General features: G+C 59.2%; 42 protein-coding genes and 1 pseudogene (2 of these 43 only partly in view). 22 read left to right on the top strand and 21 right to left on the bottom strand.

What is annotated here, in order from left to right:
• Nucleotides 1-1,494: the final stretch of a dermonecrotic toxin domain-containing protein gene (locus ACA055_RS05415; protein ID WP_497682698.1), read on the top strand. It extends 3,705 nt beyond the left edge of the window; the window shows 1,494 of its 5,199 coding nt (coding positions 3,706-5,199); its start codon lies off the left edge, out of view; it ends in the stop codon at nucleotides 1,492-1,494.
• A gap of 50 nt (nucleotides 1,495-1,544) precedes the next feature.
• Here ACA055_RS05415 and metE read toward each other — a convergent pair whose 3' ends face one another.
• The gene (metE, locus tag ACA055_RS05410; RefSeq protein WP_497682697.1) at nucleotides 1,545-3,857 is read right to left on the bottom strand and encodes a 5-methyltetrahydropteroyltriglutamate--homocysteine S-methyltransferase; all 2,313 of its coding nucleotides are present in this window, start codon (nucleotides 3,855-3,857) and stop codon (nucleotides 1,545-1,547) included.
• Between the two features lie 108 nt (nucleotides 3,858-3,965).
• On the opposite strand from metE, the gene metR reads away from it, so the two are divergent.
• Nucleotides 3,966-4,883: a transcriptional regulator MetR gene (metR, locus tag ACA055_RS05405; protein ID WP_497682696.1), complete on the top strand. Its 918-nt coding sequence runs from the start codon at nucleotides 3,966-3,968 to the stop codon at nucleotides 4,881-4,883.
• 147 nt (nucleotides 4,884-5,030) lie between these two features.
• Here the strand turns inward: metR and ACA055_RS05400 are convergent, their stop codons facing one another.
• The 4 genes from ACA055_RS05400 to nosR form a co-directional block, all read right to left on the bottom strand.
• Nucleotides 5,031-5,528 carry a GNAT family N-acetyltransferase gene (locus tag ACA055_RS05400; RefSeq protein WP_497682695.1) on the bottom strand — a complete coding sequence of 166 codons (498 nt, stop codon included), beginning with the start codon at nucleotides 5,526-5,528 and terminating at the stop codon, nucleotides 5,031-5,033.
• 2 nt (nucleotides 5,529-5,530) lie between these two features.
• Nucleotides 5,531-6,169, bottom strand: coding sequence for a LysE family translocator (locus tag ACA055_RS05395; RefSeq protein ID WP_497682694.1), 639 nt, complete (start codon nucleotides 6,167-6,169; stop codon nucleotides 5,531-5,533).
• A 23-nt stretch (nucleotides 6,170-6,192) separates the two neighbouring features.
• Nucleotides 6,193-6,627, bottom strand: a complete 435-nt coding sequence (locus ACA055_RS05390) for an NUDIX hydrolase (protein WP_497682693.1) — start codon at nucleotides 6,625-6,627, stop codon at nucleotides 6,193-6,195.
• Between the two features lie 249 nt (nucleotides 6,628-6,876).
• The gene (gene nosR, locus ACA055_RS05385) at nucleotides 6,877-8,253 is read right to left on the bottom strand and encodes a response regulator c-di-GMP phosphodiesterase, NosR family (RefSeq protein WP_497682692.1); all 1,377 of its coding nucleotides are present in this window, start codon (nucleotides 8,251-8,253) and stop codon (nucleotides 6,877-6,879) included.
• 259 nt (nucleotides 8,254-8,512) lie between these two features.
• Here nosR and ACA055_RS05380 point away from each other — a divergent pair, with 259 nt between their 5' ends.
• The 6 genes and pseudogenes from ACA055_RS05380 (at nucleotide 8,513) to ACA055_RS05355 (ending at nucleotide 16,863) form a co-directional block, all read left to right on the top strand.
• A complete protein-coding gene (locus ACA055_RS05380) occupies nucleotides 8,513-10,819 on the top strand; it encodes an EAL domain-containing protein (RefSeq protein WP_497682691.1) in 2,307 nt (768 codons plus the stop codon).
• Nucleotides 10,816-12,690, top strand: coding sequence for a putative bifunctional diguanylate cyclase/phosphodiesterase (locus ACA055_RS05375; RefSeq protein WP_497682690.1), 1,875 nt, complete (start codon nucleotides 10,816-10,818; stop codon nucleotides 12,688-12,690). Before ACA055_RS05380 ends, ACA055_RS05375 begins: the two co-directional genes overlap by 4 nt.
• Before the next feature lie 44 nt (nucleotides 12,691-12,734).
• Nucleotides 12,735-13,694, top strand: a complete 960-nt coding sequence (locus ACA055_RS05370) for a cytochrome-c peroxidase (RefSeq protein ID WP_497682689.1) — start codon at nucleotides 12,735-12,737, stop codon at nucleotides 13,692-13,694.
• Nucleotides 13,691-15,502 (top strand): DAHL domain-containing sensor histidine kinase, encoded by a 1,812-nt coding sequence (locus tag ACA055_RS05365; protein WP_497682688.1) that lies wholly within the window; start codon nucleotides 13,691-13,693, stop codon nucleotides 15,500-15,502. Before ACA055_RS05370 ends, ACA055_RS05365 begins: the two co-directional genes overlap by 4 nt.
• Nucleotides 15,503-16,050: 548 nt before the next feature.
• Nucleotides 16,051-16,137 (top strand): annotated as a pseudogene (locus ACA055_RS05360) (hypothetical protein); the annotation flags it as partial.
• Nucleotides 16,138-16,194: 57 nt separating this feature from the next.
• Entirely contained in the window at nucleotides 16,195-16,863 is a 669-nt protein-coding gene (locus ACA055_RS05355) for an ATP-binding protein (RefSeq protein ID WP_497684361.1), read from the top strand.
• 124 nt (nucleotides 16,864-16,987) lie between these two features.
• On the opposite strand, the gene ACA055_RS05350 is transcribed toward ACA055_RS05355, so the two are convergent.
• Both ACA055_RS05350 and ACA055_RS05345 read right to left on the bottom strand, forming a co-directional pair.
• The gene (locus ACA055_RS05350) at nucleotides 16,988-18,313 is read right to left on the bottom strand and encodes an APC family permease (protein WP_497682687.1); all 1,326 of its coding nucleotides are present in this window, start codon (nucleotides 18,311-18,313) and stop codon (nucleotides 16,988-16,990) included.
• A 224-nt stretch (nucleotides 18,314-18,537) separates the two neighbouring features.
• Nucleotides 18,538-19,359: a carbon-nitrogen hydrolase family protein gene (locus ACA055_RS05345; protein WP_497682686.1), complete on the bottom strand. Its 822-nt coding sequence runs from the start codon at nucleotides 19,357-19,359 to the stop codon at nucleotides 18,538-18,540.
• A 126-nt stretch (nucleotides 19,360-19,485) separates the two neighbouring features.
• Here ACA055_RS05345 and ACA055_RS05340 point away from each other — a divergent pair, with 126 nt between their 5' ends.
• A complete protein-coding gene (locus tag ACA055_RS05340; RefSeq protein ID WP_497682685.1) occupies nucleotides 19,486-20,286 on the top strand; it encodes a helix-turn-helix transcriptional regulator in 801 nt (266 codons plus the stop codon).
• A gap of 50 nt (nucleotides 20,287-20,336) precedes the next feature.
• On the opposite strand, the gene ACA055_RS05335 is transcribed toward ACA055_RS05340, so the two are convergent.
• The 5 genes from ACA055_RS05335 to ACA055_RS05315 form a co-directional block, all read right to left on the bottom strand.
• Complete coding sequence (locus ACA055_RS05335; RefSeq protein WP_497682684.1) at nucleotides 20,337-20,711, bottom strand: GtrA family protein; 375 nt, start codon at nucleotides 20,709-20,711, stop codon at nucleotides 20,337-20,339.
• A 146-nt stretch (nucleotides 20,712-20,857) separates the two neighbouring features.
• Entirely contained in the window at nucleotides 20,858-22,366 is a 1,509-nt protein-coding gene (locus ACA055_RS05330) for a glucosyltransferase domain-containing protein (protein ID WP_497682683.1), read from the bottom strand.
• 1 nt (nucleotide 22,367) lies between these two features.
• A complete protein-coding gene (locus ACA055_RS05325) occupies nucleotides 22,368-23,309 on the bottom strand; it encodes a glycosyltransferase family 2 protein (protein WP_497682682.1) in 942 nt (313 codons plus the stop codon).
• Nucleotides 23,306-23,680 (bottom strand): GtrA family protein, encoded by a 375-nt coding sequence (locus tag ACA055_RS05320; protein WP_497682681.1) that lies wholly within the window; start codon nucleotides 23,678-23,680, stop codon nucleotides 23,306-23,308. The genes ACA055_RS05325 and ACA055_RS05320 overlap by 4 nt, the downstream gene beginning before the upstream one ends.
• A gap of 178 nt (nucleotides 23,681-23,858) precedes the next feature.
• Entirely contained in the window at nucleotides 23,859-25,280 is a 1,422-nt protein-coding gene (locus ACA055_RS05315) for an amino acid permease (protein WP_497682680.1), read from the bottom strand.
• Nucleotides 25,281-26,518: 1,238 nt separating this feature from the next.
• Here ACA055_RS05315 and ACA055_RS05310 point away from each other — a divergent pair.
• Nucleotides 26,519-29,665, top strand: a complete 3,147-nt coding sequence (locus ACA055_RS05310) for a transglycosylase domain-containing protein (protein WP_497682679.1) — start codon at nucleotides 26,519-26,521, stop codon at nucleotides 29,663-29,665.
• Nucleotides 29,666-29,812: 147 nt separating this feature from the next.
• A complete protein-coding gene (locus ACA055_RS05305; RefSeq protein WP_497682678.1) occupies nucleotides 29,813-34,654 on the top strand; it encodes an NEL-type E3 ubiquitin ligase domain-containing protein in 4,842 nt (1,613 codons plus the stop codon).
• A gap of 66 nt (nucleotides 34,655-34,720) precedes the next feature.
• On the opposite strand, the gene ACA055_RS05300 is transcribed toward ACA055_RS05305, so the two are convergent.
• The 6 genes from ACA055_RS05300 to ACA055_RS05275 all read right to left on the bottom strand — a co-directional run bounded on the left by ACA055_RS05300 (nucleotide 34,721) and on the right by ACA055_RS05275 (nucleotide 41,788).
• Nucleotides 34,721-35,980 (bottom strand): hypothetical protein, encoded by a 1,260-nt coding sequence (locus ACA055_RS05300; protein WP_497682677.1) that lies wholly within the window; start codon nucleotides 35,978-35,980, stop codon nucleotides 34,721-34,723.
• A 71-nt stretch (nucleotides 35,981-36,051) separates the two neighbouring features.
• On the bottom strand, nucleotides 36,052-36,546 hold the full coding sequence (locus tag ACA055_RS05295) for a CS1 type fimbrial major subunit (protein ID WP_497682676.1): 495 nt from the start codon (nucleotides 36,544-36,546) through the stop codon (nucleotides 36,052-36,054).
• A gap of 47 nt (nucleotides 36,547-36,593) precedes the next feature.
• Nucleotides 36,594-37,337 carry a molecular chaperone gene (locus ACA055_RS05290; protein WP_497682675.1) on the bottom strand — a complete coding sequence of 248 codons (744 nt, stop codon included), beginning with the start codon at nucleotides 37,335-37,337 and terminating at the stop codon, nucleotides 36,594-36,596.
• A gap of 59 nt (nucleotides 37,338-37,396) precedes the next feature.
• The gene (locus tag ACA055_RS05285; RefSeq protein ID WP_497682674.1) at nucleotides 37,397-38,659 is read right to left on the bottom strand and encodes a hypothetical protein; all 1,263 of its coding nucleotides are present in this window, start codon (nucleotides 38,657-38,659) and stop codon (nucleotides 37,397-37,399) included.
• 5 nt (nucleotides 38,660-38,664) lie between these two features.
• A complete protein-coding gene (locus ACA055_RS05280; protein WP_497682673.1) occupies nucleotides 38,665-41,187 on the bottom strand; it encodes a TcfC E-set like domain-containing protein in 2,523 nt (840 codons plus the stop codon).
• A 109-nt stretch (nucleotides 41,188-41,296) separates the two neighbouring features.
• Entirely contained in the window at nucleotides 41,297-41,788 is a 492-nt protein-coding gene (locus tag ACA055_RS05275; RefSeq protein ID WP_497682672.1) for a CS1 type fimbrial major subunit, read from the bottom strand.
• Between the two features lie 34 nt (nucleotides 41,789-41,822).
• Here ACA055_RS05275 and ACA055_RS05270 point away from each other — a divergent pair, with 34 nt between their 5' ends.
• The 3 genes from ACA055_RS05270 to ACA055_RS05260 all read left to right on the top strand — a co-directional run bounded on the left by ACA055_RS05270 (nucleotide 41,823) and on the right by ACA055_RS05260 (nucleotide 43,654).
• On the top strand, nucleotides 41,823-42,002 hold the full coding sequence (locus ACA055_RS05270) for a hypothetical protein (RefSeq protein WP_497682671.1): 180 nt from the start codon (nucleotides 41,823-41,825) through the stop codon (nucleotides 42,000-42,002).
• A 294-nt stretch (nucleotides 42,003-42,296) separates the two neighbouring features.
• The gene (locus ACA055_RS05265; protein WP_497682670.1) at nucleotides 42,297-42,872 is read left to right on the top strand and encodes a PadR family transcriptional regulator; all 576 of its coding nucleotides are present in this window, start codon (nucleotides 42,297-42,299) and stop codon (nucleotides 42,870-42,872) included.
• Nucleotides 42,869-43,654 (top strand): siderophore-interacting protein, encoded by a 786-nt coding sequence (locus ACA055_RS05260; protein WP_497682669.1) that lies wholly within the window; start codon nucleotides 42,869-42,871, stop codon nucleotides 43,652-43,654. The genes ACA055_RS05265 and ACA055_RS05260 overlap by 4 nt, the downstream gene beginning before the upstream one ends.
• A gap of 95 nt (nucleotides 43,655-43,749) precedes the next feature.
• Here ACA055_RS05260 and ACA055_RS05255 read toward each other — a convergent pair whose 3' ends face one another.
• Both ACA055_RS05255 and ACA055_RS05250 read right to left on the bottom strand, forming a co-directional pair.
• The gene (locus tag ACA055_RS05255; RefSeq protein WP_497682668.1) at nucleotides 43,750-44,430 is read right to left on the bottom strand and encodes a Pr6Pr family membrane protein; all 681 of its coding nucleotides are present in this window, start codon (nucleotides 44,428-44,430) and stop codon (nucleotides 43,750-43,752) included.
• 2 nt (nucleotides 44,431-44,432) lie between these two features.
• Nucleotides 44,433-44,663, bottom strand: coding sequence for a VF530 family protein (locus tag ACA055_RS05250; RefSeq protein WP_007944895.1), 231 nt, complete (start codon nucleotides 44,661-44,663; stop codon nucleotides 44,433-44,435).
• Nucleotides 44,664-44,947: 284 nt separating this feature from the next.
• On the opposite strand from ACA055_RS05250, the gene ACA055_RS05245 reads away from it, so the two are divergent.
• The 3 genes from ACA055_RS05245 to ACA055_RS05235 all read left to right on the top strand — a co-directional run bounded on the left by ACA055_RS05245 (nucleotide 44,948) and on the right by ACA055_RS05235 (nucleotide 49,853).
• Complete coding sequence (locus tag ACA055_RS05245) at nucleotides 44,948-46,330, top strand: carbohydrate porin (RefSeq protein WP_497682667.1); 1,383 nt, start codon at nucleotides 44,948-44,950, stop codon at nucleotides 46,328-46,330.
• A gap of 214 nt (nucleotides 46,331-46,544) precedes the next feature.
• Nucleotides 46,545-48,956 (top strand): glucose/quinate/shikimate family membrane-bound PQQ-dependent dehydrogenase, encoded by a 2,412-nt coding sequence (locus ACA055_RS05240; RefSeq protein ID WP_497682666.1) that lies wholly within the window; start codon nucleotides 46,545-46,547, stop codon nucleotides 48,954-48,956.
• A 534-nt stretch (nucleotides 48,957-49,490) separates the two neighbouring features.
• Nucleotides 49,491-49,853: a DUF6124 family protein gene (locus ACA055_RS05235; protein WP_497682665.1), complete on the top strand. Its 363-nt coding sequence runs from the start codon at nucleotides 49,491-49,493 to the stop codon at nucleotides 49,851-49,853.
• 531 nt (nucleotides 49,854-50,384) lie between these two features.
• Here ACA055_RS05235 and ACA055_RS05230 read toward each other — a convergent pair.
• Nucleotides 50,385-51,913 (bottom strand): IS3 family transposase gene (locus ACA055_RS05230; RefSeq protein WP_497681942.1). Its coding sequence is split into 2 segments (ribosomal slippage): nucleotides 50,385-51,472 and nucleotides 51,472-51,913, totalling 1,530 coding nucleotides; the frame shifts between segments, so codons are not numbered across the junction.
• Between the two features lie 290 nt (nucleotides 51,914-52,203).
• Here ACA055_RS05230 and lon point away from each other — a divergent pair.
• The 5 genes from lon to cmoB form a co-directional block, all read left to right on the top strand.
• The gene (gene lon / locus ACA055_RS05225; protein WP_497682664.1) at nucleotides 52,204-54,621 is read left to right on the top strand and encodes an endopeptidase La; all 2,418 of its coding nucleotides are present in this window, start codon (nucleotides 52,204-52,206) and stop codon (nucleotides 54,619-54,621) included.
• Nucleotides 54,622-54,811: 190 nt separating this feature from the next.
• Nucleotides 54,812-55,204: a protease inhibitor I42 family protein gene (locus tag ACA055_RS05220; RefSeq protein ID WP_497682663.1), complete on the top strand. Its 393-nt coding sequence runs from the start codon at nucleotides 54,812-54,814 to the stop codon at nucleotides 55,202-55,204.
• 2 nt (nucleotides 55,205-55,206) lie between these two features.
• Nucleotides 55,207-55,842, top strand: coding sequence for a lysoplasmalogenase (locus ACA055_RS05215; RefSeq protein WP_497682662.1), 636 nt, complete (start codon nucleotides 55,207-55,209; stop codon nucleotides 55,840-55,842).
• A 219-nt stretch (nucleotides 55,843-56,061) separates the two neighbouring features.
• Nucleotides 56,062-56,805, top strand: coding sequence for a carboxy-S-adenosyl-L-methionine synthase CmoA (cmoA, locus tag ACA055_RS05210; RefSeq protein WP_497682661.1), 744 nt, complete (start codon nucleotides 56,062-56,064; stop codon nucleotides 56,803-56,805).
• Nucleotides 56,802-57,671, top strand: the 5' portion of a protein-coding gene (cmoB, locus tag ACA055_RS05205; RefSeq protein WP_497682660.1) for a tRNA 5-methoxyuridine(34)/uridine 5-oxyacetic acid(34) synthase CmoB. Its footprint extends 87 nt past the window's final position; 870 of the gene's 957 nt are visible here — the first part of the coding sequence; it begins with the start codon at nucleotides 56,802-56,804; the stop codon falls past the right edge of the window. Before cmoA ends, cmoB begins: the two co-directional genes overlap by 4 nt.

Here is a 57,671-nt window from a genome sequence, read left to right as displayed (position 1 = left end):
TGGGTGGTGGTCGACCGCTCGCTACGTCGCGTGAATCTGGCCACGGAAACGCTACTGGAACTCCTCAACCGCATTGATGAACTTGTTGCGCGTTCGGACACCACACCGGGTCTCAATGCCGCCGAACATTTACAGCTTTTGACGCAACGCAAGACAACCCGCAAAGCCTTTCTTCAAGTGTTTGACCAACAGCACGCCACTGTCGAACAGGCCAACAGCTGGAACGCTCGCATCACCAACCGCACCCAGAAGACCAAAATGGCCGCTGACCTGGCGAACATTAACGAAAAACTCAGCGACACCAATTACGCTTATCTGAAAACGGCGCATGTGCTGGAAACCATCAGCCACTACGACGCTATCGACGACCTGTCCTGGGTTTATTTACATGTGCAGATAAAAGAGGCACGAACCAACGTCGGACGCACGCTGCTCACCCAGCACCAACTTCCCGAAGTACGCGCCAACGTAGCCCAGCGCAACAAAATACTGGAAGACTGCCTGACGACTTACACCGAGCTGCGTCGCAGCCTCAATGCCTGGACGCTGGGCTATCCGCATCACCTGGACCTGGAACAAGTCGCGGTGTTTCTGGACAGCCTGACAAGGGTGGAAGACTTCGCTCGCCATGCCATCAAAAACCGATCCTCCGTCACTCCCATCGAAGGGCGCATGGGTAAAAAGCTCTTTGAAACGGAGGACAACCGGTTACTGATCGGCGTGGAAAACACCGACACAGCGACCCGTCAAAAGCGCTTCACCGTCGAGGGTGTCGACGGCCGAACGGAAACCTGGCTGCCACGCCCCAGCGGCAAATATCACCTCAGTGCACAACCGGGTCCTGCTCGACTTCAGCTCCCGACCGACATCAAGCCGTTGCTGGCAGAGGCGAGAAAAAGGCTGGGTGCCGCAGGCGCCTACCAAAGCAAAGTCGAAGGTTACGCGCGACAACACATGCTGCCGATCGACCTTGAGCACATGATGAGCAGCGAAGCCGCGGAATTGAATGTGCGTGCCGAAGCCATCGAACGGCTGTCGCCTACGGAGCCGGTCGCGCAGCAATTACGCGGTCGGGCGGATGAGTTTGTGCGAGCGGGACGCACGCTGCGAATTGATCAGACCCTGAACAGCAAGACCCCGACCGAAGGCTATCTGGACTATTTGCTGGAACAGCAGGTCGTGGACATCCGCAAGGAAGGCGGATTGCGGGATCTGGGCAAACGCCCTGACCGAACGAGGGATTTTCTGCAGGAGTATGAGGTACGCGATCTGACGCAGACCCCGCCGCGGCCCTTGTGGTATGCGCACTTTCATTACACATCAGCAAAGTCGCCGTTCAACGAGTTCGTCAAAGCGCATTTGAAGCTACCCGAAAAACGCAACCTGGGCTTGCACTGGCAACAGGCTCAGGCGAGTAGCGGTGCCCAGGTTGAGTCGATCTGGCGGGGAGAGATTGGCAAACCGCTCGGCCTCAAACACTTTTCAGCGCTCTGAACGAAAAACAGCGGAGCACACACCGTGCCCCGCTGTTCTGCCGCAGTCGGTCAGGCCAGCTGGCTACGCAACTGCCGTGCTGCCGCGACCATGTTCACGAGCGCCGCTTCGGTTTCCGGCCAGGCGCGGGTTTTCAAACCGCAGTCCGGGTTGACCCACAACCGCTCGGCTGGAATGCGTTTCACGGCTTTGCTCATCAACTTGACCATCTCGGCCGTGTCCGGCACCCGTGGCGAGTGGATGTCATACACGCCCGGGCCGATATCGTTCGGGTAGTCGAACGCTTCGAAGGCTTCCAGCAACTCCATGTCCGAACGCGAGGTTTCGATGGTGATCACGTCGGCGTCCATGGCCGCGATGGACTCGATCACATCATTGAATTCGCTGTAGCACATATGGGTGTGAATCTGGGTTTCGTCACGCACACCGGAGGCGCTCAAACGGAAGGCTTCCACTGCCCAGTCCAGGTATTCCTGCCATTGCGCGCGGCGCAGCGGCAAGCCTTCGCGGAACGCCGCTTCGTCGATCTGCACGATCTTGATGCCGGCGGTTTCCAGGTCCACCACTTCGTCACGCAGGGCCAGGGCCAGTTGTTGCGCCTGGATTTTGCGCGACACATCTTCGCGTGGGAACGACCACATCAGCATGGTCACGGGACCGGTGAGCATGCCTTTCATGACCTTGTCGGTCTGGCTCTGCGCATAGGTGATCCAGTCGACGGTCATGGCGGTCGGGCGGCTCAGGTCGCCGTAGATGATTGCCGGTTTCACACAACGCGAACCGTAGCTCTGCACCCAGCCGAAACGGGTGAACAAGTAGCCGTCCAGTTGCTCGGCGAAGTACTCGACCATGTCGTTGCGTTCGGCTTCACCGTGCACCAGCACGTCCAGGCCCAGGCGTTCCTGGACTTGCACGGCGTGGCGGATTTCGCTGTGCATGGCGTCGGTGTAATCGTTGGCCGACAGTTTGCCTTGCTTGAAGGCCTGGCGTGCCAGACGGATGGAACCGGTCTGCGGGAACGAGCCGATGGTGGTGGTCGGGAATGCCGGCAGTTTCAAACGCGCACGCTGTTGCTCGATACGTTTGGCAAACGGCGAGTGGCGTTGGCTGTCCGCCGCACCGATCGCCGCAATACGTGCTTGCACCTCAGCTTTATGGATACGCGGCGACTCGGCGCGGCTGGCCTGAATGGCACGGCTCTCGGCCAGCGCGGCTTGCACTTTCGGCGATTGCGGGTCGTTCAGGGCGTCGCGCAGCACGGCAATTTCGCCACACTTCTGCACGGCAAACGCCAGCCAGCTTTTCAGTTCCGGATCGAGCTTGTCTTCACGATCCAAATCCACCGGGCTGTGCAGCAGCGAGCAGGAACTGCTGACCCACAGGTTGTCGCCAAAGCGTTCCTGGGCCGGTTGCAACTGAGCGAGTACTTGCTCCAGTTCGCAGCGCCAGACGTTGCGTCCGTTCACCAGGCCCACCGAGAGAATCTTGTAGGTCGGCAGACGATCCAGCACTTGGCCGAGTTGGTCCGGGGCGCGTACTGCGTCGATGTGCAAGCCTTGCACCGGCAAACCGACTGCCAGCCCAAGGTTGTCTTCCAGGCCACTGAAGTAGGTCGCCACGAGTTTTTTCAGCGGCGAGTATTGAAGGATGTGGTAGGCGCGTTCGAAGGCGTTTTTCCAGTCTTGTGGCAGGTCGAGGGTCAGGATCGGTTCGTCGATCTGCACCCATTCCACGCCCTGTTCCGCCAGGCGACCGAGGATTTCATTGTAGACCGGCAGCAGGCGTTCCAGCAGATCGAGCTTGTCGAAATCGTTGCCTTTGGCTTTGCCCAGCCACAGATAAGTCAGTGGGCCGATGATCACCGGTTTGACGTTGTGGCCCAGGGCCTTGGCTTCATCGACTTCGTCGAACAGCTGTTCCCAGCTGAGTTTGAATTGTTGGTCAGCGCTGAATTCCGGGACCAGGTAGTGGTAGTTGGTGTCGAACCACTTGGTCAGTTCCTGAGCGTATTGCGCTTTGGTGTGTTCACCGCCGCAGCAGGCCGCGGTGGCGCCACGGGCCATGGCGAACAGGGTGTCGAGGGTCGGCAAGCCTTGTTCATCCTTGGCGCTGTCGAAACGCTCGGGGATCACACCGAATGTCAGCGAGTGGCTCAGCACCTGGTCATACCAGGCGAAGTCGCCGACGGGCAGCAAGTCGATGCCGGCGTCTTTCTGCAATTGCCAGTGGGTGGCACGCAATTGGCGGCCGACGCTTTTCAGCGCGTCCTGATCCAGATCGCCCTTCCAGTAGGATTCGAGGGCTTTTTTCAGTTCGCGGTCAGCGCCGATGCGCGGAAAACCAAGTGTGTGGGCCAGAGCCATGGGAATATTCCTCCTTGTAAAAGATGGCGCTATTGTCGACAGACAACCCAACATGAGACAAACTCAACCTTTTCGTGTTGATCACAAGTTTTCCTCATGGAGCCCCCGGTGCTTGAAATCCGTCACCTGAAGACCCTGCACGCCTTGCGCGAAGCCGATAGCCTCGTGGATGCGGCCGACCGCCTGCACCTGACCCAATCCGCCCTGTCCCACCAGTTCAAGGAGCTGGAGGAGCGCATGGGCATGCCACTGTTCGTGCGCAAGACCAAACCAGTGCGTTTCACCAGCGCCGGGCTGCGCCTGCTGCAACTGGCTGACGCTACGCTGCCGCTGCTGCGTGGCGCCGAACGGGATATCGCAAGGCTGGCGGGGGGCACGGCGGGCCGTTTGCACATGGCGATCGAGTGCCACAGTTGCTTCCAGTGGCTGATGCCGACCATCGATCAGTTCCGCGATGCCTGGCCGGAAGTCGAGCTGGACCTGGCCTCAGGTTTTTCCTTCGCCCCGCTGCCGGCGCTGGCCCGGGGCGACCTGGACCTGGTGGTGACTTCCGATCCGCTGGAGCTGGCCGGGATCACTTACGTGCCGTTGTTCACTTATGAAGCGATGCTCGCGGTGGCCAACCAGCACCGTTTGGCAAGCAAGCCCTACATCGTCCCGGAAGACTTGCTCACGGAGACGCTGATCACCTACCCAGTGGAACGTGATCGACTGGACATCTTCACCCGCTTCCTCGAACCGGCCGATATCGAACCGGCCCAGGTTCGCACCTCGGAACTGACAGTGATGATGATGCAACTGGTGGCCAGTGGTCGCGGTGTCTGCGGCATGCCCCATTGGGCGCTGCATGAATACAGTTCACGGGGTTATGTGAAGGGCAAGCGGCTGGGCGAGAAGGGTTTGTTTGCGACGCTGTATGCCGGCATTCGCGCCGACATGCTGGATGCGCCATACATGCGCGATTTCTTGCTGACGGCGAAAGACACGTCGTTTTCGACACTGGATGGTGTTAGCGCCGTTCGCTGATCAAATGTGGGAGCGGGCTTGCTCGCGAAAGCGGAGTGTCAGTCAACATTGATGTAACAGACAGATCGCATTCGCGAGCAAGCCCGCTCCCACAGGGATTTTCTGTGGCCACATTTTTTGTGATCACCACATGGGATTGTGGTGGCTTCAGATTTCTCGCCACATATGGATCTTGTCGAAGTAGTCCTCGCCCACCCGCACCGCCAGCGGTTCGAGGCCGTACTGAATGAAGCCGCAGCGCAGGTACAGTTTGAACGCCGCTTCATTGCCCGCGGTGACGGTCAGCTGGATCAGCCGCAGGCACTGGCGGGTTTGCGCTTCAGCCAAAGCCGCCTGAACCAGCTGATAACCGAGCCCACGCTGGCGCACCTCGGCGGACACGTACATGCCGAACAGCGTCGCCTTGTGCCGGGCCTTTTCCCGAGGCTCGAAGGCCAGACCGACGATGCCCGCCAGTTGCCCCTCCTCGAACGCCCCGAGCACCACGTCCAGCTTGCTGGTCAGGCGCGACTCCCACCAACTCAACGGCATCGCAGCGCGTTCGCGTACGCTAGAGGTGAACGCCTGGGGATGCCGATCGTAGGCTTCGAGCATCAGCGCCCGATAGTCCAGGGCATGGCTGGCATCCAGTCGTTCAATCCACATGTTCAAGCCGTCCGTCGTTGTTCAAGCATCAGCCGCACCGCCAGCGCGGACAGCACGAAGCCCATGAAATAGCGCTGCACCGCCAGCCAGGTCGGGTTGTTGACGAACCAGGAAGCGATGCCCGCCGCAAACAACGCGATGAGCAGGTTGACACAGAAACTCACACTGATTTGGGTCAGGCCAAGGACGATACTCTGGGTGAACACCGAACCGTGCTCAGGCGTGATGAACTGCGGAAACACCGACAGGTAAAACACCGCGATCTTCGGGTTCAACGCGCTGGTCAGAAACCCCATGGTGATCAGTTTGCGCGACGAGTCCGGCGGTAACTGCTGGGCCTCGAATGGCGAGCGCGCCCCCGGTCTGACCGCCTGCCAGGCCAGCCACAGCAGGTACAGCGCGCCAGCCCATTTCAACACTTCGTAGGCCATCGGCACTGCCAGAAACACCGCCGTCAAACCGGCCGCCGCGGCGAACAAATGCACGAAAAAACCCGCGACCACACCAAGCAACGAAGTCACCCCGGCCTTGCGGCCCTGGCAGATCGAACGGGAGATCAGGTAGATCATGTTCGGCCCCGGTGTCAGCACCATCAGCAACGCGGCAGCGGCGAAAATCAGCAAGTCTTGAAGCGGGATCATTGGCAGTCGTTCCGTGAGAATGATCAGGCGGTCGTGATTAACGAGGCTCGATAAAACGGCAGGATCAGGTCCCGTGTCAATGGCGCCAGCGTGACATCACCCTCGGTGGCGGGGTCGATCCAGCGCACCTCCTCGATCTCCGCCGCCGGGGTAACGTCTGAATCGATTGTCAGCTGAAAGAGTTCGGCCTGTACGACAAAACCCGGCTCATTGGCGGCCGGTGCCGAGAATTGCCCCAGGTAGGTGGCGTGCGCCGGATCGATGACTAAACCCAATTCTTCTTCCAGTTCACGGGCCAGGGCGTGAACCGGTTGCTCATGGGCTTCGATTTTGCCGCCGGGTTGCATGAACGCCTCGGTGCCGCGCTTGCGAACCAGCAAGGTTCGTCCGTCGGGACCGATCAACAGGGCGGCGGCGATGCGGATAAGGCGGGGGGAAGTTGCGGATGAAAGGGTCATGGATCGGGATTGGCCTTGGGGAAAAGGCGCAAGGATCACATGAGCGTCGGGGCGGCGTCACGCCGGAAACGCTCTGCGGAGCACCGTGGATCCCTGTGGGAGCGGGCTTGCACGCGAAGGCCATTTGTCAGGTGACGTGTTTTTTTGATGGGTGTACCTATCCGTTTTTGCGGTAACGGCAACGGCAACGGCAAGATCAACAGCTTCGCGAGCAAGCCCGCTCCCACAGTAGATCAGTGGACCAGTGGATCAATGAATCACCTGAACAACCTCACCCACTTCAAGAATCGCGCCCTCCTCTTCCGGCACCCGCACAAAAATGCTGTATTTCGCGCCCTCCATCGCTTCGAAGGCAATCAACTTCTCGACCAATGGCCCGTTCAGCACCTTGCCGGCATTGAGCAGCAGCATGCCGTTGTCGGCATTGAGGTTGCGCGCCAGGATCATGCCCGCCGCCACTTCCCGCGTGGTCAGCACTTTGACCGTCGGATCGGCTAACGAGACATCGGTCAGGTACGCAGCACAGACCTGAATGAAATCCTCCACCATCCCGGGGTCGTAAAGCTTGCCGGCATAGCTACGGATATAGACCAGCGCTTCATCGCTGTTCATCTGCCGCTCGAGGATCAGGCCACGCTGCAGTTCGATGAAATCCACGGCCAGTTTCAGCAGCCGCGAGCCGAACGGAATCGCCTCACCCTTGAGTCGGTCTGGGAAACCGCTGCCGTCCCAGCGCTCCTGATGGTGAAGAATCAGACGGGCGGCATCCTTCATCGGGTCGAGGGTCATCAGCAGCGACTCACTCTGCTTTGGATAACCGCGATAGCGCTCTCGATCATTGTGATGCAGCAGGTCCGCGGGGGCGGTCATCATGCTGTCGGTCCAGCTCAGTTTGCCGATGTTGTAGAGCGCCGCGGCCATGGTCAGGTCGCGACTGGTGCCTTCATCCAGTCCGTGGAGTTTGCAGTACACCCGCACCAGCTCGATGATCTGGCGATTGGTCTGTTTGGCCGGCGGCAAGCGCAGGTTGGCCAGCAACGAAAACACCTCGGTGCCCGTGACATAGCTGTGCTTGAGCTCTTCGTAGGCCAGGTCGAGCATGTCGGCAGTCTGCTGCAGCTCGGCAGTGCGGGCGGCGACGTGTTTTTCCAGGGTGGCGTTGAGCAACTTCAGTTGCTCGTTTTGATCCCACGTCTCTTGCACCAGACGCAACCGTTCACGCTCGGAAAGCTGATAGGCGAGTGATTGTCGCATCGTCAGCAGCATTTCCCCATCGTGCCAGGGCTTGCTGATGTAACGATGAATCTGCCCTTCATTGATGGCTTTGATAATCGCCGACGGATCGGCATAGCCGGTCAGCATGATCCGAACGGTGTCGGGGTAGCGCTGATGAATGTGGGCCAGCAGCGTGGCGCCGTCCATGTTGGGCATGCGCGCATCGCTCATCACCAGGTCGATGGGGTGTTGCGCCATGATTTCCAGCGCCTGTGCACCGCTGGTAGCCAGCAACACGTCGTAGGGCTGGCCGCGTAACAGGCGACGCAGGCTGTTGAGGATTGACTCCTCATCATCGACCAGCAACACCTTGGGTTTATAGGTCAAAGTCGTGGGGAGTTGCTCTTCCATGGCGTCACCTCAAGTAAAACGGATACAGCGCAGTGTCAGGCCCCTGGCAAAAATCCCCTATTGCCGGAGCCTGACCTACAGGCTAGATGATTTTTCCGCCTGCTCCGGAAAATGATTCGTTTCATTCAGTCGCGCGAAGTCGTGGACAGGCGACTATGCTCAGGTCACTCGGATCCATAATCTGTACGTTCGGCCAGGTGATCAGGGAAAGGATGCCCCCTATGAGTACACGACACCAAACTGCTGCCCGTCCCGGCGTATGTCGATGAATTCGCTGCTGGCGCGGACCAACCGGCGGATTCTGATCGTCGACGACACCGCTTCGATTCACGAGGACTTCATCAAGATCCTCAGCCCGCCCTCGATCGATGACGACCGCCTGACCAGCGCGGAAAACGCCCTGTTTGGAACCTCTGCGGCGCAATCTCTGCAAAGTTTCATGCTCGACTCGGCGTTTCAGGGCCTCGAAGCCCTGGACAAGGTCGAGACTGCGCTGGCCAACGACCTGCCCTACGCGATGGCCTTTATCGACATGCGCATGCCGCCGGGCTGGGATGGCCTGGAAACCATCAAGCGGCTGTGGCAAGTCGATCCCAAACTGCAAGTGGCGCTGTGCACTGCTTATTCCGACTATTCCTGGGAAGACATCGACGAGCGCCTGGAACTGGGCGATCGCCTGCTGATTCTGAAGAAACCTTTCGATGCCATCGAAATCCGTCAGATGGCCAGCGCATTGACTGCCAAGTGGCAAATGACCGAAGACGCGGCGTTGAAGATGTCGCTGCTGGAGCAAGCGGTCGAGGAACGCACCCGGGAGCTGTCCGATGCGAACATCATTGTGCAAAACAGCCCGACCATTCTTTATCGGCTGCGGGGCGAACCGTCGTTCCCATTGATGTACATCTCCCACAACATCACCAAATACGGGCATGTCGCAGCGAACCTGGTGGCCTCGGCCAACTGGGCCCGGGAGCTGATCCATCTGGACGATCAACCGAAGGTCGACACCGCCATGGCCCGGGTGCTGGATCGCCATGCCGCAGGCGCCTCCATCGAGTTTCGCATGCGCACTGGCGCGGGCGCCTGGCGCTGGGTGGAAAACCGCTACATCCCGGTGCGCGACGCCGACGGCCGTTTGCTGGAAGTCGAAGGCATCATCATCGACATCACCGAACGCAAGGTGGCCGAGGAGAAAATCGCCCTGCTGGCGCGCACCGACGGGCTCACCGGACTCGCCAACCGCGCGACCCTGATCGAACGCCTGCACCAGGCCTTCGCCGCCGCTCGTCGAGGCGCGGCAACGTTTGCCATGTTTTATCTGGACCTGGATCACTTCAAACGAATCAACGACACCCTCGGGCACCCGGTGGGTGACCTGTTGCTGCAAGAAGTCGCCCGACGCATCAAGGCTTGTGTGCGCGAAAACGATGTGGTCGCCCGCCTCGGCGGCGATGAGTTCGCGATCCTGCAGCTGGACGTCAGCGACCCGACCCACTCAGCGGCACTGGCTGCCAAGGTCCGCGATGCGCTGGTGCTGCCCTACTCCCTGACCGGCAACGATGTGCGGGTCTCGGTCAGTATTGGCATCAGCAGTTACAGCGCGCTCTGCACAACTGCCGACAACCTGCTGACCCAGGCCGACATGGCGCTCTATCGCTCCAAGGAAAAGGGTCGCAACCAGTACCATTTCCATTCCGAGGAGATCAATCAGGAGGTGGTCGAGCGCATGACCATCGCCAGCGACTTGCGAGAGGCCATCGAACACCACGAGCTCGAACTGCATTACTGGCCGGAAGTCGACCTGAGCAGCGGCAAGATCCTCGGCATGGAAGCACAGGTCAGGTGGAACCACCCCACGCGCGGCTTGCTCGATGCCCCGGCGTTCCTGCCTGCCGCGGAAAAGACCGGCACCATCGTTGCCCTCGGTCACTGGATACTGGATCGCGCCTGCCAGCAGATGCGCCAATGGCGCGACGAAGGCATGGCGCCGCCGGTGATTGCGATCAAGCTGTCCCTGGCCCAACTCAAGAGTGGTCCCGAGCTGATCTATGATGTGCTGCGCACCACCGCACGCTGGGAGCTATGCCCCTGGGACCTGCGCTTCGATGTCACCGAGGCGACGCTGGCCCAGACCAAATGGACCCACAACGATGTATTGCCGCGCTTGCGTGAGCTGGGGGTGAAGATCGCCATCGACGACTTCGGCACCGAATATTCCTCGTTCGACTACCTCAAGACTTACCAGGTCAATCACCTGAAACTCGCCCAGGCCTTCATCGACACCGCCGCCCGCGATCCGGCCAGTGCGAACACCCTGCGCGCGATTATCAATTTCGCCCGTGAAGTGGGAATCGGCATCATTGCCGAGGGCGTCGAAACCGAGGAACAGCGCAGTTCGTTGATGGCCACCGGTTCACCGATGAACGCCCAGGGTTATTTCTTCAGCAAGGCTGTCAGCAGCCAGCAAGCCGCCGAGCTGCTGAAGGCCGGGAGCATTGTGCCCGCGAAACACGACATCGGGCCGATCCTGGGTAACCCGCCACGCTCCACGGAGGACAAGGAATGAAAACGCCTTTCGTGCAGACCAACCGGCGCATTCTGATTGTCGACGACACGCCTTCGATCCATCAGGACTTTCGCAAGATCCTCGGCCCGGAGACTGAAGACGAACAGACCCTGGCCGGTACTGAAGAAGCGCTGTTCGGCACGCTGCAACTGGCTCGGCTGACATTCCAGCTCGACTCGGCGTATCAGGGGCAGGAAGCCCTCGAACTGGTCGAGCGTGCACTGGCCGAAGGTCGCCCCTACGCGCTGGTGTTCACCGACATGCGCATGCCACCGGGCTGGGACGGCCTGGAAACCATCGAACAACTGTGGAAGGCCGACCCGCACCTGCAAATCGCGCTGTGCACGGCCTATTCCGACTACACCTGGGAAGCCATGGCCGAGCGGCTGGAATTCGGCGACCAGTTGCTGGTGCTGAAAAAGCCCTTCGACAGCCTGGAAATCCGCCAGATGGCCAGTGCCCTGACCTGGAAGTGGCAGATGGCGCAGGACGCCGCGATGAAGGTGCTGAGCCTGGAGCAGACCATCGAGGCGCGGGTCCACGAATTGCTCAAGGTGTCGCATTTGTTGCAGTACGACGTGTTGACTGAACTGCCTAACAGCACGCTGCTGGGCGACCGGTTGAACCAGTCCCTGGCCTTGTCCCGGCGCCATGACAAACAACTGGCAGTGATGTTTCTGGGACTTGATCGCTTCAAGCGCATCAACAACGCCCTGGGGCATCCGGCCGGTGACGAGATGCTCAAGCGTGTCGGGCAAAACCTGGTGTCGACGGTACGCGAGTCCGACTCGGTGTTTCGCTACGGCTCTGACGAGTTCGTGGTGATCCTCGCCGATATCCGCCACCCCCAGCAGACCAAGGGGATTGCCGAAAAACTCTTGAACGCCATCCGTGCGCCCCAGCACATCGCCGGCCATGACCTGAGCGTGACGGCCAGCCTGGGCATCAGCATTTATCCCGACGACGGCTTTGATGCCATCGCATTGATCAAGAAAGCCGAAACCGCGATGCGCAACATCAAGGAAAGCGGCCCGAACGATTTCAGTTTTTTCATCGACGAGATGAACCAGCGTGCCCGGGATCAGCAAAGCATCGAGTCCGGCATCCGCCTGGCGCTGGAGCGCAAGGAGTTTGTCCTGCATTACCAGCCCAAACTGGACCTGGTCAGCGGTCAGGTGGTCGGTGCCGAGGCTTTGATTCGCTGGCAAAAACCGGGGCACGGTCTGGTGTATCCATCGGACTTTATCGGTGTGGCCGAAGACAGCGGCCTGATCGTGCCGCTGAGCAAATGGGTGCTGGCCGAAGCCTGCCGACAAGCCTGTGCCTGGCAGGCCGCCGGTCTGCCGAAGATCTGCATGTCGGTGAACATGTCGGCCATCGATTTCCGCCAGCGGGACTTTGTCGACGGCATTGAGCAGACACTCAAACAAACGGGCCTGGAACCGGCCTTGCTGGAACTGGAAATCACCGAAGGCGTGTTGATGCAGAACGTCGATACCACGGTGAACGCCCTGACCCGGCTCAAAGTCATTGGGGTGCGACTGGCCATCGATGACTTCGGTACCGGGTATTCGAGCCTCAGCTACCTGCGACGTTTCCCCATCGATGTGCTGAAAATCGACCAGTCGTTCATTCGCGGCCTGACCAACGACAGCAATGACGCAGCCCTGGTCAGCGCCATTATCAGCCTGGGCCGCAGCCTTAACCTGACCATCATCGCCGAAGGGGTGGAAACCCTCGAACAACTGAATTTCCTCAAGGCGCATCAATGCGAAGAAGTCCAGGGTTACTACTTCAGCAAAGCCGTGGAGCCGGACGCCTTCGTCCAGTATCTGAAGTCCGTAAAGCCTCCTCCCTCCGCAGCCATGTGAACGATGCGCAACGAAACTCAGGCTATCAGCCAAGGAATCCTCAGATGTCACCCTCCTTCCACCGCCTGCTCCTGGTGCCGCTACTCGGGCTCTGCCTGAACGCCGACGGCGCGCCGTTGGATGAACCGCTCAGACCGCTGCCGGCGGTGCCGCAGCAGAATCCGCTGCGGGTCGAACTCGGTCGTCAGTTGTTCAACGAGCCCCGCTTGTCGGTCAACAGCTCATTGTCCTGCGCCAGTTGCCATCGACTGGAAAAAGGTGGCGCCGACGATAAGGCCTTTTCCATCGGTTTCAATGGCAACCCAGTGACGATCAACACCCCCAGCGTGTTCAATTCCAGCTTGAATTTCCGGCAATTCTGGAACGGCCGGGCTGATACGCTGGAAACCCAAATCCATGCAGTGGTGCAAAGCCCCAGCGAAATGGGCAGCAACTGGGAACACGTGGTGCAGACCCTGGCTGCCGACAAGGCTTATCAGACCTCGTTCACAAACGCCTACCCGGACGGCGTGACCATGAACAATGTGCAAAATGCCCTGGCCACCTACGAGCGCACGCTGATCAGTGCCAACTCACGTTTCGACAAGTATTTGCTGGGCGATACCGACATTCTCAGCCGAGAGGAAAAGTACGGTTACCAACGCTTCAAGGATTACGGCTGCATCGCCTGCCATCAGGGGGTGAACATCGGCGGCAACATGTTCCAGAAGTTCGGTGTCATGGGCGATTACTTCCAGGTTCGGGGCGCACCTACCGAATCCGATCTGGGACGTTATCTGGTGACCCAGGATGAAGAGGATCGCAACGTGTTCAAGGTGCCGAGCCTGCGCAACGTTGCCGTGACCGCGCCGTACTTTCATGACGGCTCGGCCAAAACCCTCGAAGACGCGGTGGATGTGATGTTCAAGTTCCAGCTCGGACGCATTCCTTCCGACGAGGACAAAACCCTGATCATCAAATTCCTCAAGACCCTGACCGGCGAATGGGAGGGCAAGTCCTTATGAACATGTCCCGTCGTCGCAACCTGGTGCTGCTCGGTTTCGTGGCCGTTCTACTCGCCTCGACCCTGCTGTTTCTGTACCTCAAATCCAACTCCAGCCAGACGACCCGCTACGCCGAATCCCGTGCCCTGATCGGTCGCCTGAAGCAACTCAACGCGCAATGGGAAACCGAAATTCTCAAGGCCAGGATCGCCATCAGCCACAACTACGATCCGCTGGTCGCGCCGCTGACCGAGATGACACACCTGTGGGAGCAGTTCGACACCCTGGAATCGAACCACGATCGCAACACATCGCCCGTCTGGCGTGCCCGCGATGAAGCCTATCTCTCCGCCATCCAGGAAAAGACCCGATTGGTTGAGCAGTTCAAATCGCACAATGCCGTGCTGCGCAACTCCCTGGCGTTCCTGCCCACGGCCGAAGACGATATCCTGGAGCAGCTGACCCACTTGGTGGACGAGGACAAACTGCAATTGCAGAACATTTCCACCGACACTTATGACTTGCTGCTCAGCAGCCTGGAATTCGCCCTGGTCACCTCCGACGACAGGGCCGCCGACATCCTGTTAGGGCTGAACAAACTGGCGGTGAACAAACTGCGACTGCCGGTGCAGTTCCACAGTCCGATCGAAATTCTGAGCAGCCACATCGCGCTCATCCTGCGGGAACAACCGGTGGTCAATCGATTGCTGGAGAACATCGAGGCCGTCCCCGTGGCTGAACGCCTGGACGACATCATTTCCCTGCTCAACACCGACCAGCAGCAGGCTGATGCGATCGAGCAGCGCTATCACTTCTACATGCTGGTGTTTTCGGTGCTGTTGGTGTTGTTGCTGGTGTACATGGCGATCCAGTTGATGCGCAGTTTCACGGTGATCAATCGCGTCAACAGAGCCCTGAAAACCGTCAATGACGACCTCGAGCAACGCGTCGAAGAGCGCACCCGCGAACTCAAGGATACCCAAAGCGAACTGCTCGATACCGCACGCCAGGCCGGCATGGCCGAGATCGCCACCAATGTGTTGCACAACGTCGGCAACGTGCTCAACAGCGTGAACATCTCGGCCGACCTCGTCACCCGCAGACTGCGCGCCAGCAAAGCGCAGGGGCTAGGCAAGGCCATGCAATTGATCAACGAACATCAGGGCGACCTTGGGACCTTCCTGACCGAAGACGAGAAAGGCAAGTTGCTGCCCGGCTACCTGAATCAATTGGTGGAAGCCATTGCCCTTGAACAACAAGGCATGACCGACGAACTCGCCCAGTTGAGCAAAAGCGTCGACCACATCAAGGATATCGTCGCCACCCAGCAGTCCTACGCGGGTGCCAACAGCCTGATGGAACCGCTGCACATCAGTGAACTGCTGGAGGACGCCCTGCGCATGAACTCCGGCGCCCTCACCCGGCATCACGTCACGGTGGTCAAGGAGTACAGCGACGTGCCGCAGGTCATGGGCGACAAGCACCGGCTGCTGCTGATCCTGATCAACCTGATCAGCAACGCCAAATACGCCATGTCCGACCTCAGCAATCGCCCGCGGCAAATGACCCTGGGGGTGAAAATCGTCGACGACACGACCCTGCAAGTCAGCGTCAAGGATGACGGCGAAGGCATCGCCGAGGAAAACATGACGCGCATCTTTGCCCACGGTTTTACCACCCGCAAGGAAGGCCACGGCTTCGGCCTGCACAGCTGCGCCCTGGCCGCCATCGAGATGAATGGCCACCTGACCGCCCATAGCGACGGGCCGGGCAAGGGCGCGTTGTTCACCTTGCAGATCCCGCTGAAAACGGTCACGGAGCCGGCATGAGCGCACTGTCGAACCGCCGCATTCTGCTGATCGACGACACCCCGTCCATTCATGTGGATTTTCGCAAGATCCTCACGCCCACGCCGGTGCCTACCGCCGAACTGGACGAGATGGAGGCGGCACTGTTCGGCAGTGAAGTGAAATTCGCCAGCGTCCTGTTCGAACTGGATTCGGCTTACGGCGGGCAAGAAGGGTTGGGCAAACTCAAGTGGGCCTTGCAGGAAAACCGTCCCTACGCCCTGGCCTTCGTCGACATGCGTATGCCCGAGGGCTGGGACGGCGCGCAGACCATCGAGCACCTGTGGCTGGAGGACCCACGCTTGCAAGTCGTGGTGTGCACCGCCTACTCCGACTATTCCTGGGATGAACTGTTGGACCGTTTGCAGGCCCATGACCGCCTGCTGATTCTGAAAAAACCGTTCGACAACATTGAAGTCCAGCAGATGGCCAACACCCTGCTGACCAAATGGGACATGACTGAGCGGGCCAGTTTGCAGATGATCCACCTGGAGCATCTGGTGCAACGGGAAATCGACGAACGCAAACAGCTTGAATCCCAACTGGTGCAATCGGAAAAACTCGCCTCCCTCGGGCAACTGGCGGCTGGCGTTGCCCATGAAATCAACAACCCCATCGGCTTCATTTCCTCCAACCTCGGTACCCTGGATGGCTACTTCAAGCAGTTGCAGGAAATGCTCGACGCCTATCGGGACGCGGAAGAAGCGATCGGCTCCAGTGAGCTGATCGAACGTTTGCAACAGCTGCGCGAACGGGTCGAACTGGAATTCCTGCGCGAGGACATTCCGCTGCTGATCAAGGAATCCAAGGAAGGCATCAGCCGGGTCGGGCAGATCGTCAAAGACTTGAAGGACTTTTCCCGCATCGACTCCAGCCAGGAGTGGCAGTGGGCGAATGTGCAACAGGGCATCGAGTCGACCCTGAACATCGTGGCCAACGAACTGAAGTACAAGGCTGATGTGGTGAAGGACTATCAGGCTCTGCCCGACATCGAATGCCTGCCTTCACAGATCAATCAGGTGATCATGAACCTGATCGTCAACGCCTCCCAGGCCATCGGCCCGGAACGCGGCACCCTCACTCTGCGCACCGGGCTTGCTGGGGAAATGGTGTGGATCGAAGTGGCGGACACCGGCGCCGGCATTGCGCCGCAGAGCCTGCAAAAAATCTTCGATCCGTTCTTCACCACCAAACCGGTGGGCCAGGGGACGGGGCTGGGGTTGTCCCTGTCCTATGGCATCGTGAAGAAACACGGCGGGGACATTTCGGTGCGCAGTGAAGTGGGTGTCGGCAGCACGTTTCGGGTCGAGTTGCCGGTGCGCCAGACCAAACCAGCAACCTGAACACAATTCAAAATGTGGGAGCGGGCTTGCTCGCGAAAGCGGTGTGTCAGTCGCCATTGAGGTTGACTGAGACGACGCCTTCGCGAGCAAGCCCGCTCCCACAGATTTCTCAGCAGTCAGGCAATTACGCGGCCTCCTGGAAATCCATCTCCGGTGGCTGGCGACGGAAGCCGCCGGTCAGCACTGCCAGGTACACCACGCCAATCGCCAGCCAGCTCAGGCCCAGATAGATCGCCAGGTGATCGAGGCTGATCATCAGCCACAGGTCCGCCGCCAACCCAATGAACGGGAACAGCAGGAACAGAATGAATTCGCGCAGGCCTTTGTTCTCGCCGCCAATCCAGTAGTGAAAGATCACCGACAGGTTCACCAGGCTGAATGCGAGGAACGCGCCGAAGTTGATGAATGAGGTCGAGGTGGTGACGTCCAGTTTCAGCGCCAGCAAGGCCACCACGGCGCACAGCAGGATGCTGTTGATCGGCGTACCGAAGCGTTCGTGCAAGGTGCCGAAGAAAGATTTTGGCAGCACACCGTCGCGGCCCATGGCGAACAGCAACCGTGAACCGCTGGCCTGAGCCGACAGGCCCGAGGCGAACTGACCGACGATCAGACCGATCAGGAAGACCGACACGAACAGGTCGCCACCGATGTTGCGGGCAATTTCATAGGCCGCCGAGTCGACGCTGTCGAACTGGAACGACGGATGCGCAATCTGCACGAAGTACGACACGCCGACGAAAATCAACCCGCCGATCAGGGTAATCAGCATGATCGCCCGCGGGATGGTGCGGCGTGGATCGCGGGTTTCTTCCGTGAGGGTGCTAACCGCGTCGAAGCCCAGGAACGAGTAACAGGCGATGGCCGCGCCGCTCATGATCAAGGGCATCTGCATGTCGCCATTGAAGAACGGCTTGATCGACCAAAGCGGCGTGCTCGCATCGCCACCGACGTAGTGGACGCACAGTACGACAAACGCGATCAGCACCAGGAACTGCACCAGCATCAGTAAGGCGTTGATGCCGTTGGCCAGTTTCAGGCCGACGATGTTGATCGCGCTGGTGACGCCGATGAACGCCAGCACCCAGATCCACTGCGGCACGGCCGGGAACGCGGAATTGAGGTAGGCCGCGCCAATCAGCCAGATCGCCATGGGCAGGAACAGGTAATCGAGCAAGACCGCCCAACCGGCGATAAAACCGAGTTTCGGGCTGATCGCCTTGCGTACATAGGTGTAGGCCGAACCAGCGACAGGAAATGCCGAAGCCATTCGGCCGTAGCTCATGGCGGTGAAGAACATCGCCACCAGCGCTGCGAGGTAAGCGGCCGGGACCATGCCGGCGGTGGATTGAGCGAGGATGCCAAAGGTGCCGAGCACAATGATCGGCGTCATGTAGGCGATGCCGAACAGCACCACCGACCCCAGTGACAGGGTGCGTTGCAAACGAGCCATGAGCGACTACTCCGGATTTTATTGGATTTATGGCAGAGCCGAGTTCGGCGCAAAATTACGGGTGTTGCGTTGTTGTTCTTCGTTCAAGGGCAAGCAGATGTGTCGTCCGTCAGGGCCTCTTCTCGGGCAAGCCCGCTCCCACATTTGATCTCGGGCGTTCACAAAACCAATGTGGGAGCGGGCTTGCCCGCGAAGGCGCCAGCCCAGACAACAAAAAATTCAGATCAGCTCTTGGGTATCAGCAACTCCCGCAATCCAGAAGCATGCTCAACCAACTCCCCCGGCAACTTCAGCCGTTGATCATCCAGGTACCGATAATCCTGCCGCGCCGCCGTCAGCTGACGCAGATCCAGCTCCACCGCAAACTGCCCCTCCTCCCGCCCGGCTTCGAACAGCAAAGTTCCAAGCGGATCTACCAGGGCACTGCCGCCAGCGAACAGCAACCCGCCATCGCCCTCTTCCACCCGGTTGACCATCAGCGCAAACGCCTGGTTTTCCTGGGCGCGGGCCATGATCGCGGTGCGGTGCGTCGGGCCGTAGGGGTCCATGTTGCCGTTGGTGACGATCAGCAATTCGGCCCCCAGTTGCGCCAGGGCGCGGGCGGTTTCGGGGAATTCGATGTCGTAGCAAATCAGCAGGCCCACACGCACCCCGTTCCACAGGCAGGTGGCATAGCGATCGCCCGGCTCGTAGACGCCGCGATCCGACGCCCACAGGTGCGTCTTGCGATAACGCAGCGCAATACCTTCGGGGGTAATCAGCAGCGTGGTGTTGTAGAAGCGGCCGTTGTCGTTTTCGGCCACGCCGATGACCACCGCGATGTTGCGTTCACGGGCCGCCGCGACAATGCGGCTGACGCTGGGGCCGTTCAGAGGTTCGGCGACCTCGGCTACGGTCTCGGCCGAGGGAAAGCCCATCAAGTGGCTTTCCGGAAACATGATCAGCTGCGTATCGGCGGCGCACGCAGCGATCGCCACCAGGGCGCGTTCGAGGTTGTAAGCCGTGTCGTTGTCACGGCCCGCCAATTGGGCGAGTTCGACCTTCATCGGTATTCCTTGTTATGGAGGCAGGGCTGCAGAAAGATTGCCCGGCCGGTGTCTGTGCGCCAGTATGCGCAGCAAGCCACCGGCCGGGAAATCACGCCGCTGGGGTAACCCGATAGGGGTAGATGCATGACACTCTCGTTAGACGACGTCGCCTGGCACCGCTCGGTTGGACAACTGATCGACGCCCTGGACAAGCCCAACTTCTGGACGCAATTGGTGCGCCTGCTGGATCAGTACGTGCCCTTCGACAGCTGGGTGGCGCTGCTTTTCAGCGCCGATCAGCACCCACAAGTGTTCGCCGAATGCCCGGGTGCGGACGGCAGCCCCGATCAGTTGTTCCAGGATTACCTGCGTGGCTTGTACCTGCTCGACCCGTTCTACATCGCCTGCCGCGAACAGTCGCGCACCGGGCTGTATCGCCTGTCGGAAGTAGCGCCGGAGCATTTCGAGCTGACCGAGTATTACCAACGCTACTTTCGTCTGAACGTGGTGGCCGATGAAATCCAGTTCAATTGCCAGCTCGAAGGCGACCGTACGCTGTGCCTGTCACTGGGCAGCAAACAGCGTTTCAGCGGCGAGCAAATCGCCTTGCTGTCGCTGATCCAGCCCTGGGTGCTTGGTCTGTTGCGCCAGCGCCTGCCCTACGAGATCAATGAAGTCGTGGCACTCGCACCGGCGCCGATCCAGGGCGACTGGCGTGTGCAGTTGGAAGCGTCAGTGCAGCAACTCAAAGGTGCGCAATTGACTGCCCGGGAGCTGGACGTCGGGCGCTTGATGCTCAGCGGTTGCTCCAGTAAAGAAATCGCCCGCAAGCTGGAAATCTCTGTCGAAACCGTGAAAGTCCATAAGAAACACATGTACAGCAAGTTGGGAATCAAGTCCCAGTCCGAGCTGTTTTCGATTTTTTTGCAGGCGCAGAATGCCTGACATGTCGTTGTGAGTTTCTATGGGGTGATGGCTGACGTCAGCGAAAACCTTCACACCTCGCGTTCGCGAAACACGACAAACTTCGAAAAGAAGAACCCGAGAACTAGGCTCAACAACGAAAACGAGGCGACGGTTACCAGCCCATGAATTCGCCACTCATCGGCAACGAGCCCGACGCCGTAGCTCAACAGGGCCATGACACCAATCAGAAGTAGGTAACCGAGCATCGATGTTTTGCCATCAAATACGTAAAGCGCATTCACATAGAAGGAGAACGATGCGGAGACGCAAAATGCCGCAAAGTTACTGGCAGCCTGATCGAGTTCGGCCGCTGTGGTGAGCACGAAAAAAATCTGCCAATGAATGAGCGCATTGGCCATCGCAATCACCGTGTAGCTCGAGAATCCTTTCCATACAGCTTTCATACCAGCCCCGCCAATCCCTGTTTCAGGTGCCTTTCAAAGTAAGTGACGACCCGGTGGTGGTCTACTGTCAGAACTATCAGGTCGGTGAACCTTCCAGACCAACGGTCACTTTGGGGATGCAGGTGTAAACCATGGACCGTCACGCTTCACCAGCGAAGCGCTGTGGTCGGGAGCGGTTCTGTCATGACGATAAAACCGTAATCACCAATCAGGTAGATCCGGTAATACTGGCGTTCAACCAGCGGTGGGTAGTCCTGATAACCCACCCTGGTCGCATTACGTCGCTCCTTCTCCGCCACCACGTTGGTGATGCCCACTTTCGGCAGGTTTTCGGCGAGGATGAAAAAGTCGATGTTCAACAGATAGTGCAACACCGGCATCTGTTTGAACGAGCCTGCGGCGCCCAGTAGCCAGTGATCGGAGTACGTCACCGACAGGTAAATGCGCTTGGCCTCGCGCAATGGCCGATGGTTCGCGAAGTCGTTTTGAAGGCTGAACAACGCACTGGTCGAGAAGTTTTTTTGCACCGTCAGCACCCGTCCATAGGCGTATGACAGCGACAGCATCGCCAGCAATGGAATCACCAACAAGAGCGGCAGCCGCTCATGGATTTTTGCCAGGGCCAAGTGGCTCAAGTAGAACAGCAGCACCAGCAGAGCCGCGAAGCCCATCAGCGTCCTGGCGCCTTCGTTGAAGTCTCGGAAAAACAGCGCCATCCCCGACACCAGCAGTGTCACCACCGGCAATGTCAGCAAACACAACAGACCGATCAGGGCTTTCTTCAGCCGTGTGTCTTGACGTCCAAGTACGTTCAGCCCCAGTCGCACAGCGCCGGCCATTGCACACAGCAACAGCCCGGCGAACACCCAGGCAAACCCGCCGTGAAACAGCAGCACGACTTTTTCCAGCACCCTGGCGATGTTCATTTGAAGTTGCAGCAGGGGCTCTGCCGCCCAGTTCAATATCAAGGTGCGATCGTGCTTCATGAATGGATAAGCACTGGCGATGTAAATCAACCAGGCAAGCCCCGTCTGGGCGATTTTCCAGCCGATCAAACTGCATAACTGCGGCCAGGCCCACCGGTCATTTACGCACCTGAGCAGCTCCAGACAACACAGGCCCAGAAACACGTTGAGGCTCACTTGATACAGCCCCAGCGCCAGCGCAATCAGGAAGGACGGCACCAGCCATTGCAGAATGCGCGAAGGGTGACGAAACGTGATTGCATAGATCACCGCCACCAGGCTCAAGGCCATGGCGGGACCGTCGTATTGATACGACAGGTTTTGCAGAAAGAAGGGGTTGTACCAGAGCGGCAGCAGCACCAGACAACAAGCAAGCGTCGGCTGCGGGTAGTAATGAAATGTCAGACTGGTCAACGCACAGGCCATGGCCAGCGTCGCGATCAACAGCGGCAGCGGAAAGATGTTCGGCGCGGCATTGTTGAAGGTGAGCAGGTTGTAGAACAGCTCGGTAAACAAGCGGCCCTGCTCCGCCCAGGCCATGCCCGCCGACAGGGAGCGCCAGTTGTCATCGATATAGGGATAGTCCGCGAGGATCAGCGGCACCACATAAACAAAGGTGGCGAGCAGAAAAAACAGCCAGACCTGGCGACGTCCGAGTTCCTTGCTGAAAAAGTCGCTGAATCGACCCATGCTAAAGCCCGAGCCGGTCTTTGCCGCCAACGATGTCTTTGACCACATAGCGCGGCCGGTGCTTGGCTTCGATGTAGATGCGGCCGACGTATTCCCCGAGGATGCCGATGCCGATCAGTTGCACGCCGCCGAGAAACAGAATGGCCGTCATCAACGATGGGTAACCGGGGACGCTGTTGCCGAAGAAAATCTTGTCCAGCACCATGTACACCGCGTAGAGCACCGCGAAGATCGAGATGCCGCCACCGACATATGTCCACAAACGCAGCGGCACCGTGCTGAACGAGGTCACGCCTTCCAGCGCGAGGTTCCACAGTTTCCAGCCATTGAACTTGCTGTTCCCGGCCACCCGCCTGGCGCGCTCGTATTCCACCACCACGGTGGTGAAGCCGGCCCACGACAGGACGCCCTTCATGAATAACTGATGCTCGGGCAGTGCGCGAATCACGTCGACCACCTTGCGGTCCATGAGCCGGAAATCTCCGACATTTTCTTCAATGCGGGTGTAAGAAATGCGGTTCAGCAAGTGGTAGAACAGCGCCGCGCTGTGGCGTTTCAGATAACTGTCGGCGGTCCGGTCACGGCGTTTGGCAAGCACCACATCGGCGCCTTTTTGCCATTCGTCGATCAACCGCGGGATGACGCTGATCGGGTCCTGCAGGTCGACGTCCATGGGGATTACCGCATCGCCGGTGGCATATTCCAGGCCGGCGAACAGCGCCGGTTCCTTGCCAAAGTTGCGCGAGAAGTTGATCAGCAATACCTGTTCATCGGCTTGCGCCAGGGCCGTGACCTGCTCCGCCGTCCGGTCGGAACTGCCATCGTTGATGAACACGATCTCGACGTCAGTGTTTTCAAGTTTCAATTCACGCCGCACCGCCAGATAAAACAGGTTGATCGCCTGTTCTTCATTGAATACCGGAACGATCAACGAGACTTTCATGCGTCACGCTCGCGAAACACTACGTACTTGGAAAACAGAAAGCCGAGCACCAGGCTCAACGCCGAAAACAGGACTACGGTCAGCAGGCCGTGAAGTCTCCATACGTCTCCGGCATGGCCGACGCCCAGGCTCAGGGCACCCATGGCTCCCAAGAATAGTAGATAGCCGCCGACTGACGCTTTGGCATCAAAGGTATAAAGCGCGTTCATGTAGAAGGAAAACGAAGCGGCAACGCAGAAGGCTGCCAGGTTGCTGACCGCCTGACTGAGGTCAGCCGCCACGCTCAGCAGGAAAAAGATCTGCCAGTGGATCAGCGTGTTGGCGACACCGACCACCGTGTAGCTGGAGAATCCTTTCCAGAAACGCTTCATGGTGAACCCCGTTCGAGTACGCGGCATAACCTTTCGATAAAACTATGATCCTGGCTACTGTCAGAAATCACAGGTCTGATGTTCTTTCAGACCAGCGGCGGTCCCCATTGCCAAAGGGGATCGCATAAAAAAGCCCCGGCCATCAAGGCCGGGGCTTTTGCGTTTCAGGCGTTACGACTCAAGAAGCCGAACGCACCGCACCTTGCGACACATTGGTCGGTTGCAGTTTGAACACGTAGAACAACACCGTCAGCAGCACCAGGAACGCCGGGCCTATATACAGCGCCACGCGGGTGTCCGGGAAATACGCCATCAGGCCGACCACCAGCACCAGGAACGCCAGCGCCAGGTAGGAACTGACCGGGTACAGCCACATGCGGTATTTCAAGCCGGCACGTTCGCTGGCGCTCAGGCCTTTGCGGAACTTGAGCTGGGCCAGCAGGATCATCACCCAGGTCCAGATCGCGCCGAAGGTGGCAATCGCCGTCACCCAGACGAACACTTTCTCGGGCACCAGGTAGTTGAGCAGCACGCCCAGCAGCAAGGCACCGATCGACAGCAGCAGCGCGCGACGCGGTACGCCGTTGCTCGAAGTCGTGGCGAAGCCGGCCGGGGCCTGGCCATTCTGCGCCAGGCTGTAGAGCATGCGCCCGGTGCTGAAGATGCCGCCGTTGCAGGACGACAGCGCAGCGGTGATCACCACGAAGTTGATAATGCCTGCAGCGGTCTTGATGCCCAGACGCTCAAAGGTCATCACGAACGGACTGCCCTGGGTGCCGATTTCGTTCCACGGGTAGATCGACAGGATCACGAACAACGCGCCGACGTAGAACAGCAGAATCCGCCAGAACACCGAGCCGATTGCATTGGGAATGGTCTTCTGCGGGTTCTTCGCTTCACCGGCAGTCAGGCCGATCATCTCTACGCCGAGGTAAGCGAACATCACCATTTGCAGCGACATCAACACGCCTTGCACGCCGTTGGGCATGAAGCCACCGTGGGCCCAGAGATTGGAAATCCCCAGTGCCACGCCGTCATTGCCGAAACCGAAAGCGATCACGCCAATGCCGCCGATCACCATCGCAATGATGGTGACGATCTTGATCAGGGCGAACCAGAACTCGAATTCACCGAAGGCTTTCACCGCGATCAGGTTGATCGAGCCCATGCTGATCAACGCAGCGAGCGCCCAGATCCAGCGCGGCACATCGGGGAACCAGACGCCCATGTACACCGCCACCGCAGTGATTTCCGCGACGCACGTCACCAGCCACAGGAACCAATAGTTCCAACCGGTCAGGAAGCCCGCCAAGGGACCGAGGTAGTCTTGGGCATAACGGCTGAAGGAGCCGGCGACCGGGTTGTGCACGGCCATTTCGCCGAGGGCGCGCATGATCACCAGGATCGCCAGACCGCCAATGATGTAGGAGAGCATGATGGCCGGGCCGGCCATTTCGATGGCCTTGGCCGAACCGAGGAACAGACCGACGCCGATACAGGCACCGAGCGCCATCAAGCGAATATGCCGTTCGCCGAGTTCGCGTTTAAGCGGGCCGCCCTGAGCGGTCTCGCCGTGGGGCAGGTGATTGCCGACTGGCATAGGGGTACAACCTCGTCTTGTTATTGGATATGACCACCGAGTGTCGAAGCGCTGACGGATAAGCCATTGCTTTTTTGTGATACCGGCTCTGCTTCGTGGGCAGGACCGTCTTGTCGGACAAAACCTCCAAGATCAGCGGGGCGTGCAGTATAAAAAGCTTCCTACAGGGTTTTTCACTCTATAAACCACAAACTTCAGCGAGAACTCTCGGGAAAAGCGCGGTTTACGGAGGGGCATTACCTGGGTTGTGTAGGATTATTCGTTGATAAAACGGCGCGGAGTATTGCACAGCATTGGTGCATCGTCATGTCCCGACTTGGGCTGTATTTACGTTGGGTATGGCTCTAGATCGGCTGTTTCAGACTCTCGACTGTCTCTTTTGGAGAGAGGGGCTTACTCGGGATGATGGGCCTGCCGATTGAGGTCTTTGATTGTGGACATATCCGTTTCTGCGGTAATGGCGGCTGGCGGTTTCGCTTTTACAGCGAGTCACTTTCGAAAAGCGCGAAAGTAACCAAAGCGCTTGTGCCCCTCCATTCGGTGCCTCGCCTAGGCTCGGCATGCCCTCACTCCAGCATTGCTCCGGGGGCCCGCCGCGATCGGCCGGGCGCGGCTAGCTCGGCATCCATGCCGAGCTGCCCCCCTGCGCAACGCCTGCGTTCGGCCTCTGGGAAAGGGGCGGCAGATCTGAAGCCAAAGCAAAGCAAAGCAAAGCAACGGCAACGGCAACGGCAACGGCAACGGCAAGATCAACAGCTTCGCGAGCAAGCCCGCTCCCACAGGGGGAACGCGTGCGCTTGAAAGATCAGGCCGGCCGGTAGGCCGCCTCGCTTTTGCGGTGCATGCCCCTCGAGAGGCCGAGTGGAGGTTCTGCGCAGTGGGCAACCCGGCATGGATGCCGGGTTAGCCGCGCACGGCCATGGATGGCCGATCGCGGCGGGCCCACGGAGCAGGACCGGAGCGAGGGCATGCCGAGCCACAGCGAGGCACCGAACGAAAGGGCAAAAGCGCTTTGGTTACTTTCGCGCTTTTCGAAAGTGACTCGCTGTAAAAGCGAAACCGCCAGCAGCCGTTACCGCAGAAACGGATATGTACACAATCAAAGAGCAGCCATCACCACAAAAACGGATATGCCCCGAAATCAGGCACTTTGGATCCTCACAATTTTTTCACCAACGCCAACCACGGTCTAAGCTTCAGACAAGTCCGATCAATCTGCGTGAATGGATCAGTCGACTATGGGCGCTTTATGGCAAACCGATACGAGTAAGACCGTGGTTCCGACTGAACGTGTGGATGAAGCGCCTTTAACTGAAAAACCCCGTGGTTCGCGGCACGGCTGGGGGGCGTTCTGGTTGTTGTTGCTGATTATCCTGATAGTCCTGGGCCTGGCCGCTGCCAAGGAAATGCGCACGGCGAAATTTCAATCCCGAGAGGTCAGCAAATATGCCGCGTCCCTGAGTTACAAGGTGCAACCGGGTCCCAGTGACGCCATTCGCTACCCCGGCGCCGGGCCCTTCGATCTGCGCCTGGGTTACAGCTCCCTGGATGAATTCCTGCCACGCTTGCTCAAGCGTGATTACGTCATTTCGTCGCAAACCCGCTTTTCTCCGGCGCTGATGAACTACAGCGACAAGGGATTTTTCGTACCTTATGCGGAGAAAATCCAGACCGGGTTGTCGATCACCGACTGCCGCGCGGCACCGTTGTACCAGTACAAGTACCCTCAACAACTCTATTCAAGTTTTGCGGCGATCCCACCCGTGGTGGTCAGCAGTTTGCTGTTCATCGAAAACCGCTTTTTGCTCGACCCCCGCCAGCCGCTGGCCAACCCGGCGGTGGATTGGCCACGGTTCGGCATGGCCGCGTGGTCCCAGGTTGCCAAGTTGATGCACCTGCCGGGCCAGTCGGCGGGTGGTAGTACTTTGGCCACGCAGCTTGAGAAGTACCGTCACTCGCCCGATGGCTTGACGGTGTCAGGCGCGGAAAAAATCCGTCAGATGATTTCCGCCAGCGTGCGGGCCTATCAGGCAGGCCCGGAAACCCTCGAAGCCCGGCAGAACGTGGTACGCGATTACCTCAACAGCGTGCCGCTGTCGGCGGTGCCGGGCCACGGTGAAGTGCATGGCATGGCCGAAGGCTTGCGCGTCTGGTACGGCGCCGATTTCAACAAGGCCAACGAACGGCTAGCCAGCAAGGAGACCGATCCGAAAAGCATGTCGGAAAAAGGTCTGGCCCTGCGTGAGATGCTGTCGTTGATGATTGCCCAGCGCCGCCCTTCCCATTACCTGACCAAGGGTCGTGAAGAACTCGCCAGCCTGACCGATAGCCACATTCGTCTGCTGGCGCAAAACGGCGTGATCGATGCGCCACTGTCGGCCGCCGCATTGGCCAGCAAGGTCACCTATCGCGACTGGCAAACCCAGCCGACCATCCAGCCGATCGAAACCAACAAAGGCATCAGCGTGGCGCGCAGCCGTCTGGGCGGCTTGCTCAATCGTCCGCTGTACGACCTCGACCGCCTCGATCTCTCGGCCACCAGCACCCTGCAAGGCGAGCTGCAAACCGAGGCCACCGCCTACCTCAAACGCCTGGCCGATCCGGTCTATGCGGCAGAAATCGGCCTGCTCGGCGAACGCCTGCTGACGCCCACCAGTACGACCCAGGTGCGCTACAGCTTCACGCTGTTCGAACTGACCCCAGACGGCTCGCGAGTGCGGGTGCAAACCGACAGCACCGATCAGCCCTTCGACATCAATGAAGGCAGCAAACTGGAACTGGGCTCCACCGCCAAAATGCGCGTGCTGACCACCTACTTGCAGATCATCGCCGAGCTGCACGACAAATACGCCACGATGACCATCCCCGAACTGAAAAAAGTCGACGTTCCGGATCAGGACCGCCTGAGCCGCTGGGCCGTCGATTATCTGATCCAGAACAAAGACCGCAACCTGCCGAACATGCTTGGCGCCGCTCTGGACCGAAAGTATTCCGCCAGCCCCGGCGAAGCCTTTTTCACCGGCGGTGGGTTGCACACCTTCGTTAACTTCCGCAAGGAAGACAACGGTCGCCTCCCGACCCTGCGCGATGCCCTGCGTGAATCGATCAACCTGCCGTTCATTCGGCTGATGCGTGACCTGGTGCGCTACACCACCTATTCCGGCCCCAACAACAGCGCCGAATTGCTCAAGGACGACAAAGACCCGCGGCGTCAGGAATACCTGGCCTCGTTCGCCGACCGCGAAGGCACTTCGTTCCTGCTCAAATTCTGGAAAAAGTACCGCAACAAGGACACCCAGGCGCGGCTCGAAACCTTCCTCGACGGCATGCGCCCGACACCGATTCGCATGGCGGCCGTGCATCGTTACCTGCTGCCACAGGCCAGTCAGGAAAGCTTCAACAGCTTCGTGCGCTCGCACCTCAAGGGCGCCAAACTCACGGAAAAACTCACCGACGAGCGCCTCGAACGGCTGTACCAGAACTACGGCCCAGGCGCGTACGACCTGCCGGACCAAGGCTTCATCGCCAAGGTTCACCCACTGGATCTGTGGCTGATCGGCTATCTGCTGAACCACCCGGACGCCAAGTTCAGCCAGATCGTCAAAGCCAGTCAGTTCGAACGTCAGGAAGTCTACAGCTGGCTGTTCAAAAGCCGGCACAAGGGCGCCCGCGACAGCCGCATCCGCACGATGCTGGAGATCGAGGCGTTCCTCGACATTCACCAGCGCTGGCAGAAAGTCGGTTATCCATTCGACCATCTGGTGCCGTCGCTCGCCACCGCCATCGGCAGCTCCGGCGACCGCCCCGCGGCATTGGCGGAGTTGATCGGCACCATTCTCAACGACGGTGTGCGGATGCCGACACTGCGCATCGACAGCCTGCACTTTGCGGCAAACACACCCTATGAAACCCAACTGATCAGTGACCCGGATGTCGGCAAACGGGTGATGCCGTCCGAGGTGGCCACGGCGATGCGCGAAGCCCTTTCACAAGTGGTGGATGCCGGTACCGCCAAACGTGTGTCCGGCAGTTTCAAACTGGCCGACGGCAGCCCGCTGGGCATGGGTGGCAAGACCGGCACCGGCGACAACCGTATTGAAGCCATCGGTTCCGGCGGGCGGATTCTGAGTTCCAAGTCGATCAACCGCACCGCCACATTCGTGTTCTTCATTGGCGATACCCATTTCGGCACCCTGACCGCGTTCGTGCCCGGCCGCACGGCCGAGACCTTCAAGTTCACCTCGGCGCTGCCGGTGCAAGTGCTCAAGGGCATGGCGCCAATCCTGTCGCCGTATCTGCAACCGGGCACCCACACTATGTGCAGTCCCGTTAGTGAACCGGTCGTCGCTCAAACCCCGGTGGCACTGGACACATCGACCCATTGAAAGGGTGGTATCCCGGTATTTTTCGCTCTTTGTTTATTGAGGATTTGAGGCGTATTTCGAGCAGATCCGACCCTGTATTTGAACTGTTTTCTACCGCGGCACCTGCCTAACCTGAAGGGCCTGTTTACAGCTTTTGACGGTTAGAACATGACGATTTCATCAAGGATTGATCAAAGACGCCACACCACCAAAACCCACAACGAAGGCATTCACGACGCCTGGATCGCTCAGGCCCTGCCCGCCTGGATCACCGGTATTTCCTCCGCCAACGCTCGCGCCTTGAAGGCAGCCCATCGCGACTTCGCCCCGTTCAAAGCGCTTGCTCGCCCGGCCCATCATCGGCTGAAAACGGCGATGTCCAAGCACTGGTCAACCCAGAACACCGTGGACGCCATGCTTGGGCATCTGACCGATGTCTATGGTTTCGCCGAGCCCCTGTTGAAAAAAGCACTGAACGAGCATTACGGCGACATCGATGTCAGGAACACCTACCTGCGACTCTATGCCGCCACCGACAAGCCGTGGTGGGTGCACGATTTCAAGGGTGGCACGAAAGCCCGGACGATCTCGCTGCTTGATGCTGCCCTGCACAATTTCTCCAAAGACGAAAAATTTTCGGACTTCGCTTTTCTTGGCCCGCCGGATCCTCGTGGACAAATGCAAACGCTGCACTTCAACCACAGGGTCACGGGAAAGCGCCTCACCGCCGATGTATTCAAGAGCCTCTGCCGAACCCTGGACATCGGTGCGCGCTATCAGCAAACACTGCGTCAAGACCTCGGGTTCACCATCCCCTCAATCGCCAATGACGTGCGCACGGCGGTCATCGCCAGCCAAAAGGCTGCGCTGAAAGCAGCAGCGCATCTGGCACTGCTGAAACAACACATTAGTGCGGATGGCCATGAACTCATCCTCGATCTGGCCCATGGCAAAAAAGGCTTGAGGCTGGACGGCAAGGAAGTGGGCTACTACAACCTGGCGATGATGGAAACGGTGCTTGCGGGCATCCTGTTGATCACCACCGATCCGACCCCAGGCAAGCCTGCCCGACTGATCGCTTACGTCCCTCATGACCACGAACACCCGCTCAAGGAATACCCGTCACCGGCCGAATTCATGGCCGAACTGACTCGCCAGCTACGTGAAGAAAACCCCGCCAGCGAACAGCTGTCGGGCGCCAGCGGTTATCAGCAGTTTTTCAGTCAGTTTGTGCCGCACAAGGAGCGAGGTAATTTCTTCGCTGGTCTCAATCAACGCCTGAGCACCGTGAAATGGCAGCAGCGGGATCGTCAGTCTGGCGGTCCCGTCTGGAAGGACACACCGGTGGACAATCCCAACCTGAGTTTCAGCGTCCAGGCGATCCGCGATGACGATCAAAACCGCTCATCCGACCCGGCCAACGACGACCTTTGGCAGTATCTGTTCCGGGTCAGGCTCAACAAGATCGTCAACGATGCCCGCGACCTCGCTATCTCTACCCAGGATGCCGACCGCATGGCCCGTTGGGCCTGGTGGGACAACCTGGAGAAGATGCTCTCGGACATTTTCAATGTCGCGCTGTTCGTGGTCACGCCGTTCGTGCCGGTGCTCGGCGAGTTGATGCTGGCGTACACCGCTTATCAACTGACCGACGAGGTGTTCGAAGGCATTGTGGATTGGGCTGAAGACCAGACAACCGAAGCAGCCGGCTATGTGCTGGGCTTTGTCGAAAACCTGGTTCAGGTGGGCATATTTGGAAGCGTCGCTGAACTCGGCAAACCCCTCCCGTTGCCTTTCATCGAGGCGATGAAACCGGTGGAGTTGCCCGACGGCAGTCAACGCCTGTGGCATCCCGATCTGAAGCCCTACCGCCAACAGAATTTGTCTCTGCCCGATGACGCGACACCTGACGCCTGGGGACTTCACCGACATCAGGGCAAAGTCTTTCTGCCCCATGAGGACGATCACCTCCTTGAGGTCGAACACGAACCGTCTGGGCGGATCAGAGTGGTCCATCCGCTGCGGCCGGACGCTTATCGCCCGCAGGTGAAACACAATCGCTTCGGCGCCTTCGTGCATGAGGGCGAACAACCCAGAACCTGGAGTGAACGCCAACTGATGCGCCGGCTCGGGCATTCGGTCGAGCGGTTTTCCGACGGCGAACTGGAACAGATCAGGGCCATCAGCGGCACCGACCACGATGCCTTGCGCCGGATGTATGTCGAGTCTGAAGCGCCACCGCCGCTGCTGTCCGATACGCTAAAACGCTTCGAGGCGTATGAAGCTGTCGCGCTGCTGGAACAGCAGATTCGCAGCAGCCAACCGTTGACGCCCGCCCCTGATTCGGCCCCGTTCGACATGAACAGCATGGTCAAACAGACTTACCGCGACCGGGAAAAAACCCGTGACCCGCAAGTGAGACTGCTCAGAGAGACGTTCCCCGAACTCCCGTCCAGCATCAGCCAGAAGCTGCTGGCCAACGCCACCGGCGCGGAACGCCTGGCGATGCTCAGCGAAAAACGCCTTCCATTACGCATCAAAAATCAGGCCCGTGAATTGAATTTCGAAACGCGGGCTGCCCGGGCGACCGAAAGCCTCTACGGGCGTTCGGCGTTGACGCCGGACACCGAGCGTCTGGTGGTGAATGCCTTAAGGCTGCACAGCGACGTGTTCGCCGATCTGCGCATCGACATTCGCGACGGCTCACCGCACGGCGTTTTGCGCTGTAGCGTCGGCCCGGAAATGGCCACCCGCGTTCGCACGCTGGTCAGTAAAACCGGCGAGCAGAACAGGTACGAGGTGTTCGACGAGGAGAACAACCGGCTTCACGGGGCCAGCAGCCTCTATGAATCGTTGCTGCGCGCCATGCCGGAGAATCAGCGCAACGCATTGGGTTTCCAGTTCGGCCAGGGCAAGGCGTTCAAGCAGTGGATCAAGCAAATCCTCGCCAGCCCCGAACCCCGCCGAACCGCCCTCGCTGAAGTCCCCGTACGCGCGGTGCGGGACAGAACGACCACCTTGCTGCTGCAGGGTGGAGGTTTGAGCAAGGGCGATTCCGTTTCACTGAATCGTCGGGTTCGCGACCTCTATCCTACCTTTAGCGCCGAGGAGGCCAGGGCGTTTGTCGAGCGCTTGAAAGTGCTGGACGACCCCGTCCCCGCCCTCACGAGGCTTGAAGATCAACTCCATGACCTGCGCGTCATCCTTAATCAATGGCGTTATCAGCAACCCGACACCTGGGGCCCGGATACCCAGGGTTTCCGCAACGGCGGCGGGCAACACATTACCGAACGACTCATCGAGTGCTTTGAACGCAGAACCCGAATCTTCGATGAGCGCAGCACACAGCCTGACGGCGGTTACAGGCTGGACCTGTCAAGTGAGCTGAGCAGCATTAATCTTGAAACCTGGTGGCAGCGCAAACCCGATCTCAGGCGGTTCCTGGATAACGTGACGGTCTTGAATCTGGACAACACGCGCTTTTCCACCCAACCGACCGGGCTGTTGAAAGACTTCCCGCACCTTGTCGAGTTAAGCGCGCGGCGGTGCGAATTGACCGAACTCCCTCTTGGTGCGGGAAGGATGCACGTGCTTTCTACCTTGCGCCTGAGCGATAACCAGATACGGCTGACACCTCAAAGTGTCGAGCAACTGAGCCGCCTGACTTATCTGGAAACCCTCAGGCTGGATCGCAACCCGCTGGGCCAACTACCGGACGTCGCTCGCATGCCCGGACTGACAACCCTCAGCTTGCGCGACACCGGAATCAACACCTGGCCCCAAGGCACGTTTGCCAAACCTCGACCTCGCGGCTTTTTCCTGGACCTGCAGGACAACCCGATCGACCTCATTCCAGACGTGATTCCCGGTTCGAAGGACGCCCTTATCGTGGCCCGTACCCGTCTCGATGCAAATACGCTGAGCGATGTGAACAGGTTCGCCTACGAAGAACTCAGGACCTCCGTGGGGCTCAGCCCTCGACATGCCTATCCAGCCGCTACCGACAACGATCTGGTCTTTTGGCCAGTCACTGATGACAGCGAATGGTGGTCCCCTTCTCCCGGCCTTGGCCGATACCGAAGAGAGGCCTGGAGCGATCTGGTCGATGAGCCTGACTCGGCGGGGTTCTTCACCGTGATCCGCGGCCTCACCCAATCGGGGGATTATCAACAGGGAGGCGAATTTCGAACCGAACTGGCCAAGCGGGTTTGGCGAATGATCGATGCCGCGGACATGGATGCCGAGTTGCGAATGAAGCTCTTCACCATGGCCAACGCACCCACCAATTGCGCCGACGCCGGGGCTCAGCTGTTCAACAACATGGGACTGGAAGTCCTGGCCTCGGAGGCCTGGTCGTTCAGCACCTCGCCGCAGATGCTCGAACGTGAATTGGTGACCCTGGCGAGGGGCGCGGCGCGTTTGAATCATGTCAACGAAATTGCCCGCGCAGACATGCAGGAACGGATGGCCAGCGGCCTCACACCGGATGAAGTCGAGGTCTATCTTGCCTACCAGACCGGGCTGGCCCAACGCCTCGAATTACCCTGGCAGTCAAAGACCATGCTGTACCGTCCGGTTGCCGGTGTGAGCGAAAGCATGATCGACAACGCCTACGGGGCGGTGCTGGCTCTGGAACACGGTGACGGGCTGGTGAACCAGATGCTGGAACAAGGTTTTTGGATCGACTACTTGCGCGCGACCCATCCGCGCAGGTTTGAGGACAACGCCAGGCTGTACTACCAAACCAAAGCTGCGTTGCTAGAGGACTTGCGACAAACGCAGAACAATTGGGCTCATTCCCGGCACCATACGGATGAGTACAGAAACCAGCTTGGGGAAAAACTCAAAGACCTTGCCAGGCAACTGTCAGTGCCGGAGACAATCGTGCTCACCGGTGAGGAAATGGCCGATCAGGTCTATGAGCGACTGCTCAACGACCTCTTCGACAACGAAAAGGAACTGGCCCGGCGCCTGACTCGAATGGCGCTGAGAATGGCTGGCCACCCATAGACCCAACCTCGCCGGGATCACCGGTGCCCTGCACCTGAAGACAGCCTTCAGGTGCAGCGGCCGTCTTCACACCTCGGAATCCCAGATCACGACGATGCTCCCCGAATAGTTGGCCGCTACGCCGGGTTGCAGCATGTAATCCATGTATTCGGGCGCGACTTCAAAGTGCAGTATGCCGGGCCGGTTATTCACATAATTCACCGCCTGGTACTTTTGATGTTCCTCCTGGCCCACACGTATCAGACGACGCCGCTTGACCGGTACGCCGGCGAGGTCAGTCAAACCATCGGGCAGGCTGACGCTGAGTTGCACCAGCACGGCGCGTTGTGAAACGGGGTCGCGAATCATACAGTCGTACAGGCCGGGAATTTCGCAGCCGATTTGCATCTTGAACCGTGATGACGCCGAGATATGGAAGACCTGGTCGCGGAACAGGCGCACTGGTTTGCGTCCGTGTTGCAGCCAGTTTTGCCACCCGCCGTCCGGTTCCAGCATGACTTTGTTACCGCCCGGTGGGATATCGACCTTGAGCGTATGTTCAACATCGAGCGTGAAATTCAATGTCAGGGTGGAGTCGTTGGGGTACATGACATCGCCCATGTCGAAGTCCATTCCGGGGCCGACGTTGTAGGTCAAATTACCGGTGTACTGACCGGCGGACATTTGCAGCGGATCAGGTGTACGCATCTCATAACCGATCTGCATCCGGTCATAGAAAAGGCTCGAAATAGGGTAGTTGGCCCTTGCTGCGCACACGCTTGAATTGGAAGTCATCCAGAAAAAAGTTCTTTGGTGCGGTTCGGTATACATGCCGCCCGTGGCCTGGCAAGGCTTTGGCGGGTACCAGGTCCAGTCGCCCCACAGACGGGTATGCCAGCCTTGCACGTTGGTAGGTTCACCTTCGCCGACCAGGTTTTGTGCCGTATCGGGAAGAATGTAGCGCCCGCCGATCGAGACAATGCGCACCTCGACTTGTGAAGTTTCGGAGCTGTCGACCTTCCTGACAGTGAATCGTCGCCAATCTCCGGGCACCGCAAACATCGCCCCTCGGCGGCTATTCGCATGCCCGGCCACGATCGGAGCGACGGATCGGAATTCAATCGGGACCAGCAACGAGAACAGGCCTTTTTCCTTGCAGAAATCCGGCTGAAGCTCGCAATGCCCGGATACCGGTGTGTCGTTGGTGAATTTGTTTTCATGGGGCTTGGACGGATCGGGTCTGAACGAAGCGCTGATGTCCATGGTCGCAGCGGTTGCCGATTCAACGGTTAATGCACCCAACAACAGCCACCCTGCGTGGGTTTTACATGCCTTTGCTAAATTCATCTTCGATCATGACTCCCTGTCATGCGATGGATGTTGATGCCATTCCTATGGCGATGTTTTTATCCCGATGCTCAAGGCGCCGCCGCACTGAACACCAGCAGCACGTTGCCGTAGAAGTTGCCCGGTTTGTAACCACCGGAGGGGACTGTTGGTTCAATGTCCAGCCGCACCCGACTGCCTGTCATGGCTTCCTGTGCCGAGACCACTTGCCGGGGCTGCGCGTCGTGACTCAACTCCTGACCGTTGAAGCTGACCCGCAAGTAAATATTCTCGGCATCCTTGCCGTTGGATAGATACGGCTCACTCTCCAGCCGCGCTTCAATCGCGCTGGTGTCATGCTTGACATCGAAATACTTGCGCAAGCCGCCCAGGGTCGAGGTGTGGGGATTCCACGGCAAAATCTGCTCGCGATGAATCCAGTCCGTTTGCGCCGGTATCACGTAAAAATCCAGGGTGGGGATATTCACCGAAATCTCGAACTCATGTTCTTCCCGCGCCGCGTAAACCTGGGAACTCATCAGCGTCGCAGCACCCAATGACGCCGCGATAGCCCATTGCTTGATCATGTCTGGTACCTGTTCATCAAAGAAAAACGCAGCAACACGGATCGGGGCTACCGGCTGGCGATGCGCACGGGCTTTTTGGCCTGGCCTTCAATCAGTTGGAAGCGGTACTCACGACCGGTTTTTTTCTCGAACTGGAAACTCTTTCCCGCCAGGATGTGGTGCTTGGTCGTCGGTTCGCACTCTGTCTCGACCTTTAACGAGCAGTTCTTGAACTCATCGACCACCACCACCGTGTTGCCGTTGTTGCGAATGCTGTAAGTGCCAGGGCTGTCATCGATCACGCTGTCGAAACGCGTGTTCTTGGGCCGCACGAAGAACACCGTGCCGAACCCGGCCATGACGTTGACCCCTGCCGACAGGTTCTTTTTGTAGTCGTCGCGCTCCTCCTGGGAGATGGCGAACTCGTCTTCCTTTTCCAGCACCACCGGCACGAAACGCACCCGGAAATACCGTTCGGTGTCACGCTCGCCCATGTACAACAGACGCGAGCCCTGCATGCCATTGGCCGGCACGATCAACCGCGCGGGGCTGGCCATCAACCCGTCGCGGGCACTGGCGTCAGCCTGGCTCTTGACCGGCACTTCACGGGGCGTGCCATCGGCGTCATAGATGATTTCCAGAATGTTGACCTTGACGAAAGCGGTGCTGTCGCCGCCGTTGAACACCCGTTTCAGGTAGGTACTTTTATCGCCATCCAGATAGTCGTAAACCGTCCCGACATTGATGTTGGGACCCGCCTGAATCGCCAGGGAAAACCCGCCCAGACTTAACAATGCAAACAGACGCTTCATAACCTTGAACCTCATGACATTGAATACAACGCTGGCCCGACCGTTCGATGCGCAGCCCATCAGACTTCCGAATCCCAGATCACCGTGACAGACCCGGAATAGGTGGCCGCACGACCGGCTTGCAGCATTGAGTTCACGTAAGTGGAATCGATTTCGAAGTGCAGCACGCCGGGGGTCCGATCGACATAGAAGGCAGGCTGAAATTGTTGGGCCATATGCGAGCCAGGATAAAAACGCTTGCGCTTGACCGGTTCTCCAGCAAGGTCCGTCAAACCATCGGGCAAGCTGATAGACATCTTCACCGCCGCGGTCCTCCCCGAGAGATAGTCGGCAATCATGCAATCCGTCGTCCCGGTCATGAAGCAGCTCAATTCCATCTTGAACCGCGACGACGCGGAGATATTGAAGGTCTGGTCACGGAACAGCCGCACCGGTTTGCGCCCGTTTTGCAGCCAGCTTTGCCAGCCGCCTTCCGGCACCAATTCGACTTTGTTGCCGCCGGGCGGAATATCGACTTTGAGGGTGTGTTGAACATCCAGAGTAAAATTCAGGGTCAACATGGGATCATCAGGCTGCATGACATCGCCCATGTCGAAATCCTGACCTGGGCCGACGCTGAAGGTGATTGAACCGGTGTATTGACCGCTCTGCATGTTCAACGGATTAGGGGTTATCAGCTGGTAACCAAACACGAAGTACAGGTAGCGAAAGGACAATGGAATTTCGATGAGGGCCTGTTTGGCGCATACGCCCGCGCCCTGGGGGACTTTCCAGAAGCTGTTGTAACCATTACTCCCGGCGGTTGCCCAACCGACACCCTGGCAAGGGGACGGCGCATAAATCCATCCGCCTCCCTGCCACAGCGTGTCCCAACCGCGCAACCCATCCTGCCCCGTCAACTCGGAGATCGGCACCGGTATTGCCGATTCGTGACCGATGCCAGCAATCCGAATCTTGACGATCTGGGTCTCCCCAGACGAATGAGTGACCTGCACATCCCTCCACTCCGAGGGTACTTGGGCCATTCCCCCCTGGCGTGGATCCGCATGGTTGGCGCGGATCGGTGCATTGGCCGCAAAGGCAATCGGCGCGATCAGACTGAACAGGCCTTCCGGCTCACATGCTTGAGGGACTTGGGTGCAGAAACCTTGAGACGGCGTTTCATTCTTGAATTCATTCCTCTGCGGGGCGGCCGAATCCGGGGCGAAGGACGCATTGATGTTCAACACCGCCGCACCCGCCGGTAACGAACACAACCCATACAGGATCATCAGCGATGCCCCACTACGCAGTTTTTTCCCAAACCTGTTGAAGAAACTCATGTCGATCATCCCGCCTTCTCAATCATGTGTGTTGCATCGGCCAACGTATCCGGACTGCAGCGCAGATCACCGATCATCAGCACGTTGTTTTCACTGCGGTACTTGCCTGCATCGAGGCGGAACTGGCACAGCAATTGATCGGCGTAACGCACTTCCAGGGTCGGCGAGCCGGCGTTCATTTCCATGGAGAAGAACCCGTCGACTTCACTCACCCCGCGGCTGGCGTGATTGATCACGTGGTGCCCCTTGAGCGGTCGACCTAGCGGGTCGAGCAGGCGACCGAGCACGGTCAGGGTTCGCATCACGCGCACCTTGCGATATTCCACGCCGCCCTTGTTCAGGTGATACCGTGTGCGCGCCGGTTCGATGGTCGCCGCAGGCACATGGTTGCCTTCGAAATCGAAGCTCACCGAGCTGTTCTTGTAGGCGGTGATCGGGATGAAATTTCGCCCCGGTCGCAAGGCCGCGCTGCCGCCACTCAAGTCGTCAGCGCGCAAGGCGATGTCGTCGATGTCGGACTCGACGTCGACGATCATCCCGGCGCCCCGGCCCAGGTGCTGGCTGGTCATCACCATCTTCTGCGCGCCGATGGCGACCGTGCTGTCCAGGTTCAGGCCACCGGTGAAGTTGCCGTTGTAGGACGAACGCTGGATAAACCCGTCGCCCCGCATCGAATCGGTGCGAAAGTTCGCCAGGCTCGACACGCCGACGCCATAGGTATCGGTGAGCGCCGTCACCGAGACGCTCTGCAACACGTGGTCTTGCAAGTCTTTGCGGTAACCCAGCGAGGCGTTGTTGTCACGGCTGCCATCGCGTGCCGTGCGCGAACCGATGCTGCCGGATATTTGTTGCCCCGGTGCGCCGAGTGCGACGTTGACGCTCAGGTCGACCCCGCGATTGCGCGCATCGCCGCTGCTGTAGCTACCGGGACGATCGAACAGCGACAGGCGCCAATTGGCATCGCTGCCAAACAGCTCACCGCGTTGCGTCCAGCCCAGGTCCACACCAACGCCTTCGACGTTACCTTCGCTGTGGGAGACCCGCGCGTTGATCGAGCTTTTACGGCTGATACGGTGATTCAGTGCCAGCGATGAATTGCTGGTCTGCCCGGTGAACACATTGCGTTGGCGCACACGGGTGCCGTCGGGGAGTGTGTCGTAGGTGTAAGTGGTATCGAGCCAGCTGCGGTTGTGGCTGACCACCACGCTGCCAGAGCCATAGTTGTAGAGGCCTTGCAGATCGACCCCGGTGCCGTGGTCTTCGGTCTGATACACATTCGCGTAAACGCTGAGGCTGTTGGCCAGGGTCCAGTCGATGGAACTGCCGTATTGCAGTTTTTCGCGCACCTGGCGCAACGACAGCCCGAGAATGGCCCTGGGGTGCAGCAGGTAATTGATCGACGCGCCGGCCGTTGAGTCGCCGCTGGCCTGTTGATCCCAGTTGCTGAACAGTTTGCGTTCCTGCCCGGCAAACAGGTTGTAGCGCCAGCGGTCATCGAGATTGCGCCAGTTGTTCGGCTTGTACACCAGCTCCTGGGTCGTGGAGGTGATTTGGCCATCCTCGATCAGGCGTACTTCCACTTCGTAAATACCACCGGGCAACGGCCGGGTGTCGAGGGTCTGCAAGCCGGCCGGCACCGATTGGGTATTTATCAACAGACCGTCGCGGAATATCTCCACTGAGGCCTGGCGGTTGGCAGTGACGTAGATCGGATAGACACTCGGTTTCGGGCTGTCGATCGCCAGGCTGTCAGAGCTGCCGAACATCACGCCCACGGCGGTATCGGGGCTGGTGCCGAAGGTGCGCGGCTGACGGGTCAGGCCTTCGGAATTGGGGGTGAAGAAACCCAGGCGAAAAAAGCTGCCTTGCAATTCGCGCTGAGTGTGGAGTTCGTGTATCGCGTGATAGAGCTTGTCATCCGAACCACCGAGACGGGCCAGCTGCATGTTGAATGTCTGGGTCCAATTGCCCAGGCTGCCACTGGCCTCCAGGCCAAAGCGACCGCCCAGATCCTGTTCCTGCCCACCGTTGAGGTTGAGTTGATTGCGCACCATCAGGCCACTGCTGCCGCCCTCGGGCTGGTCGTAGTAGCGCTTGGCTTCGGTGTCGCGCTCGGCGTTTTCAGTACCGATGGACACCAATGAATTTTGCAGGTTGTAGTGAATGGCCTGCATTTGTTCCGGACACGCACCCGCGCAGGCACCAAGCGCCACGCCCGACTTCAAGTAAGTTGCCCAGGTGTCACGCTCGACGGCACCAATGTTACTTTCACTGGTGTCGGTGAATTCAAGTAAGGTAATACGGTCATCGCGAGACAATATAATCATCGCCTCGCCCAGTGGCTGTTGATCAAGTTCGACTCGAACCGCCAACGGAACATCAAAGAAGTGTTCCTCGAAGTCCGCCGGCAAACCCTTAGCCTGAGACAACAAACTTTTCGGTGTATTAGCAACAACCGTGGGCGTTGCAAATGCACTACTACAAAGCAGCAACGCAAGCGCAGCCGCGATGGGCGTCATCGGGAACATGAACACGTACTCTAATTACCAATAGATTAAAGCCCGGCCGGCAAATAACATATTTACCGACCGGTTGCGTTACTTGGACAAGTAAGCGTTTCAGGGTCTTGCTTGACGCTTAGAGTGCAACAGGCGGAACGGCGTCATGAATCATAGTGACGTCGCCGGTGTAGTCACCCGCAGGATGGTTGATGCCGACCGCGCTGATGTTGAGTACCGCGCGAAAGTTCGCATCGGACTCTTGTTCACCGACGACCAGCTGCGGTGTAGTGGTGAGCGTAACGTCATTGAACGTAACGTTGAGAGGAATCGTGTTGGCCCCGCCGTAGAGCATTGGCGTGGCTACCAGGCTGGTGTGAACCGACCCGTTATTGTTGCGCACATCAAAATGGCCGACCAAAGGTGTCAGGGTATTGGAGCCTGTGCGTGGGCTCATGTCCTGATCCTTGTTGACCAGGTCCGGATCGACAGGCGTCACGTAGAAACCGTTTTCCGGAACGGTGGCGACCAGACTGATGGAATGTTGCGCTTCCCCGGCAGCAAAAACCATGGAGGAACTCAGTGCCAGAATGGCCAGTGGAGCAGTCATCGCGATTTTCTTGAACATCATTTAATACCTGTCTTCTTATCTAAGGATTGGCTCATTGAAGTCCGCAAACCCTGGTGGAGGCCAGGGTGTTTTTTCTGAACTTTCAACGCCGACAGATATTCAAGCAATCGCTCCGGAAAGTAAGCAGGCAAGTTCTGACGAAGTTGTAGCCAAGTCGGCACAGCACCGGCGTGAAAAAACCCGAAATAATGAGACAAGCAAAGAACGACTGTAAGAGCTGGACTACAAACGGGGTAAAACATGGCAGTTACGATGCGTCTATTTCTGTACAACTTCCGTAAGACAAGTACCACACCCACTGTAACTAAAGGCTCATATCGCCGCATTAGAGAGTTAACACTAATTTTCCAGAATTAACAGGTGATTGGACCGGAAAATGACTGCGATTTTGACCTCCCTTGGGACGACTTCCGCGCCAGACAAGGAGGCAACCGTTGGTCTGGAGTGCTTGCCCTTTTCTTAAGATATATCTTAAGTTGTATCTAAACACGACGAGAGAAGGCAAAAAATGAGAGACCATCATTCCCCCCACCGCGAACACGGCGACGGCCGCGACGGCTTCGAGAAACGTCCCGGCCGTGAACGCGGGGGTCGCGGCCCACGAGTGTTCGCCCCCGGCGACCTGAAACTGTTGCTGCTGGCGTTGATCGCCGAACAGCCCTGCCACGGCTACGACCTGATCCGCCAGATCGAAGGCATGTTCGACGGCGCCTACAGCCCCAGCCCCGGTGTGATCTACCCGACCCTGACCTTTCTGGAAGAAAGCGAAATGATTCAGGGCGACGCCGAAGGCGGCAAAAAACGCTACGCCGTGACCGACGCCGGACGCCAGTCCCTGAGTGAGCAAGCCGTCGCCCTGGACGGCGTGCGGATGCGCATCGACGTCAGCAAACGCTCGCTGCGCGGGCATGATCGCCCGCCTGAAATTCACGAAGCGGTGCATAACTTGCGGCATGCCTTGCAACTGCACCACGGTCGCTGGAACCCGGAAGAAATCCTGCGCGTCAGCACCCTGCTCAATGACACCGCCAAAGCCATCGTCGATGGCCCGCTCGTTCAACCCATTCCGGAGAAAGCCGAATGACCGAAGTGATCACGCCAACCATTCACCGCGTCATGCATGAGATCAAACGCCGCCGGCTGGAAGTGTTGCGGGTGGTCGACCTGACCCCGCGCATGCGCCGGATTACCCTGGGCGGCCCGGAGCTGGCAGGCTTCGTCAGCCTCGGCACGGATGACCACGTAAAACTGCTTTTCCCACAGAACGCGGCGGAACAGGCTGCGCTGGAAACCCTGGTGCTCGGTGCCGGCAAAGACAACGGGCCACTGCCGGCGATGCGCGACTACACGCCACGCCGCTTCGACCTCGACACGCTGGAACTGGACATCGACTTCGTCCTGCACGGCGACGGCCCGGCCTCGACCTGGGCGGAACAAGCCAAACCAGGGCAGTTCCTGCACATCGGCGGGCCACGGGGTTCGATGATCGTGCCGGACATCTTCGACAGCTATCTGCTGATCGGCGACGAAACCGCCCTGCCCGCCATCGCTCGACGACTGGAAGGCCTGGCGGCCAACCGGCGTGCGCTGGTGATTATCGAAGTGGAGAACGGCAAGGAGCAGCAAGTGCTGGAGAGCGCTGCCGAGGTCAATGTGATCTGGGTGCTGCGCGAAGGTGGCAAGGACCATTTACTGACCACTGTGCGCCAGGTGGAGGTTCCCACTGGCAGCGTGTATGCCTGGGTCGCAACCGAAACCAAAGTGTCACGGCAGATTCGCCGGGTGTTGCTGGATGAGCACGGGCTGAACGAGCAGTTTGTCAAAGCGGTCGGCTATTGGCGGCTGGGTGACAGCTCTGAAGAGTGACAGCCTCTCGGGCCTCTTCGCGAGCAAGCTCGCCCCCACAAGGGTCTGTTGTAAGCAGATCCAATGTGGGAGCGGGCTTGCTCGCGAAGGCGATCTCACCGACGCCACACACCCAAACCAATGCCACGCCGCCCACACCACCGATCCACCCCGACCACCAACAACGCAATCACCAGGAAACCCACCAAAATCCCCCCGGCATTGATAAACACCTGTGGATAACCCAGCTTCTCCACATCAATGAACGGATACGGATAAACCGCCAGCACATGCCCGCGCAACAGCGAGTAAGCGAAGTACACCAGCGGGTAAATCACCCAAAACGCGATGTGCCGCAGACGCAACTGGCCTTTGGGCACGCAGCACCACCAGTACACCAAAAACAACAACGGCATGACGTCATGCATCAGCTCATCGGCCAGCCATTGCCAGCCTTCGGGATGCCACAAATGGCGCAGCAACAGGCTGTACGCCAGGCCGACCACAGCAATGCTCACCGCAACCCCGCTGCTCACACTCGGCTGCAAAAACCAGCGCCGCGCCGCCGACTCGCGGGAGGTCAACTCACAGGTCAGGACCGTCGCCACCAGCGTGTTGCTCAGCACAGTGAAATAGCTGAAGAAACTCACCAGACCGCCCAACAGACTGGCGTCCAGGGTCCAGCGTGAATAGAAAATCAGGTACAGCTGAATGCTTAAGCCCGCCCAACCGAGTACCGCAGCCACAGCAACAAAACGACGCCTCGCGGCAGAACCTGGCGTCGGTTGTGTAGCCATGTTCAGACCGGACGCTTGGTGCGCATCAACTTCACGTACAGGCGTTCGACCTTTTCCCGCGCCCAGGGGGTTTTGCGCAGGAACGTCAGGCTCGACTTGATACTCGGATCACTTTTGAAGCAGCGGATATCGATGCGCTCGGCCAGCCCCGACCATTCGTAGTGTTCAACCAGGGCGTTGAGGATCTGCTCCAGCGTAACGCCGTGTAGCGGGTTGTTGTTCTGTTCGGTCATGCCGGGCCTTCGAGCGAAGTAGGAATTGGAAGCCGCGCACCTTAGCCGAGGGCTTCGTTGGGGGGAAGCGATCTGTTGGCTGTCTGTTAAATGTAGGTGAAGCACGAAAAATCGCCGCTGCGAACTGTTACCAAATCCGAAACGATCCATGTCAGTAAAAGCCCTTTCTCTATTTGTAACAGATCATTATCCTTGCGCCCGACAAGCTGAAACGCTTCTGCTATCGGCTTCATTCCTGCTGTTTTCAGTTCATCCCCCAGAAAAAGATCAAGAATTTCTTCTCTATGCCTGATTTTCACACCTCGCGAGACAGCGCTGTCTTGCCTGCCGCTACCAGCCGCAAAGCCCTGAACCTGATTGGCGGACTCACCGCATTGGGCCTCGCCACCTGTGTTCAGGCCGCCCCGGCCTTCGATAGCGACTCGCCGTGGATGTTCGGCGACTGGAACGGCATGCGCACTGAACTTGCGGAAAAAGGCTACGACTTCAAAGTCGATTACACCGGCGAAATGGGCAGCAACCTGCACGGCGGCTACGATCACGACCGCACCGCGCGCTACAGCGATCAGTTTGCCTTCGGCACCCACTTGGACTTGCAGAAAATCCTCGGTTGGAACGACGCCGAATTTCAGCTGACCATCACCGAACGCAGTGGCAACAACATCAGCAATGACCGGATCAACGATCCACGGGTTGGCGGTTTCACTTCGGCCCAGGAAGTCTGGGGCCGTGGGCAAACCTGGCGCCTGACGCAGATGTGGTATCAGCAGAAATTCTTCGACCGGAAACTCGACATCAAGGTCGGCCGCTTCGGCGAAGGCGAAGACTTCAACAGCTTCCCCTGCGACTTCCAGAACCTGGCGTTCTGCGGCTCTCAGGTCGGCAACTGGGTCGGCGGCATCTGGTACAACTGGCCGGTCAGCCAATGGGCGATGCGGGTCAAATATCACCTGACGCCGGAGCTCTACGCGCAAATCGGCGCCTACGAGCAAAACCCGTCGAACCTCGATCGTGGCAATGGTTTCAAGCTCAGCGGCAGCGGCACCCAAGGCGCGATCCTGCCGGTGGAACTGGTCTGGTCGCCGAAGCTCAACGGCCTGCCGGGCGAATACCGCGCCGGCTACTACTACAGCAATGCCAAGGCCACTGACGCCTACAAGGACAGCAATGGCCAGCCCGCCGCCCTGAGTGGCGAGGCTTACCGCAGCGCGTCGAGCAAGCACGGCGTGTGGCTCGGTGTGCAGCAGCAACTCACCAGCCGTGCCAGCGATAACTCGCGCGGTTTGAGCGTGTTCGCCAACGGCACGATGCACGACAAGAAAACCAATGCGATCGACAACTACGTCCAGGCCGGCGTCGTCTACAAAGGCCTGTTCGACGCCCGCACCAAGGATGACATCGGCTTCGCGCTGGCCCGGGTTCACGTCAACCCGGCCTATCGTAAGAATGCCGAGGCGTCCAATCAGGCCCGCGCCGTTTTCGACTACGACGACCCATCGTTCCTGCCACCGCAAGACACCGAATACAGCGCCGAACTCTATTACGGCGTGCACGTCACGAATTGGCTGACCGTGCGCCCCAACCTGCAATACATCCGCCACCCCGGTGGCGTGGACAAGGTCGATGACGCACTGATTGGCGGGATCAAGATCCAGTCATCGTTCTGACCAACGCCACAAAGATCCTGTGGGAGCGAGCTTGCTCGCGAAGGGGTCGGCAGCCTCAACATCACTGTTGACTGAACCACCGCTTTCGCGAGCAAGCCCGCTCCCACAAGGACTGCATCAACCGAACACTTTTTATCTGAACCATGCCCGCACAGGATCGTCATCTACAGTGAACTTGCGCGGGACTACTTGAAACGTCACGGAGAACCACACTATGAGCACTGATGGTGCTTTGAGTCGAAGCCGTCTATTGCCGACCCTGCTCGGCATCCTGCTTCTGCTAATGGGCCTGGCCATGCTGGCCGGGGGGATCAAGCTGAGCATGCTCGGCGGCTCGCTGTACTACCTGCTGGCCGGTATCGGCCTGGCGCTGACCGGCGTGCTGCTGATTGCCGCCCGCCGCGCCGCGCTGGGCCTCTACGCCCTGGTGTTGTTCGCCAGCACCGTGTGGGCCCTATGGGAAGTCGGCCTCGACTGGTGGCAACTGGTGCCGCGCCTGGCCATGTTGTTCGCCATCGGCATCGTCATGTTGCTGCCGTGGTTCCGTCGTCCGCTGCTGAACGCCGGCCCGGCCCCGAAAGGCACGGGCGCCCTGAGCGCCGCCGTCGTGATCGCTGGCGTCACCGCACTGGCCAGCCAGTTCACCAACCCTGGTGAAATCAAAGGCGAACTGGACCGCGACAGCGTACCTGGCATGACCAACACCGCCCCGGCCATGCCCGACGGTGACTGGAACTCCTACGGCCGCAGCGCCCATGGCGATCGTTACTCGCCTCTGGCGCAGATCACACCGCAAAACGTGAACAAACTGGTGCCCGCCTGGACCTACCGCACTGGCGACTTGCCAGGGCCGAACGACCCGGGCGAAACCACCGCTGAAAACACCCCGCTGAAAGTCAACGGCATGCTCTACGTGTGCACGCCGCACAGCCAGGTGATCGCCCTGGACCCGGACACCGGCAAGGAAATCTGGCGTTTCGATCCGAAGCTCTCCACGCAAAACGCGGAGAACTTCAAAGGCTGGGCGCACATGACCTGCCGTGGCGTGACCTATCACGATGACGCCGATTACGCCTCCGAGCAAAGCCCGACGGGCAGCGCCAGCTCGGCACCGGTCAGCACCGTCTGCCCGCGCCGGATCTTCCTGCCAACCGCCGACACCCGCCTGATCGCCCTCGACGCCGACACCGGCAAGATGTGCGAAGACTTCGGCGACAAAGGCCAGGTCGACCTGCGCGCCAACATTGGCGGCTTCACTGCCGGCGGTTACTACTCCACCTCGCCACCGGCGGTCACCAAAGACCTGGTGGTGATTGGCGGCCATGTGACCGACAACGTCTCCACCGACGAGCCAAGCGGTGTGATCCGCGCGTTCGACGTGCACACCGGCAAACTGGTGTGGAACTGGGACAGCGGCAACCCGGACGACACCACGCCGATTGCCGAAGGCAAGGTCTACACCCGCAACTCGCCAAACATGTGGTCCATGTTCGCGGTCGACGAAAAACTCGGCATGCTTTACCTGCCGATGGGCAACCAGACCCCGGACCAGTTCGGTGGCGCGCGCACCCCTGAATCGGAACTGCACGCCGCCGGCCTGACCGCCCTGGACATCGCCACCGGCAAAGTGCGCTGGCACATGCAGTTCACCCACCACGACTTGTGGGACATGGACGTCGGCGGCCAGCCAACCCTGATGGACCTGAAAACCGCAGACGGTGTGAAGCCGGCGGTCCTTGCGTCCACCAAGCAAGGCAGCATCTACGTGCTGGACCGCAGCACCGGCAAGCCGATCGTACCGATCAACGAAGTGCCGGTGCCGCAAGGCGCTGTCGAAGGTGATCACACCTCGCCGACCCAGCCGAAATCCGACCTCAACCTGATGCCACCGCCGTTGCAAGAACGCGACATGTGGGGCGTCACCCCGTTCGACCAACTGATCTGCCGGATCGATTTCAAATCCATGCGCTACGATGGCCCGTTCACGCCGCCATCGCTGCAAGGTTCGATCGTCTATCCAGGCAACTTCGGCGTGTTCGACTGGGGCGGCATCTCGGTTGACCCGGTGCGTCAGATTGCGTTCGTGAACCCGAGCTACATGGCGTTCAAATCGAAAATGATCCCGGCCGCCGAAATCGCCGCCCAAGGCCCGCGCAAAAGCGAAACCGAAGGCGTGCAGCCGAACAAAGGCGCGCCGTACGGCGTGGTCCTCGAAGCGCTGCTGTCGCCAATGGGCCTGCCGTGCCAGGCACCGGCCTGGGGTTACGTGGCGGCGGTCGATTTGACCACCAGCAAAACCATCTGGATGCACAAGAACGGCACCGTGCGCGACAGCGCGCCGGTTCCGATCCCTCTGAGCATGGGCGTGCCAAGCCTGGGCGGTACCTTCACCACCGCCAGTGGCGTTGCTTTCCTGAGCGGCACCCTCGACCAGTACCTGCGCGCCTACGACGTGAAAAACGGCAAGCAGCTGTGGGAAGGTCGCCTGCCAGCCGGCGCGCAAACCACACCGATGACCTACACCGGCAAGGACGGCAAGCAATACGTGCTGGTCGTTGCCGGCGGTCACGGGTCGCTGGGCACCAAGCAAGGTGACTATGTGATTGCGTACAAACTGTCCGAGTAAGTTCTAGCGGCAGTTAAAGCAAAGGCGACTCCTGTGAGGGGGTCGCCTTTTTTTGTGGGTCAATTTTTGCCCCACCGCAGGACAAATGTGGGGCGGGCTTGCTCGCGAAAGCGGTGTGTCAGTCGACTTCAATGCTGAATGTTAAACAGCATTCGCGAGCAAGCCCGCTCCCACATTTTGATCGTGATCGGCCTGAAAAAATTTGCGTATGTCCTACAGATTCAGCCGGTCTTGGAGAGGATTCCGACAAGTTCTGTCGGTTGTCGTCTAGGAAGTTGGGACGGTAGGCTTTTGGCGTCGCTGTAAATCAGCGACCGGGCGTCGCAGTCCGTTCAGTTCATTTGGTGCATAATCGCCGGCCCCAACCGCAGTGCTTCGGTGCTAGTTGTTTGGCTTGATGGTGGCTGTGCGTGGGATACCTTCGGGTATGCCGGGTTTCCGAATGGCTCGGTCTGCGACCCCGCGTACAGCTGCCTCCTTCAAATCGCGTCGCAGCGATCTGTGGTAGCCAAATCTTTCATTCGGAGTGTCACCATGTTCAAAGCAACCCCAAATCCCCCCGAAACCGACGCCGTTTCCCCCTACGAATCCACCGATTCGAAAAAACTGCACGACGCCGCCGAACGCGCCCTCGACTTCCACTTCCCGTCGACCGCCGACATCAAAGCCACCCCACGCACGCCCAGCACCCTGTTCACAGTGGACCCGGAGGCCACGACCGAAACCCTCGTGGTTTATCTGGTCGAGACGCTGGCCTCGGTCGATGTGATGGTCCATCACTTGGTGGACCATCTTGACGGAGGCTCGCGCAATGCCCTGCTGGGTATTTCAAACAGCATCATGCTCGCGGAAATCACGGCGAACCGAGTGCTGGATCAAATCGATCCCCTTCAGTAGACGCAGTGCTCCCTCGCCACGATTTGTTGATCGTTCCCACGCGCAGCAAAGGAATGCATCCCGTGACGCTCTGCGTCACATCCGAAAGCGGAACGCGGAGCATCCTTGGCGGCATTCCCACGCGGAGCGAGGGAACGATCAACATAAGACGCAAGAGACTGGTCGGCCGTCAGGCCGCCTTCGCAGGCAAGCCGGTCCCACCGTATTTCGGTGTAAACCCGCCCGCTCTGAACCACTCATCAGGCCGAGCGTTAGCTCGCCTGCAGCTCTTGATCTTGATCCACCCGCCCCTTCGGGAGGCTGAGTGGAGGTGTTCATCTGGGGATTGGCGCACAGCGCCGTTCGACGCAGTCGAACACATTGCATGTAGGTCGTCGCGAAGCAGACCGGAGGGCAGTGTCCCCGGATGAATGCCGGAGCGAAGGAACGCCGAGCTTTAGCGAGGGGCCGGACGCTCGGGGCGAGACCTTTTGGTTCCTTTTGGGGCGTTCGGTACGTGTCAAGGTACCTGTCGCCTTAGTACAGCTGCGACTAGCCCATTGCGCCCTTAACTTCAGGGCGCTCTGGGTTTAAATACACCGCATCTGCCAGCTTCCAGTTCCGTGTCCGAGTACTCCAGCGATTCGGATTAGCTTCCCTGGCATCTTCATAAAGTGCTGCTCTAGCTTGTAATAAAACCGTCGCTTTGCCTTCGTGACGTTCGTTCGGCGTCACATATTTCAAGGCGCTGTGGCGGTGATCTTCGTTGTACCACTCTATGAATTTCTGCACCCAAAGCCTTGCATCAGTGACCGTATCAAAAGGTTGATCCGGCCAGAGTGGGCAGTACTTGGCGGTGCGGAAAAGTGCCTCGGCATAGGCGTTATCGTTGCTCACCCTTGGCCGGCTAAAGGATGGCTCGACGCCCAGCGCAACCATACTTTCACGCAACAAAGAACCTCTCATCACGTGCCCGTTATCCGAGTGCAGCACCAGCGAACGACCCGCTGTGTGTTCACGTAAGCACCCCTTCCTGAGCAGTTCGCACGCGTGTTCGGCGCACTCCACCTCATGTACTTCATTGGCGACCAGCTTGCGGCTGTAAACATCCTTGACCATGTACCAGTAGAAAAACCGACCTCTGACGGTACTAGGCAACCAGGTGATATCCCAGCACCACACCTGATTGGGGCTGTCAGCGCGATGCGTCGTCAGCACCCTGCGTTTCGGGGCTTTGGTTCTGCCGCGACGCACGTTTTGATTGGCTGCTTTTAACACACGATAAAACGTCGACTCCGAGGCCAGGTAGATGCCTGCATCGGCCAGCTTAGGAACGATTTGGTGCGGGGTGAGGCTGGCGTAGCCAGCCTGATTGGCAGCATCAAGCACCGCTTGGCGTTCTGTCTCACTGAGCTTATTAGCCGGAGCTGCCCGTTGAGCCAGTCGTCGTCGATCACAGCCAGCGTGTCGCCAGCGTTGGACTGTGCGCAGGCTCAACCCCAACTCATTGCACGCTCGATATCGACGAGCGCCATTCAGCACCGCGTCTGCAATCAACTTCATGGCTTGCGTACGATCAGAGGCGTCGATCAGTCTTCCTTGTCCTTGCCCCAGATCGCATTGGCTTTTTTTCTGAGTTCCAGCAAAGCCTCCGCCTCAGCACGTCCAGCATCTGACCGGATCAACTGACGTTCCAACTCTTTAATCCGCCGTTGCTCGGCAGTTTTCTCTACGCTGGGTTTCAGATCAGCAAGAATATTGGCGTTTTGGCAGGTCTCGCGCCATTGACGGATTTGCTCCGGGTAGATGCCCTTGATCCGGCAGTATTGAGAGGTTTCCACCTCACTCAACGGTGCGGTTTCCATCACAGCGTTGAATTTATCGGCGCTGGACCATTGATCACTGGTCTTGCCGTTTCCCGGCACGATCAAACCTTTATCTCTAGCCATTTGTCTCCAGTTTCGCAGTGACTGAGGCGTGAGATTAAGCGCAACGGCGAGTTCCGCCACTGAGCGATTGAGGGGCGGCATCATTTGCAGAACGACCCAATCTTTGAAGTCTTCGTCATAGCGCTTGGACATTGCAAAACACCTTCGCCCTCTTGAATGAATGAGTCAATCAACAAGGGCGACAGGTAGCCTGACACGGAGGGCGTTTGCCAAAAGGGACTCGCTGTAAAAGCGAAACCATAAGTGGCCGTTACCGCAGGAATGGATATATACCCAGTCAACCCACAACATGGTCGGCCCAAAGGCCGCCAAGTCAAAGCACCTGTCCAAACCCTGAACACACACCCAGAAATATCGCCAGCCATTGAAACCACCCCCCACCTGCCCCATCTAAGACCCATACCCCATTGCGCAGGTGCCCCATGAGCGACCAGCAAGAATTCCCCGAAGACCCGAGCGAATACGCCGACCCAGAGAACGCCGAACACCACTCCACCGGCAAAGGCCTCGCCCTGCCAGGCCAGAACCTGCCGGACAAGGTCTACATCATCCCGATCCACAATCGCCCGTTCTTCCCGGCCCAAGTACTGCCGGTCATCGTTAACGAAGAACCCTGGGCCGAAACCCTGGACCTGGTGAGCAAATCCGACCACCACTCCCTGGCCCTGTTCTACATGGACACGCCCCAGGAAGACCCGCGCCATTTCGACACCTCGGCCCTGCCGCTCTACGGCACGCTGGTCAAGGTGCACCACGCCAGTCGCGAAAACGGCAAACTGCAATTCGTCGCCCAAGGCCTGACCCGTGTGCGCATCCGCACCTGGCTCAAACACCATCGCCCGCCGTACCTGGTGGAAGTCGAATACCCGCACCAGCCAACCGAGCCGACCGACGAGGTCAAGGCCTACGGCATGGCGCTGATCAACGCGATCAAAGAGCTGCTGCCGCTCAACCCGCTGTACAGCGAAGAACTCAAGAACTACCTCAACCGCTTCAGCCCCAACGACCCGTCGCCGCTGACGGACTTCGCCGCCGCCCTCACCTCGGCCACCGGCAGCGAGCTGCAGGAAGTGCTCGACTGCGTACCCATGCTCAAGCGCATGGAAAAAGTCCTGCCGATGTTGCGCAAAGAAGTCGAAGTCGCGCGCCTGCAGAAAGAAATCTCCGCCGAAGTTAACCGCAAGATCGGCGAGCATCAGCGCGAGTTCTTCCTCAAAGAACAGCTCAAGGTTATCCAGCAAGAGCTGGGTTTGACCAAGGACGACCGCAGCGCCGATATCGAGCAGTTCGAACAACGGCTGGAAGGCAAGGTCTTGTCGCCGCAGGCGCAGAAACGCATCGAAGAGGAATTGAACAAGCTGTCGATCCTCGAGACCGGTTCGCCGGAATACGCGGTGACCCGCAACTACCTCGACTGGGCGACCTCGGTGCCCTGGGGCGTGTATGGCGAGGACAAACTCGACCTCAAACATGCGCGCAAGGTGCTGGATAAACACCATGCCGGCCTCGACGACATCAAGGAGCGGATTCTCGAGTTTCTCGCGGTTGGTGCATACAAAGGCGAAATCAGTGGCTCCATCGTGCTACTGGTGGGGCCGCCGGGCGTGGGCAAGACCAGCGTCGGCAAATCCATTGCCGAATCCCTGGGCCGGCCGTTCTACCGTTTCAGCCTCGGCGGCATGCGTGACGAAGCCGAGATCAAGGGCCACCGCCGCACCTACATCGGCGCGCAGCCGGGCAAACTCGTGCAGGCGTTGAAAGACGTCGAAGTGATGAACCCGGTGATCATGCTCGACGAGATCGACAAGATGGGCCAGAGCTACCAGGGCGACCCGGCCTCGGCGCTGCTGGAAACTCTCGACCCGGAACAGAACGTCGAATTCCTCGACCACTACCTGGACTTGCGCCTGGACCTGTCGAAAGTGCTGTTCATCTGCACCGCCAACACCCTGGACTCGATCCCCGGCCCCTTGCTGGACCGAATGGAAATAATCCGCCTGTCGGGTTACATCACCGAAGAAAAGATCGCCATCGCCAAGCGTCACCTGTGGCCGAAACAACTTGAGAAAGCCGGTGTGTCCAAAGGCAGCCTGGCCATCAGCGACACCGCCCTCAAAGCGCTGATCGACGGCTATGCCCGTGAAGCCGGCGTCCGTCAGTTGGAAAAAAACCTCGGCAAACTGGTGCGTAAAGCCGTGATGAAGCTGATCGACGAGCCGAAAGCCGTGATCAAGCTCGGTCCGAAAGACCTGGAAACCTCCCTCGGCCGCCCGGTGTTCCGCAACGAACAAGTGCTGTCCGGCACCGGCGTGATCACTGGCCTGGCCTGGACCAGCATGGGCGGTGCGACCTTGCCGATCGAAGCGACGCGGATTCACACCCTCAACCGTGGTTTCAAACTCACCGGGCAACTGGGCGATGTGATGAAGGAGTCGGCGGAAATCGCCTACAGCTACGTCAGTTCCAATCTGAAGTCGTTTGGCGGTGATCCGAAGTTCTTCGACGAAGCGTTCGTCCACCTGCATGTACCGGAAGGCGCCACCCCGAAAGACGGACCGAGCGCTGGCGTGACCATGGCCAGCGCCCTGCTGTCCCTGGCGCGCAACCAGGCGCCGAAAAAAGGCGTGGCCATGACCGGGGAATTGACGTTGACCGGGCATGTTCTGCCCATTGGCGGGGTGCGCGAGAAAGTGATTGCCGCGCGGCGGCAGAAGATATTCGAGCTGATTTTGCCGGAAGCCAACCGTGGCAACTTCGAGGAACTGCCGGACTATTTGAAAGAAGGCATCACCGCACACTTCGCCAAGCGGTTTGCGGATGTGGCGAAGTTGTTGTTCTGACAGTCATGTAGCGCCTACGATTGCTTTCGAGAGCAAACCCGCTCCCACAGGTTTATCACTGACCCTGTGGGAGCGGGCTTGCTCGCGAAGGCGTCGGCACTGACAACGACAACTCTCCCGTCGCCGTCACAATTTGTCTCATCTTCAGTTATGCTCGCCGTTCGTCGTCAACGCCGGAGCCGCTGATCCCATGTCCCCCATTCGCCTGTTTGTCCCCCTCGCCCTCGCCCTGCTGGCCGCTTGTGCCTCGCAGCCGAAACAGAACGTGACCGTGGAAAAACAAAGCGAATGCCCCGTGAAGCTCACGAATGGGCAAAACCTGATCCTGACCCTGCCCAGCAACCCGACCACGGGTTATCGCTGGGCGATCCAGGACTCGGCCGGTGGCGTGTTGCGTGCGCTCAGCCCCGAGGTCTACAGCAATCCGGAAGATGCCGGCGTAGTCGGCGCGGCCGGGATCTCGACCTGGCGCTTCCAGGCATTCACTAACGGTTCGGGACGTTTGCGTCTGACCTCCCAGCAACCGTGGGCACCGGAAGTACCGGCAGTGGATACCTTCGATTGCGCGATCTCGGTTAACTGATCATGGGTTGGCTGATTCTGGCGCTGATGGGCGCGGTGAGCTTTCTGTATGGCCTCAGCGTGCATGCGACGCTGCTGTGCCTGCTGGTCAAGCCGATGCCGGTGCTGGCCCTGCTCGGTTGGCTGCACGACGCACCGCCCAGCGAGTATCGGCGCTGGATCAGCCTTGGCTTGATTTTCTCTCTGGTCGGCGATGTGTTGCTGGCGTGGCCGGTGGATTTGTTCGTGTTTGGCCTCGGCGCGTTTCTGGTCGCGCACCTGGCCTACCTGAAAGCCTACTTGAGCGATTGCCGGCGGCTGGCCGTGGTGCCGCTTATCATTGCCCTTGGTGTCGGCGCTGTTCTGCTGGGGATTCTGATTTCAAACGGTTTGGGTCCGTTGCTGGTGCCGGTGATCGTTTATGGCCTGGCGATCAGCGCCATGCTCTGGCGAGCGCTGGCCCGACTCGGCACCGACGTGCCCAAACGTTCGGCGCTGCTGGCGGCGGCGGGCGCCGTGGCGTTTGTGTTTTCCGACAGCGTGATTGGCATCAATCGGTTTGTTGCGCCGTTTAATGCAGCGCCTTACGTGATTATCCTCAGCTATTGGTTGGGCCAGTGGGGTATCACCGCTTCGGCGTTCACTCAGAAACCGCGCTGAATCTTTCGCGAGCAAGCCCGCTCCCACATTTGATCGGTGCCGGACACAGTTCTTGTGTGCGACTCAAAACCACTGTGGGAGCGGGCTTGCTCGCGAAAGCGGTATCACTGAACACGCGGAGCTCAACGCCCCTCCCCGGCGTTTATCAGACAACCCGCGCATCCCCCCGTCAATTTGGCTAAAATGCCGGCCTTTTCCACCTACACCGCTGGAACCGCCGTGAGCAAAGACCCCGATCGCCTTTTCGCCCAGCCTTTGGCCCAGGTGCCCGACTTCGCCTTTAACGAGGACGTGGTGCGGGTGTTCCCGGACATGATCAAGCGCTCGGTGCCGGGTTATCCGACCATCGTGGAAAACCTTGGCGTGCTCGCCGCGCAATTCGCCCAGCCCAACAGCGTGCTCTACGACTTGGGCTCGTCCCTTGGCGCTGTCACGCAAGCCTTGCGCCGCCACGTGCGCACCGACGGCTGTCGCGTCATCGCTGTGGATAACTCGGCGGCGATGGTCGAACGCTGCCGCGAATACCTCAATGGTCAGGACTCGATGTTTCAGGAGTTGCTGCCCGTCGAAGTGATCGAAGGCGACATCCTCGCCCTGCAATTCCAGCCTGCCTCCGTGGTGGCGCTGAACTTCACCCTGCAATTCATCGCCCCGGACCAGCGCACCGCGTTGCTCGCGCGCATCCGCCAGTCGCTGCTGCCCGGCGGTGCGCTGATTCTGTCGGAAAAGCTGCGTTTCAACGACCCCGAAGAACACGCGCTGCTCACCGAGTTGCATGTGGCCTTCAAACGCGCCAACGGCTACAGCGAACTGGAAATCGCCCAGAAGCGCAGCGCCATCGAAAATGTCATGAAGCCCGACAGCCTCGAAGAACACCGCGAGCGCCTGTTGGCTGCCGGGTTCTCGAAAGTCGTGCCATGGTTCCAGTGTCTTAACTTTGCCTCGTTGATTGCCTTGCCATGATTGATCTGTCCCCCCTTGCCCGTCGTCTGGCCGGCACCCCGCTGGCCGATTGGGCCAACACCCTGCAAGCGCAACTCGACAAGAAAATGGAAAAGGGTCACGGCGACTTGGAGCGCTGGCAAAGCGCGCTGGACGCGTTGCCGAAGATCCAGCCGAGCGAAGTCGACCTGCTGAACGGCCTCATGCTGGACACCCATTGCGACGATGAAACCCGTGCGCAGATGCGCACCGCGTTGATGGGATTGTCGCCGTGGCGCAAAGGGCCGTTCGACCTGTTTGGCGTGCACGTCGACACCGAATGGCGCTCGGACTGGAAATGGTCGCGGGTCGCGCCGCATCTGGACCTGAAGGGCAAGCGCATCCTCGATGTCGGCTGCGGCAACGGCTATTACATGTGGCGCATGCTCGGCGCCGGTGCCGATAGCGTGATCGGGGTCGATCCGAACTGGCTGTTCTTCTGCCAGTTCCAGGCGGTGCAGCGTTATCTATCGGAGCCCAATGCCTGGCACCTGCCGTTTCCTTTCGAAGACTTGCCGCCGAACCTGGAAGGCTTCGACACGGTGTTTTCCATGGGCGTGTTCTACCACCGTCGTTCGCCGATCGAGCATTTGCTGGCGCTGAAGGATTGCCTGGTCAAGGGCGGTGAACTGGTGCTGGAGACGCTGGTGATCGAAGGCGATCAGCAGCAGGTATTGGTGCCGGAAGACCGGTATGCGCAGATGCGAAACGTGTGGTTCCTGCCATCGGTGCCGGCGCTCGAACTGTGGCTGCGACGTGCCGGGTTCACCGATGTGAAATGCGTGGATGTCAGCGTGACTACGGTGGAAGAACAGCGCGGGACGGAGTGGATGAAGTATCAGTCGCTG

This window comes from Pseudomonas sp. LBUM1657, from assembly GCF_059716075.1.
Note: the sequence above shows the minus strand (reverse complement) of the source record. Positions and strands in the feature narration are given on the sequence as shown.

Bases quoted from the DNA above. Each gene is read 5' to 3' on its own strand.
- metE (WP_497682697.1), bottom strand. From the start codon at position 3,857: ATGGCTCTGGCCCACACACTTGGTTTTCCGCGCATCGGCGCTGACCGC.
- ACA055_RS05400 (WP_497682695.1), bottom strand. From the start codon at position 5,528: ATGTGGATTGAACGACTGGATGCCAGCCATGCCCTGGACTATCGGGCG.
- ACA055_RS05395 (WP_497682694.1), bottom strand. From the start codon at position 6,169: ATGATCCCGCTTCAAGACTTGCTGATTTTCGCCGCTGCCGCGTTGCTG.
- ACA055_RS05390 (WP_497682693.1), bottom strand. From the start codon at position 6,627: ATGACCCTTTCATCCGCAACTTCCCCCCGCCTTATCCGCATCGCCGCC.
- nosR (WP_497682692.1), bottom strand. From the start codon at position 8,253: ATGGAAGAGCAACTCCCCACGACTTTGACCTATAAACCCAAGGTGTTG.
- ACA055_RS05380 (WP_497682691.1), top strand. From the start codon at position 8,513: ATGTCGATGAATTCGCTGCTGGCGCGGACCAACCGGCGGATTCTGATC.
- ACA055_RS05375 (WP_497682690.1), top strand. From the start codon at position 10,816: ATGAAAACGCCTTTCGTGCAGACCAACCGGCGCATTCTGATTGTCGAC.
- ACA055_RS05370 (WP_497682689.1), top strand. From the start codon at position 12,735: ATGTCACCCTCCTTCCACCGCCTGCTCCTGGTGCCGCTACTCGGGCTC.
- ACA055_RS05365 (WP_497682688.1), top strand. From the start codon at position 13,691: ATGAACATGTCCCGTCGTCGCAACCTGGTGCTGCTCGGTTTCGTGGCC.
- ACA055_RS05355 (WP_497684361.1), top strand. From the start codon at position 16,195: ATGCTCGACGCCTATCGGGACGCGGAAGAAGCGATCGGCTCCAGTGAG.
- ACA055_RS05350 (WP_497682687.1), bottom strand. From the start codon at position 18,313: ATGGCTCGTTTGCAACGCACCCTGTCACTGGGGTCGGTGGTGCTGTTC.
- ACA055_RS05345 (WP_497682686.1), bottom strand. From the start codon at position 19,359: ATGAAGGTCGAACTCGCCCAATTGGCGGGCCGTGACAACGACACGGCT.
- ACA055_RS05340 (WP_497682685.1), top strand. From the start codon at position 19,486: ATGACACTCTCGTTAGACGACGTCGCCTGGCACCGCTCGGTTGGACAA.
- ACA055_RS05335 (WP_497682684.1), bottom strand. From the start codon at position 20,711: ATGAAAGCTGTATGGAAAGGATTCTCGAGCTACACGGTGATTGCGATG.
- ACA055_RS05330 (WP_497682683.1), bottom strand. From the start codon at position 22,366: ATGGGTCGATTCAGCGACTTTTTCAGCAAGGAACTCGGACGTCGCCAG.
- ACA055_RS05325 (WP_497682682.1), bottom strand. From the start codon at position 23,309: ATGAAAGTCTCGTTGATCGTTCCGGTATTCAATGAAGAACAGGCGATC.
- ACA055_RS05320 (WP_497682681.1), bottom strand. From the start codon at position 23,680: ATGAAGCGTTTCTGGAAAGGATTCTCCAGCTACACGGTGGTCGGTGTC.
- ACA055_RS05315 (WP_497682680.1), bottom strand. From the start codon at position 25,280: ATGCCAGTCGGCAATCACCTGCCCCACGGCGAGACCGCTCAGGGCGGC.
- ACA055_RS05310 (WP_497682679.1), top strand. From the start codon at position 26,519: ATGGGCGCTTTATGGCAAACCGATACGAGTAAGACCGTGGTTCCGACT.
- ACA055_RS05305 (WP_497682678.1), top strand. From the start codon at position 29,813: ATGACGATTTCATCAAGGATTGATCAAAGACGCCACACCACCAAAACC.
- ACA055_RS05300 (WP_497682677.1), bottom strand. From the start codon at position 35,980: ATGAATTTAGCAAAGGCATGTAAAACCCACGCAGGGTGGCTGTTGTTG.
- ACA055_RS05295 (WP_497682676.1), bottom strand. From the start codon at position 36,546: ATGATCAAGCAATGGGCTATCGCGGCGTCATTGGGTGCTGCGACGCTG.
- ACA055_RS05290 (WP_497682675.1), bottom strand. From the start codon at position 37,337: ATGAAGCGTCTGTTTGCATTGTTAAGTCTGGGCGGGTTTTCCCTGGCG.
- ACA055_RS05285 (WP_497682674.1), bottom strand. From the start codon at position 38,659: ATGAGTTTCTTCAACAGGTTTGGGAAAAAACTGCGTAGTGGGGCATCG.
- ACA055_RS05280 (WP_497682673.1), bottom strand. From the start codon at position 41,187: ATGTTCCCGATGACGCCCATCGCGGCTGCGCTTGCGTTGCTGCTTTGT.
- ACA055_RS05275 (WP_497682672.1), bottom strand. From the start codon at position 41,788: ATGATGTTCAAGAAAATCGCGATGACTGCTCCACTGGCCATTCTGGCA.
- ACA055_RS05265 (WP_497682670.1), top strand. From the start codon at position 42,297: ATGAGAGACCATCATTCCCCCCACCGCGAACACGGCGACGGCCGCGAC.
- ACA055_RS05260 (WP_497682669.1), top strand. From the start codon at position 42,869: ATGACCGAAGTGATCACGCCAACCATTCACCGCGTCATGCATGAGATC.
- ACA055_RS05255 (WP_497682668.1), bottom strand. From the start codon at position 44,430: ATGGCTACACAACCGACGCCAGGTTCTGCCGCGAGGCGTCGTTTTGTT.
- ACA055_RS05250 (WP_007944895.1), bottom strand. From the start codon at position 44,663: ATGACCGAACAGAACAACAACCCGCTACACGGCGTTACGCTGGAGCAG.
- ACA055_RS05245 (WP_497682667.1), top strand. From the start codon at position 44,948: ATGCCTGATTTTCACACCTCGCGAGACAGCGCTGTCTTGCCTGCCGCT.
- ACA055_RS05240 (WP_497682666.1), top strand. From the start codon at position 46,545: ATGAGCACTGATGGTGCTTTGAGTCGAAGCCGTCTATTGCCGACCCTG.
- ACA055_RS05235 (WP_497682665.1), top strand. From the start codon at position 49,491: ATGTTCAAAGCAACCCCAAATCCCCCCGAAACCGACGCCGTTTCCCCC.
- lon (WP_497682664.1), top strand. From the start codon at position 52,204: ATGAGCGACCAGCAAGAATTCCCCGAAGACCCGAGCGAATACGCCGAC.
- ACA055_RS05220 (WP_497682663.1), top strand. From the start codon at position 54,812: ATGTCCCCCATTCGCCTGTTTGTCCCCCTCGCCCTCGCCCTGCTGGCC.
- ACA055_RS05215 (WP_497682662.1), top strand. From the start codon at position 55,207: ATGGGTTGGCTGATTCTGGCGCTGATGGGCGCGGTGAGCTTTCTGTAT.